46 protein-coding genes, 3 tRNA genes and 2 pseudogenes (2 of these 51 only partly in view) are annotated in these 57,671 nt (G+C 60.9%); 12 read left to right on the forward strand and 39 right to left on the reverse strand.

What is annotated here, in order from left to right:
• Both EGM97_RS01945 and EGM97_RS01950 read left to right on the forward strand, forming a co-directional pair.
• A protein-coding gene (locus EGM97_RS01945; RefSeq protein WP_053152177.1) for a type III PLP-dependent enzyme crosses the window boundary here: on the forward strand, nucleotides 1–758 show its 3' portion. 406 nt of this gene lie to the left of the window's left edge; the window shows 758 of its 1,164 coding nt (coding positions 407–1,164); its start codon lies off the left edge, out of view; it ends in the stop codon at nucleotides 756–758.
• 136 nt (nucleotides 759–894) lie between these two features.
• Nucleotides 895–3,420, forward strand: coding sequence for a PepSY domain-containing protein (locus EGM97_RS01950; protein ID WP_238961609.1), 2,526 nt, complete (start codon nucleotides 895–897; stop codon nucleotides 3,418–3,420).
• Between the two features lie 134 nt (nucleotides 3,421–3,554).
• Here the strand turns inward: EGM97_RS01950 and EGM97_RS01955 are convergent, their stop codons facing one another.
• From EGM97_RS01955 to ptsP, 4 genes are all read right to left on the reverse strand, one after another.
• Nucleotides 3,555–5,096, reverse strand: coding sequence for an alkaline phosphatase D family protein (locus tag EGM97_RS01955; protein ID WP_238961610.1), 1,542 nt, complete (start codon nucleotides 5,094–5,096; stop codon nucleotides 3,555–3,557).
• 199 nt (nucleotides 5,097–5,295) lie between these two features.
• Nucleotides 5,296–7,038: a PTS fructose-like transporter subunit IIB gene (locus tag EGM97_RS01960; protein ID WP_238961611.1), complete on the reverse strand. Its 1,743-nt coding sequence runs from the start codon at nucleotides 7,036–7,038 to the stop codon at nucleotides 5,296–5,298.
• A gap of 14 nt (nucleotides 7,039–7,052) precedes the next feature.
• Nucleotides 7,053–7,994 (reverse strand): 1-phosphofructokinase, encoded by a 942-nt coding sequence (pfkB, locus tag EGM97_RS01965; RefSeq protein WP_238961612.1) that lies wholly within the window; start codon nucleotides 7,992–7,994, stop codon nucleotides 7,053–7,055.
• Entirely contained in the window at nucleotides 7,994–10,858 is a 2,865-nt protein-coding gene (ptsP, locus tag EGM97_RS01970) for a phosphoenolpyruvate--protein phosphotransferase (protein WP_238961613.1), read from the reverse strand. Before ptsP ends, pfkB begins: the two co-directional genes overlap by 1 nt.
• A 276-nt stretch (nucleotides 10,859–11,134) precedes the next feature.
• On the opposite strand from ptsP, the gene cra reads away from it, so the two are divergent.
• Both cra and EGM97_RS01980 read left to right on the forward strand, forming a co-directional pair.
• Entirely contained in the window at nucleotides 11,135–12,130 is a 996-nt protein-coding gene (cra, locus tag EGM97_RS01975; RefSeq protein WP_238961614.1) for a catabolite repressor/activator, read from the forward strand.
• A 2-nt stretch (nucleotides 12,131–12,132) separates the two neighbouring features.
• Nucleotides 12,133–12,909, forward strand: coding sequence for a TatD family hydrolase (locus tag EGM97_RS01980; protein ID WP_238961615.1), 777 nt, complete (start codon nucleotides 12,133–12,135; stop codon nucleotides 12,907–12,909).
• Between the two features lie 488 nt (nucleotides 12,910–13,397).
• On the opposite strand, the pseudogene EGM97_RS01985 reads toward EGM97_RS01980, so the two are convergent.
• The 5 genes and pseudogenes from EGM97_RS01985 to EGM97_RS02005 all read right to left on the reverse strand — a co-directional run.
• Nucleotides 13,398–13,970: pseudogene (locus tag EGM97_RS01985) on the reverse strand (methyl-accepting chemotaxis protein); the annotation flags it as partial.
• A 285-nt stretch (nucleotides 13,971–14,255) separates the two neighbouring features.
• Nucleotides 14,256–15,395: pseudogene (locus tag EGM97_RS01990) on the reverse strand (HAMP domain-containing protein); the annotation flags it as partial.
• 229 nt (nucleotides 15,396–15,624) lie between these two features.
• A complete protein-coding gene (gene ampE, locus EGM97_RS01995) occupies nucleotides 15,625–16,461 on the reverse strand; it encodes a regulatory signaling modulator protein AmpE (RefSeq protein ID WP_238961617.1) in 837 nt (278 codons plus the stop codon).
• Nucleotides 16,458–17,030 (reverse strand): 1,6-anhydro-N-acetylmuramyl-L-alanine amidase AmpD, encoded by a 573-nt coding sequence (gene ampD / locus EGM97_RS02000; protein ID WP_238961618.1) that lies wholly within the window; start codon nucleotides 17,028–17,030, stop codon nucleotides 16,458–16,460. The genes ampE and ampD overlap by 4 nt, the downstream gene beginning before the upstream one ends.
• Nucleotides 17,031–17,094: 64 nt before the next feature.
• Nucleotides 17,095–19,305, reverse strand: a complete 2,211-nt coding sequence (locus EGM97_RS02005; protein WP_238961619.1) for a DUF1631 domain-containing protein — start codon at nucleotides 19,303–19,305, stop codon at nucleotides 17,095–17,097.
• Between the two features lie 291 nt (nucleotides 19,306–19,596).
• On the opposite strand from EGM97_RS02005, the gene nadC reads away from it, so the two are divergent.
• The gene (nadC, locus tag EGM97_RS02010; protein ID WP_238961620.1) at nucleotides 19,597–20,445 is read left to right on the forward strand and encodes a carboxylating nicotinate-nucleotide diphosphorylase; all 849 of its coding nucleotides are present in this window, start codon (nucleotides 19,597–19,599) and stop codon (nucleotides 20,443–20,445) included.
• A 102-nt stretch (nucleotides 20,446–20,547) separates the two neighbouring features.
• On the opposite strand, the gene EGM97_RS02015 is transcribed toward nadC, so the two are convergent.
• The 17 genes from EGM97_RS02015 to rlmE all read right to left on the reverse strand — a co-directional run bounded on the left by EGM97_RS02015 (nucleotide 20,548) and on the right by rlmE (nucleotide 36,640).
• Nucleotides 20,548–20,853, reverse strand: coding sequence for a DUF6388 family protein (locus EGM97_RS02015; RefSeq protein WP_238961621.1), 306 nt, complete (start codon nucleotides 20,851–20,853; stop codon nucleotides 20,548–20,550).
• A gap of 265 nt (nucleotides 20,854–21,118) precedes the next feature.
• Nucleotides 21,119–21,194 (reverse strand) — tRNA-Thr (locus EGM97_RS02020).
• 125 nt (nucleotides 21,195–21,319) lie between these two features.
• Entirely contained in the window at nucleotides 21,320–23,425 is a 2,106-nt protein-coding gene (gene pnp / locus EGM97_RS02025) for a polyribonucleotide nucleotidyltransferase (RefSeq protein WP_238961622.1), read from the reverse strand.
• A gap of 175 nt (nucleotides 23,426–23,600) precedes the next feature.
• Nucleotides 23,601–23,870, reverse strand: a complete 270-nt coding sequence (gene rpsO, locus EGM97_RS02030; protein WP_039592311.1) for a 30S ribosomal protein S15 — start codon at nucleotides 23,868–23,870, stop codon at nucleotides 23,601–23,603.
• 143 nt (nucleotides 23,871–24,013) lie between these two features.
• Nucleotides 24,014–24,931, reverse strand: a complete 918-nt coding sequence (truB, locus tag EGM97_RS02035; protein WP_238961623.1) for a tRNA pseudouridine(55) synthase TruB — start codon at nucleotides 24,929–24,931, stop codon at nucleotides 24,014–24,016.
• A 3-nt stretch (nucleotides 24,932–24,934) separates the two neighbouring features.
• The gene (gene rbfA, locus EGM97_RS02040) at nucleotides 24,935–25,330 is read right to left on the reverse strand and encodes a 30S ribosome-binding factor RbfA (RefSeq protein WP_238961624.1); all 396 of its coding nucleotides are present in this window, start codon (nucleotides 25,328–25,330) and stop codon (nucleotides 24,935–24,937) included.
• A 160-nt stretch (nucleotides 25,331–25,490) separates the two neighbouring features.
• Nucleotides 25,491–28,016, reverse strand: coding sequence for a translation initiation factor IF-2 (gene infB, locus EGM97_RS02045; protein WP_053152140.1), 2,526 nt, complete (start codon nucleotides 28,014–28,016; stop codon nucleotides 25,491–25,493).
• 27 nt (nucleotides 28,017–28,043) lie between these two features.
• On the reverse strand, nucleotides 28,044–29,525 hold the full coding sequence (gene nusA, locus EGM97_RS02050) for a transcription termination factor NusA (RefSeq protein WP_053152138.1): 1,482 nt from the start codon (nucleotides 29,523–29,525) through the stop codon (nucleotides 28,044–28,046).
• A 59-nt stretch (nucleotides 29,526–29,584) separates the two neighbouring features.
• Nucleotides 29,585–30,043, reverse strand: a complete 459-nt coding sequence (gene rimP / locus EGM97_RS02055) for a ribosome maturation factor RimP (RefSeq protein WP_053153211.1) — start codon at nucleotides 30,041–30,043, stop codon at nucleotides 29,585–29,587.
• Between the two features lie 137 nt (nucleotides 30,044–30,180).
• Nucleotides 30,181–30,257, reverse strand: a tRNA-Met gene (locus EGM97_RS02060).
• A 97-nt stretch (nucleotides 30,258–30,354) separates the two neighbouring features.
• Nucleotides 30,355–30,440 (reverse strand) — tRNA-Leu (locus EGM97_RS02065).
• A 22-nt stretch (nucleotides 30,441–30,462) separates the two neighbouring features.
• Complete coding sequence (secG, locus tag EGM97_RS02070) at nucleotides 30,463–30,846, reverse strand: preprotein translocase subunit SecG (RefSeq protein WP_238964811.1); 384 nt, start codon at nucleotides 30,844–30,846, stop codon at nucleotides 30,463–30,465.
• A 4-nt stretch (nucleotides 30,847–30,850) separates the two neighbouring features.
• Nucleotides 30,851–31,606, reverse strand: coding sequence for a triose-phosphate isomerase (gene tpiA / locus EGM97_RS02075; protein ID WP_238964810.1), 756 nt, complete (start codon nucleotides 31,604–31,606; stop codon nucleotides 30,851–30,853).
• Between the two features lie 66 nt (nucleotides 31,607–31,672).
• Nucleotides 31,673–33,010, reverse strand: a complete 1,338-nt coding sequence (glmM, locus tag EGM97_RS02080) for a phosphoglucosamine mutase (RefSeq protein ID WP_238964809.1) — start codon at nucleotides 33,008–33,010, stop codon at nucleotides 31,673–31,675.
• A gap of 16 nt (nucleotides 33,011–33,026) precedes the next feature.
• Entirely contained in the window at nucleotides 33,027–33,878 is an 852-nt protein-coding gene (gene folP / locus EGM97_RS02085) for a dihydropteroate synthase (RefSeq protein WP_238964808.1), read from the reverse strand.
• Between the two features lie 8 nt (nucleotides 33,879–33,886).
• Complete coding sequence (gene ftsH / locus EGM97_RS02090; protein ID WP_053152129.1) at nucleotides 33,887–35,797, reverse strand: ATP-dependent zinc metalloprotease FtsH; 1,911 nt, start codon at nucleotides 35,795–35,797, stop codon at nucleotides 33,887–33,889.
• 192 nt (nucleotides 35,798–35,989) lie between these two features.
• Complete coding sequence (gene rlmE, locus EGM97_RS02095) at nucleotides 35,990–36,640, reverse strand: 23S rRNA (uridine(2552)-2'-O)-methyltransferase RlmE (RefSeq protein ID WP_238964807.1); 651 nt, start codon at nucleotides 36,638–36,640, stop codon at nucleotides 35,990–35,992.
• Between the two features lie 106 nt (nucleotides 36,641–36,746).
• Here rlmE and EGM97_RS02100 point away from each other — a divergent pair, with 106 nt between their 5' ends.
• Nucleotides 36,747–37,055 (forward strand): YhbY family RNA-binding protein, encoded by a 309-nt coding sequence (locus EGM97_RS02100; RefSeq protein ID WP_053152124.1) that lies wholly within the window; start codon nucleotides 36,747–36,749, stop codon nucleotides 37,053–37,055.
• 10 nt (nucleotides 37,056–37,065) lie between these two features.
• On the opposite strand, the gene EGM97_RS02105 is transcribed toward EGM97_RS02100, so the two are convergent.
• The 8 genes from EGM97_RS02105 to grpE form a co-directional block, all read right to left on the reverse strand.
• On the reverse strand, nucleotides 37,066–37,470 hold the full coding sequence (locus EGM97_RS02105) for an MFS transporter (protein ID WP_238964806.1): 405 nt from the start codon (nucleotides 37,468–37,470) through the stop codon (nucleotides 37,066–37,068).
• A gap of 28 nt (nucleotides 37,471–37,498) precedes the next feature.
• Nucleotides 37,499–37,975 (reverse strand): transcription elongation factor GreA, encoded by a 477-nt coding sequence (gene greA / locus EGM97_RS02110; RefSeq protein ID WP_053153208.1) that lies wholly within the window; start codon nucleotides 37,973–37,975, stop codon nucleotides 37,499–37,501.
• Nucleotides 37,976–37,977: 2 nt separating this feature from the next.
• The gene (gene carB / locus EGM97_RS02115) at nucleotides 37,978–41,199 is read right to left on the reverse strand and encodes a carbamoyl-phosphate synthase large subunit (RefSeq protein ID WP_238964805.1); all 3,222 of its coding nucleotides are present in this window, start codon (nucleotides 41,197–41,199) and stop codon (nucleotides 37,978–37,980) included.
• A gap of 102 nt (nucleotides 41,200–41,301) precedes the next feature.
• Nucleotides 41,302–42,438: a glutamine-hydrolyzing carbamoyl-phosphate synthase small subunit gene (gene carA / locus EGM97_RS02120; protein WP_053152119.1), complete on the reverse strand. Its 1,137-nt coding sequence runs from the start codon at nucleotides 42,436–42,438 to the stop codon at nucleotides 41,302–41,304.
• A gap of 252 nt (nucleotides 42,439–42,690) precedes the next feature.
• Nucleotides 42,691–43,497 carry a 4-hydroxy-tetrahydrodipicolinate reductase gene (dapB, locus tag EGM97_RS02125; RefSeq protein WP_238964804.1) on the reverse strand — a complete coding sequence of 269 codons (807 nt, stop codon included), beginning with the start codon at nucleotides 43,495–43,497 and terminating at the stop codon, nucleotides 42,691–42,693.
• A gap of 9 nt (nucleotides 43,498–43,506) precedes the next feature.
• Nucleotides 43,507–44,631: a molecular chaperone DnaJ gene (gene dnaJ / locus EGM97_RS02130; protein WP_053152115.1), complete on the reverse strand. Its 1,125-nt coding sequence runs from the start codon at nucleotides 44,629–44,631 to the stop codon at nucleotides 43,507–43,509.
• Nucleotides 44,632–44,951: 320 nt separating this feature from the next.
• Nucleotides 44,952–46,868 carry a molecular chaperone DnaK gene (dnaK, locus tag EGM97_RS02135; protein WP_053152113.1) on the reverse strand — a complete coding sequence of 639 codons (1,917 nt, stop codon included), beginning with the start codon at nucleotides 46,866–46,868 and terminating at the stop codon, nucleotides 44,952–44,954.
• 101 nt (nucleotides 46,869–46,969) lie between these two features.
• Nucleotides 46,970–47,536, reverse strand: coding sequence for a nucleotide exchange factor GrpE (gene grpE / locus EGM97_RS02140; RefSeq protein WP_238964803.1), 567 nt, complete (start codon nucleotides 47,534–47,536; stop codon nucleotides 46,970–46,972).
• A gap of 241 nt (nucleotides 47,537–47,777) precedes the next feature.
• Between grpE and recN the strand changes: the two genes are divergently transcribed.
• Nucleotides 47,778–49,451, forward strand: a complete 1,674-nt coding sequence (gene recN / locus EGM97_RS02145) for a DNA repair protein RecN (protein ID WP_238964802.1) — start codon at nucleotides 47,778–47,780, stop codon at nucleotides 49,449–49,451.
• A gap of 59 nt (nucleotides 49,452–49,510) precedes the next feature.
• Here recN and fur read toward each other — a convergent pair whose 3' ends face one another.
• Nucleotides 49,511–49,915: a ferric iron uptake transcriptional regulator gene (gene fur, locus EGM97_RS02150; protein WP_042730876.1), complete on the reverse strand. Its 405-nt coding sequence runs from the start codon at nucleotides 49,913–49,915 to the stop codon at nucleotides 49,511–49,513.
• A 97-nt stretch (nucleotides 49,916–50,012) separates the two neighbouring features.
• On the opposite strand from fur, the gene EGM97_RS02155 reads away from it, so the two are divergent.
• Nucleotides 50,013–50,540: an outer membrane protein assembly factor BamE gene (locus EGM97_RS02155; protein ID WP_238964801.1), complete on the forward strand. Its 528-nt coding sequence runs from the start codon at nucleotides 50,013–50,015 to the stop codon at nucleotides 50,538–50,540.
• 63 nt (nucleotides 50,541–50,603) lie between these two features.
• On the opposite strand, the gene EGM97_RS02160 is transcribed toward EGM97_RS02155, so the two are convergent.
• Genes EGM97_RS02160 through EGM97_RS02170 form a run of 3 tightly spaced genes read right to left on the reverse strand, consistent with a single transcriptional unit; the run spans nucleotide 50,604 to nucleotide 52,754 of the window.
• Nucleotides 50,604–50,903: an RnfH family protein gene (locus EGM97_RS02160; RefSeq protein ID WP_238964800.1), complete on the reverse strand. Its 300-nt coding sequence runs from the start codon at nucleotides 50,901–50,903 to the stop codon at nucleotides 50,604–50,606.
• Complete coding sequence (locus EGM97_RS02165; RefSeq protein WP_041025009.1) at nucleotides 50,900–51,343, reverse strand: type II toxin-antitoxin system RatA family toxin; 444 nt, start codon at nucleotides 51,341–51,343, stop codon at nucleotides 50,900–50,902. Before EGM97_RS02165 ends, EGM97_RS02160 begins: the two co-directional genes overlap by 4 nt.
• A 7-nt stretch (nucleotides 51,344–51,350) precedes the next feature.
• The gene (locus tag EGM97_RS02170) at nucleotides 51,351–52,754 is read right to left on the reverse strand and encodes a sodium-dependent transporter (RefSeq protein ID WP_238964799.1); all 1,404 of its coding nucleotides are present in this window, start codon (nucleotides 52,752–52,754) and stop codon (nucleotides 51,351–51,353) included.
• A gap of 118 nt (nucleotides 52,755–52,872) precedes the next feature.
• Between EGM97_RS02170 and smpB the strand changes: the two genes are divergently transcribed.
• Nucleotides 52,873–53,355 (forward strand): SsrA-binding protein SmpB, encoded by a 483-nt coding sequence (smpB, locus tag EGM97_RS02175; RefSeq protein ID WP_053152101.1) that lies wholly within the window; start codon nucleotides 52,873–52,875, stop codon nucleotides 53,353–53,355.
• A gap of 65 nt (nucleotides 53,356–53,420) precedes the next feature.
• Here the strand turns inward: smpB and EGM97_RS02180 are convergent, their stop codons facing one another.
• Nucleotides 53,421–54,188 carry an FCD domain-containing protein gene (locus EGM97_RS02180; protein WP_238964798.1) on the reverse strand — a complete coding sequence of 256 codons (768 nt, stop codon included), beginning with the start codon at nucleotides 54,186–54,188 and terminating at the stop codon, nucleotides 53,421–53,423.
• A gap of 263 nt (nucleotides 54,189–54,451) precedes the next feature.
• On the opposite strand from EGM97_RS02180, the gene EGM97_RS02185 reads away from it, so the two are divergent.
• The 3 genes from EGM97_RS02185 to EGM97_RS02195 all read left to right on the forward strand — a co-directional run.
• Nucleotides 54,452–56,146, forward strand: a complete 1,695-nt coding sequence (locus EGM97_RS02185) for a lactate permease LctP family transporter (protein ID WP_238964797.1) — start codon at nucleotides 54,452–54,454, stop codon at nucleotides 56,144–56,146.
• 150 nt (nucleotides 56,147–56,296) lie between these two features.
• Complete coding sequence (locus tag EGM97_RS02190) at nucleotides 56,297–57,121, forward strand: (Fe-S)-binding protein (RefSeq protein WP_238964796.1); 825 nt, start codon at nucleotides 56,297–56,299, stop codon at nucleotides 57,119–57,121.
• Nucleotides 57,118–57,671: the 5' portion of a LutB/LldF family L-lactate oxidation iron-sulfur protein gene (locus EGM97_RS02195; protein ID WP_238964795.1), read on the forward strand. The gene runs 904 nt beyond the window's last position; the window shows 554 of its 1,458 coding nt (coding positions 1–554); its start codon is at nucleotides 57,118–57,120; its stop codon lies off the right edge, out of view. The genes EGM97_RS02190 and EGM97_RS02195 overlap by 4 nt, the downstream gene beginning before the upstream one ends.

Genomic DNA, 57,671 nt, shown 5'->3' on the forward strand with positions numbered 1-57,671 from the left:
GTTCGAAAGTCTACGTGCGCATCCTCACCGAAGGCTCGACCACCGCTGACTGGCCGCTGTCGCGCAAATTCGGCTGCCAGACCGACATGGCCATGGACCTGCTGATCCTGGCCCGCGACCTGGGCCTGGTGCCCTACGGCATCTCATTCCACGTCGGCTCGCAACAACGCGATATCAGCGTCTGGGACGCGGCGATTGCCAAGGTCAAGGTGATCTTCGAGCGCCTGAAAGAAGAAGACGGCATCGAACTGAAGCTGATCAACATGGGCGGTGGCTTCCCGGCCAACTACATCACTCGCACCAATAGCCTGGAAACCTACGCCGAGGAAATCATCCGCTTCCTCAAGGAAGACTTCGGCGACGACCTGCCGGAAATCATCCTCGAGCCGGGCCGTTCGCTGATCGCCAACGCCGGTATTCTGGTGAGCGAAGTGGTGCTGGTGGCGCGTAAATCCCGTACCGCCGTCGAGCGTTGGGTGTACACCGACGTGGGCAAGTTCTCCGGCCTGATCGAAACCATGGACGAAGCCATCAAGTTCCCGATCTGGACCGAGAAGAAAGGCGAGATGGAAGAAGTGGTCATCGCCGGCCCGACCTGCGACAGCGCCGACATCATGTACGAAAACTACAAGTACGGCCTGCCGCTGAACCTGGCGATCGGTGACCGTTTGTACTGGCTGTCGACCGGTGCCTACACCACCAGCTACAGCGCCGTGGAGTTCAATGGCTTCCCGCCGCTGAAGTCGTTCTACGTTTAACCCGTCGCTCGCCTGGCCCCGAAAGCCCCGCCCATCAAATGAGCGGGGCTTTTTTACGTGTTTATGAATGCTTCTCGATAACACACGGCATAATGCGCGCCGTGATGAACAGTATTGATTGAACAAGGCGGGCGACGTGTTGAAGAAAACCCTGTTCCAGTTGCACTGGTTTTTCGGCATCAGTGCCGGGCTGGTGCTGGCGTTCATGGGCATTACCGGTGCGGCGGTATCGTTCCAGGACGAGATCCTGCGGGCGTTGAACCCACACGTGCTGACGGTCGAAAAACAACCGGCCGGCGTCCTGCCGCCCGCCGAATTGGTGGAGCAGATCGAAGCCGCCTCGGGCAAAACCGTTGCCATGCTCTGGGTCGAGATCGACAGCGGCAACGCCGCACGGGCGATCTTCACCGCCCCGCCCGGTGAAAAACGCGGGGCGATACGTTACTTCGATCCGTACAACGGCCAGTTCGTGGGCGATGTGGTGGGCCAGGATTTCTTCGTCCTGTTGCTCAAGCTGCACCGCATCCTGGCCCTGGAAGACGTGGGTCGGCAGATCACCGGCGCATGCACGCTGATCCTGGTGTTCTTTTGCCTGTCCGGTCTTTACCTGCGCTGGCCGCGCCAATGGAAAAACTGGCGCGCCTGGCTCACCCTCGATTGGGCGAAGAAAGGCCGCGGTTTCAACTGGGACCTGCATTCGGTGGCCGGCACCTGGTGCCTGCTGTTTTACCTGCTGGCGGCGTTGACCGGCCTGACCTGGTCCTACGAGTGGTACAACAAAGGCGTGACCCGCCTGCTGTCCGACTCGCCCAAGGACGAGCGGGTGCGCAACCGAGGCCCGGCGCCGGAAGGAACGCCGCCGGTGGCCGATTACCGGGCCATGTGGAGCAGCATCTACAGCGCCGCCGGTCCGGACCTGTCTTCCTACAACGTGCGCATGCCACCGGTAGCCGGGCAACCGGCGACGGTGTTCTACTTGCTGAAGAACTCGCCGCATGACCGGGCGCTGAACCAGCTCATGCTTGACCCGGCCACCGGCGCTATCAGCCGCCACAGCCGCTATAGCGACAAGAGCCTCAAGGCCCAGCTGTTGACCAGCGTCTATGCCCTGCACGTAGGCAGCTATTTCGGTCTGGTCGGGCGGATCCTCGTGACGGTTGCCGCACTGACCATGCCGTTGTTCTTCATCACCGGTTGGTTGCTGTACCTGGATCGACGCCGCAAGAAACGCCAGGCCAGGCAGGCTCGCCAGGCGCTGGTCACCCGCCCCGGCGACGCGCCGGCCTGGTTGATCGGCTTCGCCAGCCAGAGCGGTTTCGCCGAGCAACTGGCCTGGCAGACCGCCGGCCAACTCCAGGCCGCCGGGCTGCCGGTGAAGGTCCAGCCCTTGGCGGCTGTCAGCGAACAGGACTTGAGCCATTGCACCCACGCCTTGTTCGTGGTCAGCACCTTTGGCGACGGCGAAGGACCAGACAGCGCACGGGGGTTCGAACGCAAGGTGCTGGGTCGCGCCCTGAGCCTGGAGCGTTTGCAATATGCAGTGCTGGGCCTCGGGGATCGGCAATACGAAAACTTCTGCGGCTTCGCCCGGCGCTTGCATGCGTGGCTGGCCGAGCATGGCGGCAAGACCCTGTTCGCCCCGGTCGAAGTCGACAGCGGCGATCCTTATGCCTTGCGCCATTGGCAACAACAACTGGCCGAACTCACCGGCCAGGCCCCACTGGAAACCTGGAAAGCGCCGGACTTCGAGAACTGGACACTGAGCCAGCGCACCTTGCTCAACCCCGACAGCTGCGGGTCGGGCGTGTACCTGCTGGGCCTCACCGCCCCTGGGCCCGGCAGTTGGCTGGCCGGTGACCTGGTGCAAGTCATGCCACGCAATGATCTGTGGGCCATCGAGCATTTCCTCGACGGCCTGGGCATCGCCGGCAACGCTCGCGTGCAGGTCGATGGTCTGCCTCAAAGTCTGGAACAAGCGTTGGCCGGCCGCCAGTTGCCGGAGAATCGTGCCCACCTGGTGGGTTTGCATGCCCAGGCGCTGCTGGATGCGCTGGCCCCCTTGGCGATTCGGGAGTATTCCATCGCCTCGATCCCGGCCGATGGCGTACTCGAACTGATCGTACGCCAGGAACGTCACGCCGACGGCAGCCTGGGCATTGGCTCCGGTTGGCTCACCGAGTACGCTCCGCTGGGCGGCACCATCACCCTGCGGATACGCCGCAACAGCGGTTTCCACCTGCCGCCCCAGGGCGTGCCGATGATCCTGCTGGGCAACGGCACGGGCCTGGCGGGCCTGCGCAGCCTGCTCAAGGCCCGTATCGCCCAAGGCATGCAGCGCAACTGGCTGCTGTATGGCGAGCGTCAGCGTGAACACGACTTCCATTGCCGCGATGAGCTGCAAGAATGGGTGACTTCGGGCGACCTGGAACGCCTGGACCTGGCGTTCTCCCGGGACCAGGAACAGAAAGTCTACGTCCAGCACCGCCTGCTGGAATCCGCTGCGCTGCTCAAGCAATGGTTGGCCGACGGCGCGGTGATCTACGTCTGTGGCAGCCTGCAGGGCATGGCCTCAGGGGTGGATCAGGTGCTCCACGACGTGTTGGGGGCCGAGGAGGTGGAGCGGTTGATCGAGCAGGGACGGTACCGGCGGGACGTTTACTGATGGCCCAGGCAACACGATCCTTTGTGGGAGCGGGCTTGCTCGCGAAAGCGAAGTTTCAGGCAACGAACCGCTGACTGACCCAACGCCTTCGCGAGCAAGCCCGCTCCCACAGGGGCTCGATTTGCGGCGGACATTCAGACCGGCTGCAACTTCTTCTCAAACACCGCCACGCCTGCAAGGTCCCGCAACACCACGCTCATCTCCCCACTCTGCCCGTCGATGTTCACCTCGCCAAAAAACTGGTACCCGGCAAACGGTGAGGTGTTCTGGGCCGGTGGGGCTTTCTGGAATACCACTTCGGGGCCGAAGGTCTTGTCCAGGGCATTGGGGCCGAAGCTGCCAGCGTTCAACGGCCCGGCGACGAACTCCCAGAACGGTTCGAAATCCTGGAACGCTGCCTGTTCCGGGTGATAGTGATGGGCGGCGCAGTAATGCACATCCGCGGTCAGCCAGACGTAGTTGCGCACCTGATGCTTGCGCAAATACCCCAACAGCTCGGCGATCTCAACTTCACGGCCCTGGGCCTCGCCGGGGTCGCCGTTGGCCACGGCCTCCCAGCGCGGCACGCCAGGGCTGACTTCGCCATCCGGCACACCCAGGCCAACGGGCATGTCGGCGGCGATGACTTTCCATTGGGCACGGGACTGCTTGAGCTCACGCTTGAGCCAATTCAACTGTTCGCGGCCCAGGAAAGGCTTCGCCGCCCCCAGGTTGGCGTCATTGGCGCCGCGGTAGCTGCGCATGTCCAGCACGAACACGTCCAGCATCGGCCCATAGCCGAGCTTGCGGTAGATCCGCCCGCCGCCGTCGGCCTTTTGCAGGCGCATCGGCGCGTATTCCAGCCAGGCTTGTCGCGCCCGGCCTACCAGGCTCTGGATATCCTTGGTCTGGTAGCGCTCGTCCAGTTGCTTGCCCGGCGACCAGTTGTTGACTACTTCGTGGTCGTCCCATTGCCAGATCTGCGGCACCTCGGCGTTGAAGCGCCGCACGTTTTCGTCCATCAGGTTGTAGCGATAGTTACCGCGATACTCATCCAGGGTCTCGGCGACCTTGCTCTTGGCTTCGGTGGTCAGATTGCGCCAGACACGGCCACCTTCGACGGTGATCTGTGCGGGCACCGGGCCGTCGGCATAGATGGTGTCACCGCTGTGGATGAAGAAGTCCGGCAGACGCAAGCGCATGGCTTCGTAGATGCGCATGCCGCCGATGTCCGGGTTGATCCCGAACCCCTGGCCGACGGTGTCGCCGCTCCAGACAAAACGGATGTTGCGCTTGAATTGCGGCACGCTGCGCAGGTGACCGAACCAGGGCTCGCTGGCAATCCCGGTCTGGGCATCCTCGAATCGTACGCGGTAGAAAATCGCCTGGTCGCGCGGCAACCCGGTCAGCTCGACCCGGGCGGTGAAATCGCTGCGGCTGTCGGCCAAGGGCGAGACAAACCGTCGGGGGTTGTGGAAGCGGCTGCGGGTGTCCCACTCCACCACCATCCGCGCCGGCCGGTCGCAGCGACTCCAGATCATCGCCCGGTCGCCCCTCAAGTCGCCTGACTGCACGCCATCGGTGAGCACCGGACGATCTTTCACCGAGGCAATCACCGCCGGTGCCAACCCCGGCAACAACAACCCCGCCCCCACGGCTTGCATGACACGACGACGGCTCGGATCGAATTCGCTCATGGTGCTCTCCCTGAAATGGGGAAACTAAACCATGGCTGTGTTAATCGGGTGTGACAGGTCTTTTGAATACCCCCTAAAACCATTGTGGGAGCGAGCCTGCTCGCGATAGCGGAGTGTCAGATAACAGAGCTGTCGACTGATACACCGCCATCGCGAGCAGGCTCGCTCCCACAGGGGCATTCATTGCCTGGGAAACTGATCAGGCTTTGGCCGGCTCCAACGCCATCTCCACCGTTTCCGGCCGCTTGAGCAGCGCATATGCCACGCCGGTCAGCAGGCTCCCCGCCACGATGGCCAGCAAGTACAGCAGCGCATGGTTGATGGCATTGGGGATCAGCATCACGAACAGGCCGCCATGGGGCGCCATGAGTTTGCAGCCAAAGTACATCGACATTGCACCGGTCAACGCGCCACCGGCGATGCTGGCGGGGATCACTCGCAGCGGGTCCTTGGCGGCAAAGGGAATGGCGCCTTCGGAGATGAAGCACAGCCCCAGCACCAGGGCCGCCTTGCCGGCCTCGCGCTCGGTCTGGGCGAACTTGCGGCGGGCGATGAACGTCGCGATGCCCAGGCCAATCGGCGGCACCATGCCGGCGGCCATGGTCGCAGCCATCGGTGCATAACTCTGCGAAGCCAACAGGCCCACCGAAAACGCATAGGCTGCCTTGTTGATCGGCCCGCCAAGGTCGACGCACATCATCGCCCCCAGCAACACACCCAGCAGAATCGCATTGGTGGTCCCCATGCTGTCGAGGAAATGGGTCAGGCCTTCCAGCATGCCCGCCACCGGTTTGCCCACCACATAAATCATCACCAGGCCCGTGAACAGGCTCGCCAGCAGCGGAATGATCAGGATCGGCTTGAGGGCTTCCAGGCTCTGGGGCAGGCGGGCATAACGGTTGATCGCCTTGGCCGCATAGCCGGCCAGGAAGCCGGCGATGATGCCACCGATGAAGCCGGCGCCCAGGGTGCTCGCCAGCATCCCGCCAATCATTCCCGGTGCCAGGCCCGGCCGGTCAGCGATGGAATAGGCGATGTAACCGGCCAACAGTGGCACCATCAATTTGAAGGCGGTGTCGCCGCCGATCTGCATCAACGCTGCCGCCAGCGTGCCGGGTTCCTTGAACGCAGTAATGCCGAACACAAACGACAACGCGATCAACAAACCACCTGCCACCACCATGGGCAGCATGAACGACACGCCGGTCAACAAGTGTTTGTAAACGCCAGTCTTTTCCGACTTCACCGGTTCCGCACCGGCGCCCGATGCGCTTTCCTGCCGACCTTCAGCCAGGGCTTTTTTCAGCGTGGCTTCAGCCTGTTTCAAGGCGATCCCGGTGCCGCAACGGTAAATTTTCTTGCCGGCGAAACGCTCCGTGGCGACCTCGATGTCGGTGGCCAGCAGCACCACGTCCGCATCCGCGATAGCCTGGGGGCTCAACGGATTGCGCGCCCCCACCGAACCCTGGGTTTCGATTTGAAGGTCGTACCCCAACCTCGCCGCCGCCTGCTGCAAGGCTTCGGCCGCCATGAAGGTGTGGGCGACGCCGGTCGGGCACGCGGTGATCGCGACGACGCGTGGGGCACGCTCGCTCGATACCGCCGGGGGTTCTTCCAGGACATCCGTCTCGCGCAGCACCTGGGCCTCTTCGGCACCGCGGCGCAACAGTGAGTCGACATCCTGCAGCGCCTGGGACGGGGTGCTGCGGAACAGGCGTTTGCCGACGAACCGCGACAAATCCACCGGGCCGCTGGCAACCAGCAGGACCCATTCGGCCGCTTCAAGGGTAGCCGCCGACAATTGGCGTTCCGGATGGGCCGCATCGTGGACTTCGACGCTGGTGCTCCATCCCTGGCGCTGGGCCGCCGCGTCCAGCAGGCGGGCGCACAACACACTGGTGACCATGCCGTTCGGGCAGGCCGTCACAATGGCTAATTTCATTCTTGCGAACCCTCTTATTGTTCTGTCAGGGAGCGCACGCGCACGCCCTGTTCAAGCGACGCCAGCAACGCGGTGTCGTGGATGCCAAAACCGATCTGTGTAACAGCCATGGCGGCGATGGCCGTTGCGGTACGCAGGGTCTGCTCCGGAGTGTGGACTCCGAGCAGGCCATGCAGCATGCCCGCCAGCAGTGAGTCCCCGGCGCCCACGGTGCTGGCAACGGTGACCTTGGGCGGCGAAGCGTGCAGCGCCGAACCGCCACTGAACCAGTTCACACCCTCGGCACCGTGGGAAATCACCACATGTTCGACGCCCTCGGTGTGCAGCCGTTGGGCCGCGTGTGCCTGGGCCCGCTCCGTCACCACCTCGCAGCCCAGCGCATCGGCCAGCTCCTCGGTGTTCGGCTTGATCAGCCAGGGGCCGGCCGCCAGCGCGACGCGCAACGCTTCGCCGCTGGTGTCGAGGGCCACTTTCAGGCCGAGGCTTTTCAAGCGCATGACCAGTCCCTGCAACCATTGTGGACTGACACCTCGGGGCAAACTGCCCGCCACCACCACGACATCGTGCTCCGGGGCGATCTGGTCCAGTCGCGCCAGCAAGGCTTGTTGCGCGGCCTCGTCGACCATCGGGCCGGGACCATTGAGATCGGTGATGCGCCCGTCCTGCTCGGCCAACTTGATGTTGCTACGGGTTTCACCGGGCACCCGGATAAAGGCATCGACGAAGCCGCGCTGGGCGAACAGCGTCTCGAACGCCTGGGCGTTGTCTTCGCCGAGAAAACCGCTGACGGTCAGCGTATGCCCCAGGTCGGCCAGGACCTGGGCCACGTTCACGCCTTTACCGGCGGCGTGGCTGTGCATGGCATCGCTGCGGTTGACCTGGCCGGGTTCCAGGCGCACGAGTTCCACCGTGAGGTCGAGCGCCGGGTTGAGGGTCAGGGTAAGAATCTTCGCCATTACAGCGCCTCCACTAATGCGCGCACGTCATTGGCGCTGCCCACGGCCAAGGCCTCGCGGGCAAGGTTTTGTGCCTGTTCGAGGCTCAGCTCGCGCACCCGTGCCTTGACCTCGGCGATGCTGCGGGCCGACACGCTCAGCTCATCCACACCCAGGCCTACCAGCACCGGCACCGCCAGCGGGTCGGCCGCCAGCTCACCGCACACACCGACCCACTTGCCATGGGCATGGGCGGCGCGCACGGTGATGTCGATCAGTTGCAACACCGCCGGATGCAGGCCATCGGCCTGGGCCGAAAGGCTTGGGTGACCACGATCGATGGCCAGGGTGTATTGGGTCAGGTCGTTGGTGCCTACGCTGAAGAAATCGACTTCCTTGGCCAACACCGGCGCCAGCAACGCGGCGGACGGTACTTCGATCATGATCCCCAGTTGCAGGTCCGCCACCGGGATTTCCAGGCGCAGGCGCTCGGTCATGTCCCGGGCCTGGCGCCACTCCTCGACGCTGCCAACCATCGGGAACATGATCCGCAACGGACGGTTGTCCGCCGAACGCAGCAAGGCACGCAGTTGCGCTTCCATGATCTGCGGGCGTTGCAGGGTCAGACGAATGCCGCGTACGCCGAGGAAAGGGTTTTCTTCCTTGGCGATCGGCCAATAGGGCAGCGGCTTGTCGCCCCCCACATCGAGGGTGCGCACCACCAGCGGCCGACCGGCCAGACCATCGAGCACCTTGCGGTATTCGGCTTCCTGGATGGCTTCGTCCGGTGCCTGGGTATGGGCCATGAAAATCAGTTCGGTGCGCAGCAGGCCGATGCCTTCGGCGCCCTGCTCCACCGCGCTGGCGACGCCGGCGCTTTCGCCGATGTTGGCGAACACTTCCACCGGGTGCCCGTCGCGGGTCAGCGCGGGTTGGTGACGCTGTTCGGCAGCGACCTTGAGGCGCTGCTCGCGGGTATCCCGTTCTTCGGCGGCCCGTTGCAGGGTGGCTGCGTCCGGGTCCACGTGCAGGCGACCGCGCTGGCCGTCGAGCAGCAGCGACGTGCCCGGTGCCAGCAGCAACACCGCTTCACCGGCGCCCACCAGAGCCGGGATACCCAGGGCTCGGGCGACAATCGCGCTGTGGGCGGTGGCGCCGCCGCGCGCCGTCAGAATCCCCGCCACTCGGGTCGGGTCCAGACGCGCCACATCGGACGGACCGACCTCGTCCATCACCAGAATATAGGGTTGATCGGGTTCGTTCGGCGTTTCGACGCCACACAATTGCGCCAGCACCCGGCGGCCCACGTCCCGCAGGTCGGCGGCCCGTTCGGCGAGCAGTGCGTCCTGCAAGGCTTCCTGTTCTTTCGCGGCGGCTTCGATCACGCCCATCCACGCCGCTTGCGCGCTCTCACCCAGCTTCAAACGGGTGTCGACTTCATCGGTCAGCTCCGGATCGTCGAGCATTTCCTGGTGGGTCACGAAGATTTCGCGGATGGCCTTGGCCTTGGCGCGCTCGATCAGCCCTTCGATATCACGGCGCACCTGATTCAAGGCATTTTGCAGACGCTCGCGCTCGATGGCCGCCGACTCGCCGCGCAGCGGATAATCGATGGCCTGCTGGACCTGGACGTGGGCCGGCCCGATGGCGATACCGGGAGCAGCAGGCACCGCCTGGATCACGCTGCCGGATTCAGGCGCCAGGACAACGGTCGCCACTTCGGCCAGGGTGGACTCCTGCGCAGCACTGGGCGCAGGCAACGGTTCAACGTCTTCGCCAAGGCCTTCCTCGATGGCGGCCAGCAGGGCCGGCAACGCATCGGCAGCAATGGTCGGCTCAGCGATGAATTCCAGCACCTGACCACGACGGGCCCCCAGGCTCAGCAACTTGCTCAGGCTTTTGGCCGACACCGCGCTGTCCTGGCCGTCGACGATGCGTACGCGAATCTCGCCTTCGAAGCTTTTCGCCAGTTGCGCCAGAATCTTCGCCGGACGGGCATGCAAACCATGGGCGTTGGCCAGACCGATGCGGGCGCTGGGCCAGTCGGCAGGCAGTTCACCGCCCAATACTTCCAGCACCTTGCGGCTGCTCGTGGCGCGGCCCAATTCGTGGCCGCGGCCTTCGATCAACAAGGCACAGAGCCGTTCCAGCAACGCCTGGTGAGCCTCGCCAAGGCTGGCGAGACAAAACAGACCGCTCAGGGGCTGGCCGAGGTAGCGGATGGGCTTGTCCGGCGTAACGAACGCCAGGCCCGGACGCTTGACGGTCTGCTCACTGTGCAGCCACCACAAGCCGTCCCCCAGGGGCAGCGCGTCGACCTGCTGCAAGACGCCGGCAAACCCATTGCTCACGCAATCGGCCTGGCGCAGCAGGCGAGCGCCACGCCAGACCAGTTCTTCGAAATCGTCGGCCGATACGCCCAGGCCGATCATCTGCGCATCCAGGGCCAGTTCCTGTGGCGCACCTTGCAGCAATTTCAACAACGCCTCGGCGGAACTGGCACGGCGCAGGGCCTGGCCCAGATCGGTCTCACCGAGGGCGCGGGTCAACAGTTGCAAAAGACGCAGATGCTCGTCGGATTTGGCCGCGATACCGATTGCCAGGTAAACGATTTGACCATCGCCCCAATCCACGCCGTCGGGGAACTGCAACAAACGTACGCCAGTCGCATGAACCAGGTCGCGGGTTTCAGGAGTGCCGTGGGGAATGGCGATACCTTGGCCAAGAAAGGTCGAGCCCTGCGCTTCGCGGGCCTGCAAGCCGGCGAGATACCCCTCGGCCACCAGGCCATCGGCAACCAGTTTGTCAGCGAGCAATTGCAGCGCGGCGGCTTTATCCACAGCCGTCTGGGCCATGGAAATCTGCTCTGGATTGAGCTCGAGCATGCTTTCTCCTTTTTGGCGTCGGAGGGCGCCAGGTATTGTTTTGAATGACAGCTTAGCGTTACAGGATGGCTTTTGGCGGTATCGCGGCAGAACGGCCAAAAAAGCCTGCTAAGCTAGAAAATACGCTTGCTGAAACGTTTAATCTAGAAAGAATGGCACGTTACTCGATAATCTTTCATCCTTGAAGTGCAACTTGTCGAAAGCGTCTGTCACGCTGAATCGGGTAGGATGGCTGCTCATTGTCGCGGCAACCTCGAAAACACAAGGAAAACCGGGTTGAAACTCAGTGATATCGCCCAGTTGGCCGGTGTGTCCGTCACCACCGCCAGCTACGTCATCAACGGCAAGGCCGAACAGCAACGCATCAGCAACGCGACTGTCGAACGGGTCCGTGCGGTGGTCGAGGAACATGGCTTCACGCCCAACCCCCAGGCCGCCGGGCTGCGCAGTCGGCACACCCGTACGCTGGGCTTCATCCTGCCGGATCTGGAGAACCCCAGTTACGCCCGCATCGCCAAGCTGCTGGAACAGGGCGCCCGGGCGCAAGGCTATCAGCTGCTGATCGCCAGCTCCGACGACGCGCCCGACAGCGAGCGGCAGCTCTTGCAACTGTTCCGCGCCCGCCGCTGCGATGCGCTGATCGTTGCCAGTTGCCTGCCGGCAGGCGATGACAGTTATCACCAGTTGCAGGCCAAGGGCATTCCGATTATCGCCATCGACCGGGTGATGGAACCCGCCCGCTTCTGCTCGGTGATCAGCGACGATCGCCAGGCCAGCCTGCAATTGACCCGCAGTCTGTTGGAAACCCAGCCCCGGCAGATCGCCCTGATCGGCGCCCGCCCCGAACTGAGCATCAGCCAGGAACGGGCCGCGGGTTTCCGTGAAGCCTTGACGGGGTTCGACGGCCAGGTGTTGATCGAACAGGGCGAATCGTTCAGCCGCGAATGCGGTCGCCAATTGATGGAAGAAATGCTCCAGCGCCTGGGTCGCCTCCCCGATGCGCTGATCACCACCTCTTACGTCCTGCTGCAAGGGGTGTTCGACGCACTGCACGACTTTCCGCTCAAATCCCGCCCGCTACGCCTGGGCACATTTGGCGACACGCAACTGTTGGACTTCCTGCCGTTGCCGGTCAATGCCATGTCCCAGCAGCACCAACTGATCGCCGACAAAGCACTGGAGCTGGCCCTGGCGGCCATCGAGAACGATCAATACCAACCCGGCGTGCAGGCCATCGCGCGGACATTCAAGCAGCGCATCCATCCAGGCTGACCATGGAACTGATCGACACCCACACCCACCTGGACTTTCCCGACTTCGACGCGGACCGCCCGGCACTGCTGGCCGAAAGCCGTGCCCTGGGGGTTCGCCAGATGGTGGTGCTGGGGGTGTATCGAGACAACTGGCAGCGTGTCTGGGACCTGGTGCAAAGCGACCCGGACCTGCACGCCGCGCTGGGCCTGCATCCGGTGTACCTCAATCAGCATGGCGCTGACGATCTCACGCAGTTGCGGGACTGGCTGAACCGCCTGGCCGGGCATCGGCAACTGTGTGCGGTGGGGGAAATCGGCCTGGATTACTACATCGAAACCCTGGACCGCGAGCGCCAGCAAACGCTGTTCGAAGCGCAACTGCACCTGGCGGCAGAGTTCGAGCTGCCGGCGCTGATCCACGTGCGCCGCAGCCATGCGGCGGTGATCGCTACCCTCAAACGCATCGACGTTAAACGCGCCGGGATCATCCATGCCTTCGCCGGCAGTTTTGAAGAGGCCCGCGAATACATCAAGCTCGGTTTCAAGCTCGGCTTGGGCGGCGCCGCGACCTGGCCCCAGGCCCTGCGCATGCACCGGGTATTGGCGAAACTGCCCCTCGACGCCGTGGTGCTGGAAACCGACTCACCGGACATGGCCCCGGCGATGTTTGCGGGCCAGCGCAACAGCCCGGCGCATCTGCCAGCCATTTGCGAGGCATTGGCGCAGATTATGTCAGTTGATCCTGAGCAGCTGGCCGAGGCCAGCACAGCCAACGCCCGCCAATTATTCGGTTGGTAAAAAACCTGTGGAAGCGAGCCTGCTCGCGATTGCGGTCTGTCATTCAACATTTGCATCGACTGACCCATCGCCTTCGCGAGCAAGCCCGCTCCCACAATGGGCCGGTGTATGCCTTCAAGAGCCGTGTCGAGCCATAGGCCGCGCCGCGGCTTTTGATCTACCCGCCCCTTCGGAAGGCTGAGCGCAGGCGTTCATCAGGGGGATGGCGCGCAGCGCCGTTCGACGCAGTCGAACCCATCGAGTGGAGGTCAAGCGCAGCGGACCGGAGCCGATGCCCCCTGATGAATGCCGGAGCGAAGGAACCCCGAGCCTTGGCGAGGGGCCGTACGCTGGGGCGGAGCGTTCTTTGCCTACTTTCTTTGGCGTTTGAAAGAAAGTAGGTCGCCGTCAGGGCGAAACCGCAAGTGGTCGTCACCGCAGTAATGGATATGCCCCCGGTCAATCATCAGTCCGCTATCGCGAGCAGGCTCGCTCCCACACTGGAACAGCTACACCCGAAACGCATTGATCAATTGCTTGAGCCGCACCACCTGGGCAGACAGTTCCCGGCTGGCGTCTTCCGTCTGGTGCGCGCCTTCGGCGGTGCGTTCGCCGGCGCGGTTGATTTCGACGATGTTCTGATCGATGTCGTGGGCCACGGCTGTCTGCTGCTCCACGGCGGCGGCGATCTGCTGGTTCTGGTCGACAATCATTCCGACGGCACCGAGAATATTTTCCAGGGCCTGTTGGACCTTTTCCGACTGCCCCACCGTGCCGCTGGCCATTTCATGACTGGTGCCCATCGCCCTGACGGCTGCGCCCACGCCGCTGTGTAGCCGACTGATCATCGCTTCGATTTCTTCGGTCGATTGCTGGGTCCGCTTGGCCAGTGTCCGCACCTCGTCCGCCACCACGGCAAAGCCACGGCCTTGCTCGCCCGCCCGAGCCGCTTCGATGGCGGCGTTGAGGGCCAGCAAGTTGGTCTGTTCGGCGATGCTTTTTATCACGTCCAGCACGCGGCTGATGGACTGGCTGTCAGTCGCCAATTGATTGATCACCTGAACCGACTGGTCGATCTCACTGGCCAGCCGGGCGATGCTGCCTTGCTGGGACTCCACCAGCCCACGGCCACTGAGGGTTTCGTCGTTCACACTGTGGGCGCTGCTGACCGCGGCGGCCGCGCTGCGAGCCACTTCCTGGGCGGTAGCGGACATCTGGTTCATCGCCGTGGCTACCAGCTCGATCTGGCTGCGTTGGCCGGCAACCGCCTGGTTGCTCTGCGCCGATACCGTTTCCACTTGTCCGGCCTGATGTTCGACCTCAGCGACGGTGCGACCGACCTGCTCGATCAGGTCATGAATCTTCGCGACCGTACCATTGAACACCTCGCCCAACTCACCCAATTCATCCTTGCTGCGGGCCACGAAATTGACCGTCATGTCCCCCGCCGCCACTTTGTCCATCATTTGCCCCAAGTGTTGCAACGTGGTGCGGGTCGAGGCATAGAACCCGGCATACAAATAAAAAATCAGCAAAAACACCGCCGCCAGCGCCACGGCTTGCAGCACCATGTGGCTGCGGTTCTGTTCCAGCCGGTGTTGCAACTGGACGCCAAGGAACGCCTGAGTCGCCTCGTTCAGCCGGTAAGTCTGCTCCATCAATGCACTGATCTGATCGTAGAAGGCCGGCCAGGGTGCATCTAGGGTATCGGCCATCACCACCTGCTCTTCGATCAGCTCCGCCGCCTTCTTGAGGGAGTTCTTGCTGGCCCCTGCCGGCTCAGCCAATGCTTGTCCCGCCGCCCGACTGGAACCCAGGGCGTCCTGCAGCTTCAAGTCGTATTCGCCCTGGAGCTTTTCGATCTGCACCAGCAATTCGTCGAACCGGGTGCTGGACGCCGAATTAAGGAACCCAAGCCCCAACGACGAAGCACCCAGCGCACGACCTTCGCCCAATACCTGGGTCACGTTGGGGGTCACGGCGGTGATCAACTCGCTGAGCTGGCGGATATCGCCCTGGCCGTCACGACTGAGGCCTGCCTGGCTGGCGATGATCTGGCTGAACATCTGCGCGCTGTTGAGCAGCTTGCCGATCAGGGCACTTTTACTCTGCAAGGAGCTTTCGGCCTGCTGGGCCTTGAACGCGGCGGTCATTTCGTCGCGCTTGGCATCGAAGGCCGCTACGTGCTCGGGCTCCACGGCCATGGCAGTCATGCCCTGCAGGCGGGTGAGGACTTGTTGCTCGAGCGTACCGATCTTTGCCTCCACATCACCGGCCTTGCCGGATTGGCCCAGGCTGGCATTGATCTGCACCAGGTTATTCAGGGTTTCCAGATCGCGGCGCAGGGCCAGGCTGCCGCCCAGCAGGTCGAGGCTCTGCAATTCCACTTGGGTGCCCTGGAATTCACGGTAGGAGTCGCGCACCAGAAAGAAGTTGGTCACCAGCATCGGCAGCAGGAACAGCACACTGATCAGGCTGAACTTCATGCCGAAGCTCAGGCGATTCATCAGGGCGACGGCGGGCCAGAGCAAACTCTTCACAAGGAAGCCTCCCGGTTAGTGTTTTTATTGTTATGGGCGCACGCACAGAGACAGCAGAAAGCCACTATTTGTGGCGCTGTCCCTGTATAGCCTAAATCGAAGGGAAGATTTGTAACTTAAGGTTAACGAGCCAGCTCAACCCGTTTCTGTGGCGAGGGGATAAATCCCTTCGCCACACAGGAATGCACTCGTTTGTTCAGGCCAGCACGGTCCACAACGCAAACCCGGCGTACCAAAGCACCGCCGCACGCAACAGCAACTCCCAGAGCCGATCCAGGCTGTTGATGCCATCCGGCCCGGCCACGGGTAGGGAAATCTCTCCGGCGGCGAGCCCCACCTTATCGATCAGCTGAGCGGCACTGATGTTCCAGTTCAGCAGTTCATGCAACATGATCCGGCTGACCGCCACGAAGTTGCCCACCAGGGCGAAACTGGCCGCCAACAGCCGCACCGGCACCCAGTCGAAGGCATGACGCAGTTGCGCCGCCCGCTCGGCTACGCCGGGGTTCTGGCTGTGTCCGGCGGCCAGCGCCAGCAGGCGATAGCTCAGAGCCGCCACCGGGCCCAGCAGGAAGTACCAGAAAATCACCGCGAAGAAGCTCTGGTAGGCCTGCCACAACAGATGTGCCTGGACCCGATCCAGCAGTTGCTCGCCCGTGTCCGCCTCGATAGCCAGATCACGCTTGGCCACATGGGTCGCTGCTTGCAGGTCTTCCCGCCGCCAGGCATCGCGAAACGGCCCCAGGTCGGCCAGCAGATCCCCACGCCCCAGACTGTAAATCACCACCAGCAAGTGTACCGGCAGCGCCAGCAGACCATAGGCCACCGGTTCCAGCACCCACAACAATAACGCCAGCACTGCCACCGGGAACACGACCATCACGATCAACACCAGCCAAGGCCGATTGCCCCAACGCGGGCTCGTCTCGAGCCTGTTCAACTCCCGCAGCCACCCGCCGTCGCGCTGGATACGCTGGCGCAAGGCCGAGAACTTCTCGATCCAGATGGCCAGCAGCAATACCAGAAAACTCATTGTCCTTTTCCTTCTGTCAGCGCCCCTGTTAGAGCCCCGCGATAGCGCGCCCAGTCGAATGCCGGACCCGGATCGGTCTTGCGCCCCGGAGCGATGTCGCTGTGCCCGCAGATACGCTCCACGGTGATCGAGCTGAACGCCGCCTGCAACTGCCGAGTCAGGTCTACCAGGGCGGCATATTGCGCGTCGGTGTAAGGCAGATCGTCGGTACCTTCCAGCTCGATGCCAATGGAAAAATCGTTACAGGTCTCCCGGCCTTCGAAGCACGAAACCCCGGCATGCCATGCCCGCTCCAGGCAGGAAACAAATTGGGTGACGACGCCGTCCCGCTCGATCAGGAAATGCGCGGACACGCGCAGGTCGGCGATACCTTCAAAGTAGGGGTGTTCCGTGACATCCAGACGATTCTGAAAGAATTCCTGGACCTTGCCCGTGGCGAACTGGGCCGGTGGAAGGCTGATGTTATGGATCACCAGCAGGGAGATCTCGCCCTCGGGGCGCGCATTGAAGTTGGGCGAGGGGCAATGACGCGCGCCTTCGCACCACCCGCTCACGGGGTCCAGCTGCATACAGGTTCCTTCGATGACGACGATGAATACCGTCAGTATGCCGTGATCGGTCCGGACTGTGCGATCACTTGCCGCGATTGAGTTGCCGCAGATTACCCAACACCGACTCCAGAGCCCGGTCGAACAACAAGGTGTCGTCCAATACCCGCGCCGCGCCACGGCGGAACTCCAGCGCCAGACTGGTACGGCTGTGCTCCTGCACCTTGAGGCCGGTGCGGTTGACGAACACGTATTTGCCGGTGCTTTCGATGATTGCCGCCAACTTGCAGCGCAAGCTGTTTTCCTCATCTTCCTGGAACTCGACCCAGCTTCCCAGGCGCAACTGGTCGACCTGAAGCAGGCCCACGTCATCGGCCGGCAAGCGCACCGCCATGTTATCGGCAGGTGCCTTGTGCGTGGGGCGCAGGACAATTTTCTCCGAGACCTCGACCATGGCTGGCGAGTCGGACGACTGGGCTTGTTCCGTCGCCTGGCCCATACGCTGCAGGGCCTGCACATGCAGGACTTCCAGCTCACTGAAAAATTCGCTGGTCGCGAACGGGTCGAAAGCCGAACGGCTCAACCCTTCGCGCAACGCCTTGAGCAACTCCGGCACCATGGCCAACAGCCGAAGGCCAGCGTCGGGCTCATCGTGAGCCTGGACGCTCCAGATCAACTGCTCCAGGGTCAACACGTCGGCCCGCCACTCCTGCGAATCCTCACCGTGCTTGAAACCTGTCAGCAACAGCACCTGGCTCCAGGCCTGTTGCACAAACTCCACCACCGCCTGAGGCAGCGTCTTGCCGAGCATCACCTGGTTCAACGCGCCCTCGACCCGTTGACGCGCCAGTTCGGCCTTGGCCCGCCCCTCTTCCGCGTCCCGGATGCGCTGTTCAAGCAGCTCGCAGCGGCGTCGCTCATCGCTGGTGAAGGCCAGGAAATCCGCCAATACTTCGGAGAAAATTGCCGGGTCATCGACGAAATCATTCAACAGACGCTGCACCACCTGTTCGATGCGCAGGTAAAGGCTGTCACGCTGGTGATCGTCGCAGGCACCCCAGCCCATGGCCGCGGCGGCGATTTCATTGAGCAGACGACGGGCCGGATGGTTGCCACGGCTGAAGAAACTCTTGTCCTGCACCGCCACCTTGAGCATCGGAATTTGCAGGCGACCGATCAGCGCCTTGAGGGAGTCCGGCAGGTTATGGTCATCGAGGATGAACTCGAACATCATCGCGATCAGGTTGATCACATCTTCATCGGCACCTTCGACCACCCGCGATTTGCCGCTCTTGACACTGACGCGGGTGAGCAGTTGTTCAAGCTGGCTGCGCAGATCGAACTCGTCCTGCTGGGTGGGCGCCGGCACGTACTGCTGCAAATGAGAGAGCAGCCGCAGCAGGTCACGGGTCGAAATCGGCTGCGCGGGCGCGCTGGGCTCCAGGGTCGGCGCGACGCTGCCGCGCACCTGCATCAGCAGCTTCTGCAACGCAGCGAATACTTCCTGCACGCTGTCATCAACGTCGGCGGCGGTTGGCCTGGCCGTTCTCTCTGGCGCGGTTTGTGGAGTATCGTCGTTGCGATCCGAGGCACGCCGGGAAGGCGAAATCTTGAGGTCCGGCAAGATGCCTGTGGCGGCCAACAATTGATTGGCCTCGGCATAGAACCGGTCGCACTCGCTGAGCACATAGCGCTCGAACAGCTTGAGCAGGATCAGCTTGACCTTGATCTCCACCCCCAGGTTGCGGCCGGCCTGCAGGAAGTTTTCGCACAGCAGTGCCGGGCTCAGGGGATTCTGGGCGTTGGTCATCGGCCGAGCCAGCAACGCGCTGAGCCGGGCCGTCAGCTGATCAAGCGACGTCCCATCGCGGCCAAGTACGCGGGTGACCATGGCCTCCACCGCCAGATGGCGCTCCAGGTCGTCGTGGCTCGACTGGATCTGAGGGCCGGCCACAGCGGGAGCCAGTGTCGCCTGGGTCACGTCGTACTGGGCGAGCCTGACGAACGCTTCGAAAAACTGATCAATGAACTCGCGCTCGATACTCTTGCGCTTGAGCCGCACGTCCCGCATGGCTTCGAAGAACAGGTTCTGCTCGACATCGTTACGCGCCCGGTCGGCCATTTCGAACAGGGTGTCGTCGGCGTTATCGAACAGTTCCTGCAGACCAAGGCGCAACTGCTGGGCAGCCTTGTCGCGAACCTGAAGCAGAATGACAGGCAAACGGGCGAGCGGCGAACGGTTCGCCTGATCGGTAGAAACCTTGTGCAAGGGCACTACATTCCCGTCATTGTGCATCCTGGCCTCCTGAAACGGTGTTCTTCGGTTGGCAACGTCAAAGCCATGACGTCAATCGAAAGGCGGATTATCTGGTAAAAGAACCCCGTCGCACCAGAGGACTCTGTGACCCAGCTCGAAATACATCGCAATAAGTGACCGGGAAATCGGGAAAATGTTGCGTGGAGCCGACCAAATGCAGGCCAACCGGCTCAGACGGCATGACGGACACATCCGCCGTCGGGAAGGAACAATGCTTGTGGGACAGGGCGCTGGCCCTATAATCGGGCCACTTTGTTTGTGGAGCCCGCTATGCCGAACCTACGTCTCGCCGACCTGACCGCCGAAATCGAAGCCAATGTGCGCCGTGCGTTGCTCGAAGACATCGGCGGCGGCGACATCACCGCGCAATTGATCCCCGCCGAACGCCTGGCCAAGGCCACCATCATTACCCGCGAGTCGGCGATCGTCAGCGGCACCGCCTGGGTCGATGCCGTCTTCCGGCAACTGGACCCACGCGTCGCGGTTCATTGGCAAGTGCGCGATGGCGACCGGGTCAGCCCCGATCAAGCGCTATTCCATCTCGAAGGCCCGGCCCGCTCATTGCTGACCGGCGAACGCAGTGCGCTGAACTTCCTGCAAATGCTCTCGGGCGTCGCTACCCGAGCTCGCTACCTGGCCGACTTCGTCGCCGATACCCAAGTCAAGCTTCTGGATACCCGCAAGACCCTGCCCGGGTTGCGCCTGGCCCAGAAGTACGCCGTGACCTGCGGTGGCTGCCATAACCACCGCATCGGCCTCTACGACGCTTTCCTGATCAAGGAAAACCACATCGCAGCCTGTGGCGGCATCGCCCAGGCCATTGCCGCCGCCCACAGGATCGCGCCGGGCAAACCGGTGGAAGTCGAAGTGGAAAGCCTGGAAGAGCTGAAAGAAGCGCTGGCGGCCGATGCCGACATCATCATGCTCGACGAACTGAGCCTGGACGACATGCGCGAAGCCGTACGCCTGAACGGCGGCAAGGCAAAATTGGAAGCCAGCGGCGGGATCAACGAAAGCACATTGCGCCCGATTGCCGAGACTGGCGTGGATTACATTTCGATCGGGGCAATGACCAAGGATGTGAAGGCGGTGGATCTGTCGATGCGGCTTAGTCTTTGAGCAGCTGCAAGCTGCAAGCTGCAAGCTGCAAGACAAAGCCTCGAAGCTTGTAGCTTGTAGCTTGTAGCTTGTAGCTTGTAGCTTGTAGCTTGTAGCTTGTAGCTAAACGACTAAGTTATTCATCTCGCAGTATTCATCCCACTCCACACCCAGCACCTCGGCCGCCTCCCTGTGCAGGGCCAGGCGCTGCGCCTCGAACTCTTCAGGCGTGCTGGTGTACTTGAGCGTCAGTTCCCAAGGCTGCAACCCCTGGGCCTCGGCCTCGTCCTCGAACGCCCACTGGATCTGGTCTTTCTGATCCTCGGCGCTCAGGTCTTTGATTTCCTCCAGCAACTGAGGCGTGTCCAGGGCATACCTGCGCAGGGCTTCTTCGTGTCTGGCTTCTTGCGTCAGTTCTTTAGCCGTCATGTCGTTCTCGCTGATCGGAGGAATGGGGATGGATCTGGATCATTCAAGGATCTCTCTGACACAGGAAACCGTAACTAGCCCGGTTTACCTGGCCTTCAGAACCATTCGGAGGATCATCTGAAAACAGAGCAATTGTTCGTTGAGGCAAGGAATCCTAGCAGAGACGCAAGCCAGTGCAACAACTGGGGTCAAAGAGAAAGATGAGGGACTTGGCTCGCCAGGCGCTGAACAAATATCTACAGCACCACATAGACAAAGGAAGCGTTGGTGCCCGAGACAGGAATCGAACCTGCGACCTTCGCGTTACGAGTGCGCTGCTCTACCGACTGAGCTACACGGGCGGTGGCTAAACCTAGCATCGTCACCTGTGGGCAGGCAACCGGCGACGCAAGGATTTTCGCCACACAGCAAAACGCCCCGAACCAGTCGGGGCGTTTTGCTGTTCAGCGGTCAGGCAAAGGGCTGATTAAACGCCCGATGCCTTGGCGGCTGCTACGTCCTTGATGGACAGCTTGATACGGCCGCGGTTGTCCACGTCCAGTACCAGCACTTCCACTTCCTGGCCTTCTTTCAGGATGTCGGTCACTTTCTCGACGCGAGCATCGCTCAGCATGGAGATGTGAACCAGACCGTCCTTGCCTGGCAGGATGTTGACGAAGGCGCCGAAGTCGACGATGCGCTCGACCTTGCCGACGTAGATCTTGCCGATCTCGGCCTCGGCGGTGATACCCAGGACGCGCTGGCGTGCTGCTTCTGCTGCTTCCTTGGTTTCGCCGAAGATCTTGATCGAGCCGTCGTCTTCGATGTCGATCGAAGCCTTGGTTTCTTCACAGATCGCACGGATGGTCGCGCCGCCTTTACCGATGACATCACGGATCTTGTCGGTGTCGATCTTCATCGAGATCATGGTCGGAGCGTTTTCCGACAGTTCGGTACGGGACTGACCGATCACCTGGTTCATCTGGCCGAGGATGTTCAGGCGCGCTTCCAGGGCCTGGCCCAGGGCGATTTCCATGATCTCTTCGGTGATGCCCTTGATCTTGATGTCCATCTGCAGTGCGGTAACGCCCTTGGCGGTACCGGCCACTTTGAAGTCCATGTCGCCCAGGTGGTCTTCGTCACCCAGGATGTCGGTCAGGACGGCGAATTTCTCGCCTTCCTTCACCAGGCCCATGGCGATACCGGCTACCGGCGCCTTCATCGGCACGCCGGCATCCATCAGGGCCAGGGACGCGCCGCAGACCGAAGCCATGGAGCTCGAACCGTTGGACTCGGTGATTTCCGAAACCACGCGAATGGTGTACGGGAACGCGTCGGCGTCCGGAAGCATGGCCTGAACCGAACGACGGGCCAGACGGCCGTGACCGATTTCGCGGCGACCGGCCCCCCCCATGCGGCCACACTCGCCCACCGAGAACGGAGGGAAGTTGTAGTGCAGCATGAACGGGTCTTTCTTCTCGCCTTCCAGGGTGTCCAGCAGTTGCGCGTCACGGGCGGTACCCAGCGTTGCAACGACCAGCGCCTGGGTTTCGCCACGGGTGAACAGCGCCGAACCGTGGGTCTTGGGCAGCACGCCGACTTCGATGTTCAGCGGACGTACGGTGCGGGTGTCGCGGCCATCGATACGTGGCTTGCCGTTGACGATGTTTTCGCGAACGGTGCGGTATTCGATCTCGCCGAAAGCGGCTTTGACGTCGCTGGCCGAAGGCTGGCCTTCTTCGCCGGAGAACTTGGCAACCACCTGGTCACGCAGCTCGCCCAGACGCGCGTAACGGTCGGCCTTGATGGTGATGGTGTACGCCTGGGAGATCGCTTCGCCGAACTCGGCACGGATCGCGCCCAGCAGCTCGGTGGCTTCTGGCTGGGGAGCCCAGGTCCAGGTTGGCTTGGCGGCTTCGGCGGCCAGCTCCTTGACGGCGTTGATAACGACCTGGAACTCGTCGTGGGCGAACAGTACAGCGCCCAGCATCTGGTCTTCGGTCAGCTCCTTGGCTTCGGACTCAACCATCAGCACGGCTTCGGAAGTACCGGCCACGACCATGTCCAGGCTCGACGCCTTCAGTTGCTCGTAGGTCGGGTTCAGCAGGTAGCCGGTGCTTTCGTGGAACGCAACGCGGGCAGCGCCGATAGGACCGTCGAAAGGAATGCCGGAGATGGCCAGCGCAGCCGAGGTACCGATCATCGCAGCGATGTCCGGATCGGTCTTCTTGCTGGTGGACACGACGGTGCAGACAACCTGCACTTCGTTCATGAAGCCTTCAGGAAACAGCGGACGGATCGGACGGTCGATCAGGCGGGAAGTCAGGGTTTCCTTCTCGGAAGGACGACCTTCGCGCTTGAAGAAACCGCCAGGGATCTTACCGGCAGCGTAAGTCTTTTCCTGGTAGTGGACAGACAGAGGGAAGAAGCCCTTGCCTGGATCAGCCTGCTTGGCACCGACGACGGTCACCAACACGCTGACGTCATCGTCAACGGTGACCAGCACTGCGCCGGAGGCCTGACGGGCGATACGGCCAGTCTCGAGGGTGACGGTCGACTGACCGAACTGGAATTTCTTGATTACCGGGTTCACGGTGTCCTACCTTCTTTGTGGCTCTTGGGGAAACTTGTCTTCTTGCGAAATTCTTGGGCAGTGCGGGGAATCGGCCCAACGACTGTCCAGATAAAACTTGAGGCTGGGAGCCTGCCGGCCACCGACGCGAACGCAGGCAACTGGCAGACCACCAACCTCATAGCGCAATCGCTGATTAGCGACGCAGGCCCAGGCGGCCGATCAAGGTGCTGTAACGATTAACGTCCTTGCCCTTGAGGTAGTCCAGCAGCTTACGACGCTGGTTTACCATGCGGATCAGACCACGACGGGAGTGGTGGTCTTTACCGTTGGCCTTGAAGTGACCTTGCAGTTTGTTGATGTTGGCGGTCAGCAGTGCAACTTGCACTTCTGGCGAACCAGTATCACCAACAGCTTGCTGGTAGTCGGTCACGATCTGAGCTTTTTCTTCAACGCTGAGTGCCATGTGGCTTTCCTCTTCTCAAGGTACCGTTTCCGAGGAAACCGTACCAACAGGCCAGGGACAGATCCCTGTATCTATAAATGAGTGATGACCGTGCCTGTTGACAGCCACACTCGCCCGCCTGCTGTTACACAGGCGGGTTCCGGTCATTCCGACCGAATCAGTCGACGCGGCGCAATACGCCCGTCTTCGCTCACTTCGCCGATACCGATGAAGCGACCGGTGTGATCCTGTACCCGGACCATGCCGAACTTCGGCGCGTCCGGGGCACGTACCGGCTGGCCGTTGAGCCAGTAGAACGCGCTGTGTTCCGAGAACTGCAGCAGCGGCCAGTCCAGCAGCCCGCTGTCCGACGGCATCAGGAAACGGTCCACCGCTTCGTTGCCGCCTTCGGCATGTGCCGCTTCCAGCTCCTCCAGCGTGACCGTCTGGGCCAACGTGAAAGGTCCCGCCTGGGTCCGTCGCAATTCCGCCACGTACGCACCACAGCCGAGCTGTTCACCAATATCCTCCACCAGGGTCCGGATATAGGTGCCTTTGCTGCAATCCACGGCAAGCCGGACAGTATTACCGTCAAAGGCCAGCAATTCCAAGCGCGCAATAGTAACAGAACGCGGTTCACGCTCCACTACTTCGCCTGCACGGGCCAGCTTGTACAGCGGTTGCCCGTCACGCTTGAGCGCGGAGTACATCGGCGGTATCTGGCTGATTTGCCCGCGAAATCCCGGCAACACCGCTTCGATATCAGCCTGACCAACGGTCACCGGACGTTCGCGCAAAACCTCACCTTCGGCATCCGCCGTGGTGGTGGTCTTGCCCAGTTGTGCCAGGGTCTCGTAACCCTTGTCGGAATCGAGCAGGTACTGGGAAAACTTTGTCGCCTCGCCAAAGCACAACGGCAGCACGCCGGTGGCCAGCGGATCGAGGCTGCCGGTATGCCCGGCCTTCTCGGCGTTGAGCAGCCAGCGAACCTTTTGCAAGGCCGCGTTGGAGGTGAACCCCAACGGCTTGTCGAGCAGGATGATACCGCTCACGTTACGACGAATACGCTTGACCTGAGCCACCGGTTACTCCTTGGAGTCTTCGGGTTCGGCGGCGTGCTGGCTGTCTTCAGCCACGGCGCGCTCGATCAGCGCCGACAGATGGGCACCCCGCGCGACGCTTTCGTCGTAGTGGAAATGCAGCTGTGGAACACTGCGCAGCTTCATTTCCCGGGCCAACTGCATGCGCAGGAAGCCGGCGGCCGAATTGAGCACCTTGATGCTCTGGCCGATGTCATCGGCGCTGTCCTGGCCCATCACGGTGATGAAAATCTTTGCATGACCGACGTCACGACTGACTTCCACTGCAGTGATGGTGACCAGCCCTACACGTGGATCCTTGACTTCGCGACGGATCAGCTGGGCCAGCTCGCGCTGCATCTGATCGCCGATACGTTGGGTACGGCTATATTCTTTTGCCATGTCTTGTTACCTGTTACTGCCCCGCGGTGAAACCCGCAAGGTCTGAAAGCGGCAAACGCCCGGCCTGGCGAAAAGCCGGACCGGGCGTTGCGTTTAGAGTCCGCCGGCGAGACCGCGCATGTTCATGCGACGACCCACCGAGGCTCTTGAAGTACGCGAGTCAGAGGCTGCGAGCAACCTGGACCTTCTCGAAGACTTCGATCTTGTCGCCGACCTTGACGTCGTTGTAGCTCTTGACGCCAATACCGCATTCCATGCCGGCACGTACTTCGGAAGCGTCATCCTTGAAGCGACGCAGGGACTCCAGCTCGCCTTCGAAGATCACGATGTCTTCACGCAGTACACGGATCGGACGGTTACGGTGAACGACACCCTCGACCACCATGCAACCGGCGATGGCGCCGAACTTCGGCGAACGGAACACGTCGCGTACTTCGGCCACGCCCAGGATGTTCTCCCGGACGTCGCTGCCCAACATACCGGTCAGGGCTTTCTTGACGTCTTCGATGATGTCGTAGATCACGTTGTAGTAACGCATATCCAGACCTTCCTGCTCGACGATCTTGCGAGCACCGGCATCGGCACGCACGTTGAAGCCGAACAGTACAGCGTTGGAAGCCAGCGCCAGGTTGGCGTCGCTTTCGGTGATACCACCGACACCACCGCCGACTACGCGCACTTGCACTTCGTCGTTGCCCAGGCCGTTCAGAGCGCCCTGCAAGGCTTCCAGCGAACCACGGACGTCGGATTTGAGGACGATGTTAAGCGTCTTCTTCTCTTCCTGGCCCATGCTTTCGAAGATGTTTTCCAGCTTGCCGGCGTGAGCGCGAGCCAGTTTGACTTCGCGGAACTTGCCTTGACGGAACAGAGCCACTTCACGGGCTTTCTTCTCGTCAGCCACAACGCTCATCTCGTCGCCAGCGTCCGGTGTGCCGTCCAGGCCGAGGATCTCGACCGGAATGGCCGGACCGGCTTCCTTGATAGGCTTGCCGTTCTCGTCGAGCATGGCGCGAACGCGGCCATAGTTCGAACCGACCAGCACCATGTCGCCCTGACGCAGCGTACCGTCCTGAACCAGAACAGTGGCCACCGGACCACGCCCCTTGTCCAGGCGCGACTCAACCACGACACCACGACCTGGGGCCGATGGGGTGGCGGTGAGTTCGAGTACTTCAGCCTGCAGCAATACCGCTTCGAGCAACTCGTCGACACCGGTACCCATCTTCGCGGACACCGGAACGAACGGAGTATCGCCACCCCAATCTTCGGAAGTCACGCCGTGAACCGACAGCTCGCTGCGGATGCGATCGAGGTCGGCACCCGGCTTGTCGATCTTGTTCACTGCAACCACCAGCGGCACGCCAGCGGCCTGAGCATGCTGGACAGCTTCGACGGTCTGAGGCATCACGCCGTCGTCCGCCGCAACCACCAGGATCACGATGTCGGTCGCCTTGGCACCACGGGCACGCATGGCGGTAAACGCGGCGTGACCCGGGGTATCGAGGAAGGTGACCATGCCGCGTTCGGTTTCAACGTGGTACGCACCGATGTGCTGGGTGATACCGCCGGCTTCGCCAGCAGCGACCTTGGCACGACGAATGTAGTCGAGCAGCGAGGTCTTACCGTGGTCGACGTGGCCCATGACGGTCACGACCGGCGCACGAGGCACCGCTTCACCTTCGAACTTCAGAGACTCGGCCAGGGAATCTTCCAGGGCGGTGTCGCTGATCAGGGTCACTTTGTGGCCCAGCTCTTCGGCAACCAGCTGGGCAGTTTCCTGGTCCAGCACCTGGTTGATGGTGGCCGGTGTACCCAGCTTGAACATGAACTTGATGATTTCGGCAGCCTTGACCGACATCTGCTGGGCCAGGTCGCCCACAGTGATGGTCTCGCCGATCTTCACTTCGCGCACGACAGGGCCGGTAGGGCTCTGGAAACCGTGGGCGTTGCGCTTCTTCAGCTTGGCCTTGCCGCGACCACCACGACGGAAGCCGTCGCTTTCTTCGTCGGTCGTGCGCGGAGCAACACGCGGCGCCGGAGCCTTTTCCTTGACGGAGGCGCGATGCGGAGCGTTCTTGCGCTCGCCATCGCCACCGCCACGACGGTTTTCGTCGGAACGCGACTTGTCAGGACGACGCTGCTGGTCGTCACGCTTGCGGGTATCAGCCGCAGGCGCGGGAGCAGGCTCCAGGACCGGCACGCTTTCGCGCACAGGTTCAGCGACCGGCGCAGGTGCCGCAACAGCTTCCACCGGAGCGGATTGCACAACGGGAGGCTGGCGACGCGCTTCTTCTTCGGCGCGACGCTTGGCTTCTTCTTCGGCCTTCTGACGCGCAGCATTTTCCGCCGCACGACGTTCTTCCAGCTCACGTTTGCGCTCGGCTTCGATTTCTTCCGGGCTGCGCTGCACAAAAACTTTCTTCTTGCGCACTTCTACGCTGATGCTCTTGCTACCGGCAACACGCAGGGTGCTGGTGGTTTTACGCTGCAGCGTAATCTTGCGCGGTTCTTCCGCTTTTGCCTTGTGACTGCTCTTCAAGTGGGTCAGCAGGGATTGCTTCTCACTGTCGGTCACATGTTCCTCGGCGGCGGTGTGCGGCAGACCTGCCTCACGCATCTGCTGCAACAGGCGCTCTACCGGTGTTTTGACCTCATCGGCCAGTTGTTTCACCGTGACTTGCGTCATGCACTTCTCTCCTCAGGCCGCGCCTAATTACTCGAACCAGTGGGCTCGGGCGGCCATGATCAACTTGCCGGCACGATCATCGTCAATGCCGTCGATGTCGAGCAGGTCGTCAATAGACTGCTCGGCCAGGTCTTCGCGGGTAATTACGCCGCGCACCGCCAGTTCCATCGCCAAATCCTTGTCCATGCCCTCAAGCGAGAGCAGGTCTTCGGCCGGATGGGCGTCTGCCAGCTTTTCCTCAGTAGCGATGGCTTTGGTCAACAAACGATCCTTGGCCCGAGCGCGAAGCTCGTTGACGATATCTTCGTCAAAGCCGTCGATGTTGAGCATCTCCTCCACCGGCACGTAGGCAATCTCTTCCAGGCTGGTAAAGCCTTCATCCACCAGCACCTGGGCCAACTCTTCATCGACTTCGAGTTCTTCGATGAAGTTGCGCAGGATGTCGCCGGTTTCAGCTTGCTGTTTGGCCTGGATGTCCGATTCGGTCATCACGTTCAAGGTCCAGCCAGTCAGTTGGCTGGCCAGACGTACGTTCTGACCACCGCGACCGATGGCCTGGGCCAGATTGTCTGCGCCAACGGCGATGTCCATGGCATGGGCATCTTCGTCGACGATAATGGCCGCCACTTCGGCTGGCGACATGGCGTTAATGACGAACTGAGCCGGGTTATCGTCCCACAGGACGATGTCCACGCGCTCGCCGCCCAATTCGCCGGACACGGCCTGGACACGCGAACCCCGCATGCCGATACAGGCACCTTGCGGGTCGATGCGCTTGTCCTTGGAACGGACGGCAATCTTGGCACGCGAGCCTGGGTCACGGGAGGCGCCCATGACTTCAATCAGGCCTTCGGCGATTTCCGGCACTTCGATGCGGAACAGCTCGATCAGCATTTCAGGCGCGGTACGCGACAGGATCAGCTGCGGGCCGCGGTTTTCGGTGCGGATTTCCTTGAGCAATGCACGCAGCCGCACACCCACCCGGAAAGTTTCGCGGGAAATGATGTCTTCACGAGCCAACAGCGCTTCGGCGTTGTTGCCCAGGTCGACGATCACGTTATCGCGGGTCACTTTCTTCACGGTACCGGAAATGATCTCTCCGAGTTTCTCGCGATAGGCGTCAACGACTTGTGCACGTTCGGCTTCGCGAACTTTCTGCACGATGACCTGCTTGGCAGTCTGTGCAGCAATGCGACCGAACTCGATGGACTCGATCTTTTCTTCGACCACGTCACCGACCTTGGCGCCAGGATGCGTTTGCGCAACCTTGCTCGGCCAGGTTTCGATCGCCGGATCATCCAGGTCGGCTTCTTCGACTACCGTCCAGCGACGGAAAGTCTCATAGGAACCGGTGTGGCGGTTGATCTCCACACGCAAATCAACTTCATCTTCAAACCGCTTTTTGGTCGCAGTGGCCAGAGCCAACTCCAGCGCTTCAAAAATAACGCCAGCCGGTACGCCCTTTTCATTGGACACCGATTCAACAACCAGCAGTACTTCTTTGCTCATCGTACGCCTCGCCTTTCGCAAGCCATTGGATCCGCGGGATCCGCAGTATCTGGCACGTATCAGTCAAAACTGGGAATAATGTTGGCCTTGTCGATCATATCGATCGGCAACAGGAACTCATGGTCATCTACCTGCACCACAACATCCTGCTCTTCTACACCGCGCAGAAGGCCTTGAAAGTTGCGTCGGCCTTCAAAAGGCGAGCGCAGCTTGATCTTTACTTGTTCTCCGGCAAACGAAGCAAACTGTTCAAGCGTGAACAGCGGGCGTTCCATGCCGGGCGAGGAAACTTCAAGGGTGTACTCGGTGCTGATTGGATCTTCAACATCCAGGACACCGCTGATCTGACGGCTGACGATGGCACAGTCGTCCACCAGCACGCCGCCTTCCTTATCGATATAAACGCGCAACAGTGAGTGGCGGCCTTGAGCCGAAAACTCAATACCCCAGCATTCATAGCCAAGGGCCACGACCACCGGGGCCAACAAGGCCTGCAACTGTTCTAGCTTGCTCGACACCTGAACCCCCTCGTGCATGTTTGTGCATGCTGCAAATAAAAAAAAATGGGCGAATCGCCCATCCCTGAAACGCCGTTGAACAGCGACGTTGTAAAGTGTCCAGCTAACAAAAAGCCCCTTGGAAGGGGCCCTGAAACTGGTTGCGGGAGCCGGATTTGAACCGACGACCTTCGGGTTATGAGCCCGACGAGCTACCAGGCTGCTCCATCCCGCGACAAAGCTGGGGCGCAAGTATACGGCTGATCCCCTATAGGGTCAATGTAACCTTCCACCTACAAGAAAGCCCGCGATTGCGGGCTCCCCTGTTCAATTGGTACCGAGAAGGGGACTCGAACCCCTACACCCTATGGGCACAACCACCTCAAGGTTGCGTGTCTACCAATTCCACCACCTCGGCAAATACAGCGTTTGGAACCTTCTTACTTCTGCTCTTGAGCTGGAGGCACGTCAGTCGCCGGGTTGGCCGACTTTTGCTCTTGAAGCACCGGGACATCATCAGAAGCCGGTTGTTGCTTTGGCACTTCCAATACCGCCGGGTTTGGCAAACCTACCTGAGTCAGCTCATGAGCTTTCTCTTTAGCAAAGTAACCTAACCCCAAGCTGGTCAAGAAGAAACCGGCGGCGAGTATAGCAGTAAACTTACTAAGAAAGGTAGAGGAACCTTGGCTTCCGAATACAGTATTTGAAGCACCTGCACCGAAAGACGCACCAGCATCCGCACCTTTACCCTGCTGCAGCAATACGAGAGCGACTACACCCAGCGCGCCCAGCAGATGAAAAACGACTACGACTGTTTCCAGCATTTTTTCAGTTTCCCGCGGCGCGACAGATCGCACCGAACTCATCTGCATTCAGGGAAGCTCCACCAATGAGCCCCCCATCGATATCCGGCATGCCGAACAGTTCGGCCGCATTGGCCGCCTTCACGCTGCCGCCGTATAGAAGCCGCACACCTCGTGCCACTTCAGCATTCTCTGCCGCCAACTGCGCACGGATGGCGGCGTGCACATCCTGAGCTTGTTGCGGCGAAGCCGTCAGCCCGGTACCAATGGCCCAGACCGGCTCGTAAGCAATGACCGCCTTGGCAAAAGCACCAACGCCCAGGTCTTCGATGATGCTGCCCAGCTGACGCCCGACAACCTCAAGAGTCTTCCCGGCTTCGCGCTGCTCCAGGGTCTCCCCCACACACAGCACCGGAACCAGACCGCATGCCTGAGCCGCAGCAAACTTGCGAATCAGCATCTTGTCCTGCTCGCCCATGATCTGGCGTCGCTCGGAATGTCCGACAAGCACCAGGGAGCAACCTGCATCCACCAACTGACTCGGTGCAATCTCACCGGTCAATGCGCCTTGCATGGACTCCACCGCAGAATTCTGCGCGCCGACCGAAATCGACTTGCCTTTCAAGCCATCAATCACTTGATTGATATACAAGCAAGGCGGGAATACCGCGACATCAACACCGCTTGGCAAGGCCAGATGACGAAGGCCGTTGATCAGCTCAGCGACGCTGGCGCGGGTACCGTGCATCTTCCAGTTACCAGCTACCATAGGGCGACGCATGCTGTACCTCGTCGGTCAAAGTGGGCGCAGATGTTACCCAACCGATTCATGGCTGGCAAGCCGAATTCAGGCAGAAACTTCAGTAACGAGTTTTGCCAGCTCTTCGGCATAACCACGGACCTGCGCTTCATCCTCGCCTTCGACCATGACACGCACCAGGGGCTCGGTACCGGACTTGCGCAGCAACACCCGCCCACGCCCGGCCATTGCCTGGGTCACGCGCTCGCTGGCCTGCTTGACCGTAGCATGTTCGAGAGGGTTCGCACCGCCACCAAAACGCACATTGATCAACACCTGAGGGCATTTGCGTAATGCCTGACGCGACTGAGCCAGGCTCTTGTTGCGCGCCTTGAGTGCCATCAGCACCTGAAGCGCGGCAATGATCGCATCGCCGGTGGTGGTGTGGTCGAAACATACGATGTGGCCGGAGTTCTCTCCCCCGATCACCCAGCCACGCTCCAGCAGCTCCGAGATGACATAACGGTCGCCGACGTTAGCGCGCACGAACGGAATGTCCATGTCCGCCAGGGCCAGCTCGAGCCCGAGGTTGCTCATCAACGTGCCGACCACACCGCCCTGCAACTTGCCACGCTCATGCAGATCGCGGGCAATGATGAACAGTAACTCATCCCCATCGACGACAGTGCCAGTGTGATCCACCATCAGGACCCGATCACCGTCGCCATCGAAAGCGATCCCGAGATCGGCATGCTCGGCCAGGACAGCGGCCTGCAACGAATCGGTATGGGTGGAACCGCAGTTATGGTTGATGTTCAACCCGTTAGGCTGGGCGGAAAGCACCACTACCTCGGCACCCAACTCACGGAACACGCTAGGTGCGACTTTGTAGGTCGCGCCATGAGCACAATCGACGACGATTTTCAGCCCTTCGAAGCTGGTGCCGGTCGGCACGCTGCCCTTGCAGAACTCGATGTAACGACCCGAGGCGTCGTTGATCCGCGACACTTTGCCGATCTTGCTCGACTCGACCACAGTCATCGGCGTATCCAGCAGCTCTTCGATCATCAGCTCGACTTCATCCGGCAACTTGGTACCCTTGCCGGAGAAGAACTTGATGCCGTTATCATCATGGGGGTTATGCGAGGCACTGATCACGATGCCGGCCTGCGCATGGAAGGTCCGCGTCAGGTAGGCAATGGCCGGCGTCGGCATTGGCCCCAGCAACATCACATCGGCGCCCGCCGAAGTCAGACCGGCCTCGAGCGCAGATTCGAACATGTAGCCGGAAATTCGGGTGTCCTTGCCAACCAGCACCTTGCAGGCGCCCATCTTGCGGAATGCCATGCCAGCGGCCCAGCCGAGCTTGAGCATGAAATCAGGGGTAATAGGGTATACACCGACCCGACCACGAATACCGTCGGTGCCAAAATATTTCTTGCTCATAAGTGCTCCGTCATTCTTATTCGGCTGATTGCACCGCTGCGATCATCCGCACGATATCCATCGTTTCGGCTACGTCATGCACCCGCAGCAGGCGCGCGCCTTTTGTGATCGCCAGAGCCGCAAGTGCAAGACCGCCGTACAGACGCTCCCCCACCGGGCGACCCAAGGCATTGCCTATCATGCTCTTGCGCGAGACGCCGACCAATAACGGCCGCCCCAGAGCATGCAAGGCTTCCATATGCTTGAACAGGCTCAGGTTATGAGCCAGTGTCTTGGCGAAGCCGAATCCGGGATCAAGCACTACCTTCTCGGCCGGGATACCCGCCGCGACGCACACGCTCAAACGCTCCGCCAGAAATTCGCCAACCTCCCGGGTCACGTCACCATAGCGAGGATCGTCCTGCATGGTTCCCGGCTCACCGAGCATATGCATCAGACAAACCGGCAACCCGGTGGCCGCCGCGGCATCCAGAGCGCCATCGCGCCGCAAGGCGCGAACGTCGTTGATCAGCCCCGCCCCGAGGCGCGCACTTTCGCGCATGACCGCAGGCGTGGACGTATCGACCGAAATTATGACATCAAGTTCGCGATGTATGCGCTCGACAATCGGCGCCACTCGCTCCAGCTCCTCGAGAGGCGAAACCGGTCTCGCGCCTGGCCGGGTCGATTCGCCGCCGACATCGATCAGCGTCGCCCCAGCCGCCACCATGGCTTCGGCATGCCGCAGCGCGGCGTCGAGCTGACTGAATCGGCCGCCGTCGGAAAAGGAATCGGGAGTGACATTGAGGATACCCATGACATGTACATGGGCCAAATCAAGAACCCGGTTGCCGCAAGGCAACCGGGTCGAGGATTGAGCAGAAGTCATTTCAAACCTTAGACGTCAGCAGCCGGACCACCGATCGGTGTTTCCGGGCGTTCGCCCTGCACCGCTGGAGGGGTGCCCGAAGTACCCGTACCACCCGACCAGTCACGAGGTTCGCGAGGTGGACGTCCCGCCATGATGTCGTCGATCTGCTCGGCATCGATGGTTTCATACTTCATCAGGGCATCGGCCATGGCGTCGAGCTTGTCACGGTTATCCGTGAGGATCTGCTTGGCGGTGCCGTAGCACTGGTCAATGATGCTGCGTACTTCGGAGTCGATCAGCTTGGCGGTCTCACCGGAGAAGCTGGCATGCTGGCCGGTGCCACCACGCCCCAGGAACACCTCGCCTTCTTCCTCTGCATACATGAGAGGGCCCAGTTTTTCTGACAGCCCCCACTTGGTGACCATGTTCCGGGCAATCTGACTGGCACGCATGATGTCGTTGGATGCGCCAGTGGTCACGCCATCGAAGCCCAGGGTCATTTCTTCAGCAATACGACCGCCGTACAGAGAACAGATCTGACTGATCAAGGCGCGCTTGGACAAGCTGTAACGATCCTCTTCCGGCAGGAACATCGTCACGCCCAGCGCACGACCACGCGGAATGATCGAAACCTTATAGACCGGATCGTGCTCAGGCACCATGCGACCGACAATGGCGTGCCCCGCTTCGTGGTAGGCCGTGTTCTGCTTTTCCTTTTCCGACATGACCATGGTCTTGCGCTCGGCACCCATCATGATCTTGTCTTTGGCCAGCTCGAACTCTTTCATCTCCACGATGCGCTTGCCGGAACGGGCAGCGAACAGCGACGCTTCATTCACCAGGTTAGCCAGGTCCGCACCGGAGAAGCCCGGCGTACCACGGGCAATGACCGCGGGAGCAACGTCGTCGCCCATCGGCACCTTGCGCATGTGGACCTTGAGGATCTGCTCCCGGCCACGGATGTCCGGCAGCCCCACCACCACCTGGCGGTCGAAACGGCCTGGACGCAGCAACGCAGGGTCGAGCACATCCGGACGGTTGGTCGCGGCAATCACGATGATGCCGTCATTCATTTCGAAGCCGTCCATCTCGACCAGCAACTGGTTGAGGGTCTGCTCGCGCTCATCGTGACCACCGCCCATGCCGGCGCCACGGTGGCGACCGACAGCGTCGATTTCGTCGATGAAGATGATGCATGGCGCGTGTTTCTTGGCCTGCTCGAACATGTCGCGCACACGACTGGCGCCGACACCCACGAACATTTCGACGAAATCGGAACCGGAAATCGTGAAGAAAGGCACCTTGGCTTCGCCGGCAATCGCCTTGGCCAGCAGGGTTTTACCGGTACCGGGCGGGCCGACCATCAGCACGCCGCGAGGGATGCGGCCACCCAGGCGCTGGAATTTGCCCGGATCACGGAGAAACTCCACCAGCTCGCCGACCTCTTCCTTGGCTTCGTCACAACCGGCGACGTCCGCCAGCGTGGTCTTCACCTGGTCTTCGGAGAGCAGCCGGGCCTTGCTCTTGCCAAAGCTCATCGGCCCGCCCTTGCCACCGGCGCCCCCCTGCATCTGGCGCATGAAGAACATGAACACCGCGATGATCACAAGGATCGGGAAGCTGGCTACCAGGAGCTGGGTCCAGATGCTTTGCTGCTCAGGCTGTTTGCCTTCGATCACGACATGGTTGTCGACCAGGTCGCCGATAAGGCCGTTGTCCTGGATGGCCGGACGGATGGTCTTGAAGCTGTCGCCATCGGTACGCTTGCCGGTAATCACATAGCCATCGACGGCAACGCGTTCGACCTTGCCATCCTTGACCTGCTGAATGAAGTCGGAATAGTTGAGGGTCTGCGGCTCGTTAGGGCTGGAGAAGTTGTTCATCACCGTCACAAGGACAGCGGCGATGATCAACCACAGGATCAGATTCTTTGCCATGTCGTTCAATTAACTACCCTCTGAAGCTGGCTCCGCTGACGGCGCGCGCCTCGCATGATATTCACCGGCCTAACTTACTACATTACTTACGACCCTGGCAGGCGCCGTCTGTAACCCTTTGTGAAACTTTCGACCGCTCAATTTTCGTTACGCGGCTTTTGCAATGCGAAATAAAAAAATCTATCGGCCCTGTCAAAGGCGCTCATCGCTGGCCGAACCCTCGATCCCACGGAAGCCTCGCGCCAACAGATACTGCTCACGGGACCGGTCACGGGACGACAATGGCTTGCGCATCTGCACCTTGTCGAACAATTTGCGGATGCGCTTGTGGTATTCGTCGAAGCCCTCCCCCTGGAAGACCTTGATCAGAAAATCACCGCCCGGACGCAGAACCCGCCCTGCAAGATCCAGGGCCAGCTCGCTGAGAAACATTGCACGGGGCATGTCGACAGCCGCCAATCCACTCATATTGGGGGCCATATCAGAAATCACAAGGTCTACCTGCGTATTTCCGACGGCCTCCAGGATTTTCGCCAGCACGGCATCTTCCGTGAAATCGCCCTGGATGAAGGTCACATCGGGGATGCTATCCATCTCCAGGATGTCGGAGGCGATCAAACGTCCTTGACCACCAATCAGACGACTGGTCACCTGGGACCATCCACCCGGCGCAGCACCGAGGTCGATCACGGTCATGCCTGGACGGATGAGCCGATCCTTTTCCTGGATCTCCAGCAGTTTGTAGCTGGCGCGCGAGCGATAGCCGTCCTTCTGCGCCATCTTGACGTACGGATCGTTGAAATGTTCTTTGAGCCAGTTCTGGCTAGTCTTGGAACGGGCCACAGGCCACCTCTGAATAAAACGGGTCGTGATTAAGTGGGCGGTCCCGGACTCGCTCGGGTAAACTGGCCGCCGCTTTTTTTACAAGATCAGACGCAGGGGTCAGATTATGCCGCTCACTCAAGAGCAGAAGAAACAATACAAATCCATTGGCCACCATCTGAAACCGGTTTTGACTGTGGCTGACAACGGTTTGACTGAAGGTGTACTGGCCGAGCTGGAACGCGCCCTGAGCGATCATGAGCTGATCAAGATCAAGCTCAACATCCTCGACCGCGAAGCCCGCCTGGCCACCATTGCTGAACTGTGCAAGACCGGCAAGGCCGACCTGGTGCAAGTCATCGGCAAGATGGCGTTGATTTATCGCAAGAATTTCAGCGTCAACAAGCAACTGTCGAACGTTCACCGCTTCAAGTGATGCCAAAAGCTCAAGGGTGTGCTTCGCGCACCCTGCCGCTCCATCCAGGCACCGGCTGCAACACCAGCACCAATCCGGAAAAACCCAGCACCAGATAACTGAACACCTGCCACTGGCTCGCATCCGGCCAGCCGAGACGCACCGCAAAGTACATCCCGCACGCGTACAACGACATGAGCAGCAATTGCCCACGCATGTCGCGCCACAGGCTGCCCAGGCCTTCGACCTGAACCAGCACCAACGCCTGGAATACCACACACACTGCCGAAAAAATGACCAGCAGAACCGTCAGCATGCCGGCGACTTCATCGATCAGCAGCGGTGCCAGGCCGATTCGCCCCAGCACCGGCAACATACCGATGTGCAGCAGCCAGAGGCCACCCACCCACAACATCTGGGTGAGTTGCCAGAGCATGGCGCCAGCCCGCAGGAGGCGCCTTCGGTCAGATGTGACGGACTTCGACAATCTCATACTCGATGACGCCACCCGGCGTCTTCACCGACACCACATCCCCCTCTTCCTTGGCGATCAAGGCGCGAGCGATAGGCGAGCCGACGGATATCTTGCCAAGCTTGATGTCCGCTTCGTCTTCGCCAACGATCTGGTAAGTCACGCTTTCATCCGTCTCGACGTTGGCGATTTCCACTGTAGTGCCGAAAATCACCTTGCCGGTATGAGGAATCGTCGTGACATCGATGATCACGGCATTCTGCATGCGGCCTTCGATATCCCGGATGCGCGCCTCGACCATGCCTTGCTCTTCACGGGCGGCATGGTACTCGGCGTTTTCCTTGAGGTCGCCCAATTCGCGGGCTTCACCGATCGCCTGGCTCAAGCGCGGACGCTCGACCTTGGTCAGGTGCGCCAGCTCTTCTTCCAGGGCGCGAGCGCCCTGAACAGTCATGGGGTACTTGGTTATGCTCATGCCTTCAATCCTGCGTGTAAATCCTGCAAGCGACGCACGGTCTTCTCGGGACCGAACTTGAGCGCTTCGCAGATCGCTTCGCCGGCAGCAATGGTCGTGGTGCAGTAGATCTTGTGCTGCAGCGCGTTGCGACGAATGGAGTAGGAATCGGCGATCGACTGGCGACCCTCGGTGGTATTGATGATCAGCGTGACTTCGTCATTCTTGATCATGTCGACCACATGTGGACGCCCCTCGGTCACTTTGTTCACGCGGCGCACTTTCAGGCCTGCCGCTTCGATCAGCCTGGCGGTCCCGGCGGTAGCAACCACTTCGAAGCCCAAGTTGATCAGATCACGGGCCACGCCTGCAACCAGAGGTTTGTCGTCATCACGCACGCTGATGAAGGCCGTGCCGCCGGTCGGCAGGACTTCGCTGGCGCCCATCTGGGCTTTGGCGAAGGCTTCGCCGAAGGTGTCGCCCACCCCCATCACCTCGCCGGTGGACTTCATTTCCGGGCCGAGGATCGGGTCGACACCCGGGAACTTGGCAAACGGGAACACCGCTTCTTTCACACTATAGAAATTCGGAATGATTTCCTTGGTGAAGCCCAGCTCTTTAAGGGTCTTGCCCGCCATGACCCGCGCAGCGATCATCGCCAGGGAGACACCGATGCACTTGGACACGAACGGTACGGTCCGGGAAGCGCGCGGGTTGACCTCGATGACGTAGATGTCCTCGCCCTGCAGGGCCAGCTGTACGTTCATCAGGCCGACCACGCCCAGTTCCAGGGCCATTTTCTTGACCTGCTCACGCATTTCGTCCTGCAGGTGGGCCGGCAACGAGTACGGCGGCAGCGAACAGGCCGAGTCACCGGAGTGAACGCCCGCCTGCTCGATGTGCTGCATGATCGCGCCGATCACCACGTCGGTGCCATCGCTGACCGCATCCACGTCCATTTCAATGGCACAGTTGAGGAAGTGATCCAGCAGCACAGGGCTGTCATTGGACACCTGGACCGCTTCGCGCAGGTAGCGCTTGAGTTCTTCTTCCTTGTAGACGATTTCCATCGCCCGGCCGCCCAGCACGTAGGAGGGGCGTACCACCAGCGGATAACCGATCCTGGCCGCTGCTTTGACCGCTTCGTCTTCGCTGCGCACGGTGGCGTTAGGCGGCTGACGCAGGTTCAGGCGCTCGACCATTTGCTGGAAGCGCTCACGGTCTTCGGCGCGGTCGATTGCATCCGGGCTGGTACCGATGATCGGTACGCCAGCGGCTTCCAGGGCGCGAGCCAGTTTCAGCGGTGTCTGGCCGCCGTACTGGACGATCACGCCCTTGGGCTTCTCGACACGGACGATTTCCAGCACGTCTTCCAGGGTGACCGGTTCGAAGTACAGACGGTCGGACGTGTCATAGTCGGTGGACACGGTTTCCGGGTTGCAGTTGACCATGATGGTCTCGTACCCGTCGTCACGCAGGGCCAGCGCGGCGTGTACGCAGCAGTAGTCGAACTCGATGCCCTGGCCGATCCGATTAGGACCGCCGCCCAGGATCATGATCTTGTCACGGGTCGACGGTGCCGCCTCGCACTCTTCCTCATAGGTGGAGTACAGATAGGCGGTGTCGGTGGCGAATTCGGCGGCGCAGGTGTCGACGCGCTTGTAGACCGGGAACACTTCCAGCTTGTGGCGATGGGCCCGCAGGCTCTTCTCGGTCACACCCAGCAGCTTGGCCAGGCGCTGGTCGGAGAAGCCCTTGCGCTTGAGGCGGAACATGGTGTCGCGGTCGATGCTGGACATGCCCAGGGTCTTGACCTTCTCTTCTTCCTTGACCAGATCTTCGATCTGCACCAGGAACCAAGGGTCGATCATGTTCATGCCGAAGATCTGCTCGACGGTCATGCCGGCACGGAAAGCATCCGCCACGTACCAGATACGCTCGGCACCCGGCACGGTCAGCTCGCGCTTGAGCTCGCTCATGCTTTCCGGGCTGCTCAGGTCCAGTTTCGGATCGAGGCCGCAAACGCCCACTTCCAGGCCGCGAAGGGCCTTCTGCAGGGATTCCTGGAAGGTCCGGCCGATGGCCATGACTTCACCGACCGACTTCATCTGAGTGGTCAGGCGAGCGTCGGCCTTGGCGAATTTTTCGAAGGCAAAACGCGGCAGCTTGGTGACGACGTAGTCGATAGACGGTTCGAAGGACGCCGGGGTCTTGCCGCCGGTGATGTCGTTCGACAGCTCGTCCAGGGTGTAGCCCACGGCCAGCTTGGCGGCGACCTTGGCAATCGGGAAGCCGGTGGCCTTCGAGGCCAGGGCCGAGGAACGGGACACCCGTGGGTTCATCTCGATGACCACCATGCGACCGGTGTTCGGGCAAATGCCGAACTGGACGTTGGAGCCGCCGGTTTCAACACCGATCTCACGCAGCACCGCCAGGGAAGCGTTGCGCAGGATCTGGTATTCCTTGTCAGTCAGCGTCTGGGCCGGCGCGACGGTGATCGAGTCGCCGGTGTGCACGCCCATCGGGTCGAAGTTTTCGATGGAGCAGACGATGATGCAGTTGTCCTTTTTGTCGCGGACAACCTCCATTTCGTACTCTTTCCAGCCGATCAGGGATTCGTCGATCAGCAGTTCCTTGGTCGGCGACAGGTCCAGGCCACGGGAGCAGATTTCTTCGAACTCTTCACGGTTGTAGGCGATGCCGCCACCGGTGCCGCCCATGGTGAAGGACGGACGGATGATGCACGGGAAGCCCAGCTTCTCGAGGACCGCGTTGGCCTCTTCCATGCTATGAGCGATACCGGAACGCGGGCATTCCAGGCCGATGGCCTTCATGGCCTTGTCGAAACGGGAACGGTCTTCAGCCTTGTCGATGGTGTCGGCGTTGGCACCGATCATCTCTACACCGAACTTCTCCAGAACGCCTTCGCGCTCCAGGTCCAGTGCGCAGTTCAGCGCAGTCTGGCCACCCATGGTTGGCAGCAGCGCGTCCGGACGTTCCTTTTCGATGATCTTGGCAACGGTCTGCCACTTGATCGGCTCGATGTAGGTGGCGTCGGCCATGGCCGGGTCGGTCATGATCGTGGCCGGGTTGGAGTTCACCAGGATGACGCGGTAACCCTCTTCGCGCAGGGCCTTACAGGCCTGGGCGCCGGAGTAGTCGAACTCGCAGGCCTGGCCGATCACGATCGGGCCAGCGCCGAGAATCAGGATGCTTTTTATGTCTGTACGTTTTGGCATGGGTTTGTCACTCAAATCCGCAGGTCAGTCGGCTAGGCCGTCGAACAATCTTGCAGCGCCTGAGGGGGCCGCCGTACTGGGGCCGCCCTCGGGCTTACGCGGTCAGCGTCGCTTGGCCATCTCATTGATGAAGCGATCGAACAGCGGAGCCACGTCGTTCGGGCCCGGGCTCGCTTCAGGGTGGCCCTGGAAGCTGAACGCGCTCTTGTCGGTGCGCTCGATGCCTTGCAGCGTGCCGTCGAACAGCGATTTGTGAATCGCCCGCACGTTGGCCGGCAGGGTCGCTTCATCCACTGCGAAACCGTGGTTCTGGCTGGTGATCATCACGACGCCGGTGTCCAGATCCTGGACCGGGTGGTTGGCGCCATGGTGGCCGTGGCCCATCTTCAGCGTCTTGGCGCCCGAGGCCAGGGCCAGCAACTGGTGCCCGAGGCAGATGCCGAATACCGGGATCTCGGTTTCCAGCACGTCCTTGATCGCCTGGATCGCGTAGTCGCAAGGCTCCGGGTCACCCGGGCCGTTGGACAGGAACACGCCATCCGGGTTGAGAGCCAGCACATCGGCGGCCGGAGTTTGCGCCGGCACCACGGTCACGCGGCAGCCACGCTCCACCAGCATGCGCAGGATGTTCAGCTTGACGCCGTAGTCGTACGCAACCACGTGGTACGGCAGCTCGGACGCTTCGATCGTCGGATGGCTGTCGGTCTTCAGGTTCCAGACCGAGGAACGCCACTCGTACTGTTTCTTGGTGCTGACGACTTTCGCCAGGTCCATGCCTTTCAGGCCAGGGAAACCCTGGGCAGCAGCGATCGCAGCTTCTTCGGAAATGTTGTCGCCGGCCATGATGCAGCCGTTCTGCGCGCCTTTTTCCCGCAGGATACGGGTCAGGCGACGCGTGTCGATGCCAGCGATCGCCACGACATTGTTGGCTTTCAGGTAATCGGACAGGGACATCGTGTTACGCCAGTTGCTCGCTACCAGCGGCAGGTCACGGATGACCAGGCCAGCGGACCAGACGCGATCGGATTCGGCATCTTCCGGCGTGGTACCGGTGTTGCCGATGTGCGGGTAGGTCAGGGTAACGATTTGCTGGGCGTAGGAAGGATCGGTAAGAATTTCCTGATAGCCGGTCATTGCGGTGTTAAACACCACCTCACCAACGGTCTGACCGTCGGCTCCAATGGCTTCGCCGCGAAAAATGCTGCCATCAGCAAGGGCGAGTATGGCTGGCTTAGTCAAGAAGACCTCCCGTAAATAAAGCCTGAAAGGGCGATCGCAGGTTGTAAAAAAGCGGAGTGACGTATGGACACGTCACCCCGCTTGTTCACTGAATTATTCTGCGCGCTTTTAGTGGACACACTAAAGCTGTAGCTTACAGAAAAAGGCTTTTTTGGTCCACCGCTAATGAGCCTTAAAGGCAGAGGAATGCGACAGGCCGTCGCGAAGCGGTGTAAAACGGGGCGCAGTATAACCTGAACCCCGTCTTCCGGATCAGCGCAGGTCGAGAACGTCCTGCATGTCGTACAGGCCTGCTTCGCGACCATCCAGCCATAGCGCGGCCCGCACTGCGCCCTTGGCGAAGGTCATGCGGCTGGACGCTTTGTGGGTGATTTCCAGTCGCTCGCCTTCGGTGGCGAACAGCACCGTATGATCCCCCACCACATCACCGCCCCGCACGGTAGCGAAACCGATGGTATCCCGCTCACGGGCGCCAGTGTGCCCCTGGCGACCATACACCGCCACTTCCTGCAGATCGCGCCCCAGCGCATCAGCGATCACTTCGCCCATGCGCAAGGCGGTGCCCGAAGGTGCGTCGATCTTGTGACGGTGATGCGCCTCGATGATTTCGATGTCCGCATCATCACCCAGGACCCGGGCTGTCAGATCCAGCAGTTTCAGTGACAGGTTCACACCCACGCTGAAGTTCGCCGCAAACACGATCGGAATGTCCTTTCCGGCGTCGGCCAGCAATTGCTTCTGCGCAGCATCCAGGCCTGTCGTGCCGATGACCATGGCTTTGCCGTTCTTGCGGCAGATGGCGAGGTTTTTCAGCATCACCTCCGGCAGGGTGAAGTCGATCAGGACATCGAATTCATCCAACACCTTTTCCAGCCCACCGGACATCGGAACACCGATACGACCCAGCGAAGCCAGCTCACCGGCATCGGCGCCGACCAGGGTGCTGTCGGGCCGAACGATGGCCGCGGTCAGCCCCGAGAGCGGCGAGCGCTGCTGCACCGCCTCGACCAGCGCTTTGCCCATGCGCCCTGCAGCGCCCATCACAGCTATACGTCGCATGCGACCTCCTTACAGATCGCCGAAGAAGCGCTTCACGCCTTCGAACCAACCGGTGGTTTTCGGGGAGTGGCTGTTGTCACCCTCCAGCGAACTGCGGAACTCTTCCAGCAACTCACGCTGGCGCCGACTCAGGTTGACCGGCGTCTCTACCGCAACGCGGCACATCAGGTCACCGGCACCGCCGCCACGAACTGGCGCAACGCCTTTGCCGCGAATGCGGAACTGCTTGCCGGTCTGCGTACCCTCAGGGATCTTCAGTTTGACGCGACCATCGAGGGTCGGGATCTCAAGCTCGCCACCCAGGGCCGCATCGACAAAGCTGATCGGCACTTCGCAGAACAGATGCTTGCCGTCGCGCTGGAAGATCGCGTGCTCGCGCACGTTGATCACCACATAAAGATCGCCGGTCGGTCCGCCCTGCGCACCCGCCTCGCCCTCGCCGGACAGACGAATGCGGTCGCCGGTATCGACACCGGCAGGCACCTTGACCGACAGCGTCTTGTACTCTTCGACGCGCCCTTCACCGTGGCAGGAATCGCACGGGTCGGAAATGATTTTGCCCTGGCCATGGCAACGCGGGCAGGTCTGCTGCACCGAGAAGAAGCCTTGCTGCATGCGAACCTGGCCAATACCACCGCAAGTCGGGCAGGTGACCGGGGAAGACCCCTTCTTGGCACCCGAACCGTCGCAGGGTTTGCAGTTGACCAATGTCGGAACACGGATATTGACGGTGGTACCGCGCACCGCTTCTTCCAGGTTCAGCTCCAGCGTGTAACGCAAGTCGCTGCCACGCTGCGCGCCGCCCCGGGCGCCACCGCGACCACCGCCGAAGAAATCGCTGAACACATCACCGAAGATATCGGAGAAGTTCTGGCCGCCGAAGCCCGCACCGCCACCCCCCATGCTCGGGTCGACGCCCGCATGACCGTACTGGTCGTAAGCCGCGCGCTTGCTGGAGTCCGACAGTACCTCGTAAGCCTCGTTAGCTTCCTTGAACAGCTCTTCCGACGCTTTATCGCCAGGGTTACGGTCCGGGTGGTGCTTCATCGCCAGACGGCGATAGGCCTTTTTCAGCTCTGCCTCGCTGGCCCCCCGCTCAACACCCAATACTTCGTAGAAATCACGCTTTGCCATTAGTCTTCGCACTCTTATAGGACGTCCGGCGCAACTCTCCTGAGCTTCGCCAAACTCGCTGAGCCCCCATGCAGGCCCGGACCCAGCTCACGTCGAAACGATCCTGGTCTTAAATCTTTCAGCCAGGGATCCGGCCAAAATGCGGCCTTTCGCCGACCGGAAAGCAGGAGCATTCCCGATCAGGCCGCCAGCACCCGAACGCTGTCGCATGCTGTAAAAATTCGTTGTCTCCAGACACGCCAACGCGGGAGCAAGCTCCCGCGCGGCGACATCCTACCAGCCACCGCACAAATGCAGTCAACCGGCCGACCAACAAGCGATTACTTGTTTTCTTTCACTTCTTCGAACTCAGCGTCGACGACGTCGTCAGCCTTGCCTGCCGACTCGCCTTGCTGTGCAGCGCCTTCAGCCGGCTGAGCCTGCTCGGCGTACATCTTCTGGGCCACTGGCGCGGAGACTTTGGACAGCTCTTCGATCTTCGCTTCGATGGCAGCCTTGTCGTCGCCCTTGACGGCGGCTTCCAGGGCAACCACGGCTGCTTCGATCGCAGTCTTCTCTTCGGCAGTCACTTTCTCGCCAGCATCGGCAATCATCTTGCGAGTCGAGTGCACCAGGGCATCACCCTGGTTGCGGGCGCTGGCCAGCTCTTCGAACTTGCGGTCTTCCTCGGCGTTGACTTCAGCATCGCGAACCATCTGCTGAATTTCTTCCTCGGACAGACCGGAGTTGGCCTTGATCACGATCGACTGGGTCTTGCCAGTGGCCTTGTCTTTCGCGCCGACGTGCAGGATGCCGTTGGCGTCGATGTCGAAGGTCACTTCGATTTGCGGCACGCCACGTGGAGCCGGTGGAATCTCGGCCAGGTCGAACTTGCCCAGGGACTTGTTCTGTGCGGCCTGCTTGCGCTCGCCCTGCAGCACGTGAATGGTCACGGCGCTCTGGTTGTCATCGGCAGTCGAGAACACCTGGGATTTCTTGGTAGGAATCGTGGTGTTTTTCTCGATCAGCGCGGTCATCACGCCGCCCATGGTTTCGATACCCAGGGTCAGCGGGCTGACGTCAAGCAGCAGAACGTCTTTCACGTCACCGGCCAGTACGGCGCCCTGAATGGCAGCACCCATGGCAACGGCTTCGTCCGGGTTCACGTCCTTGCGTGGCTCTTTGCCGAAGAAATCGGTCACCAGCTTCTGAACCAGCGGCATACGAGTCTGGCCACCGACCAGGATCACGTCGTTGATCGCGCCAACGTCGATACCGGCGTCCTTCATGGCGATGCGGCAAGGTTCGATGGTGCGTTGAACCAGGTCTTCCACCAGCGCTTCGAGCTTGGCGCGGGAGATCTTCACGTTCAGGTGCTTAGGACCGGTGGCATCTGCAGTGATGTACGGCAGGTTCACGTCGGTCGACTGGCTCGAAGACAACTCGATCTTGGCTTTCTCAGCGGCTTCTTTCAGGCGCTGCATCGCCAGCGGGTCGCCCTTGAGGTTCATGCCGGTTTCTTTCTTGAACTCGTCGACGAGGTAGTCGATCAGGCGGATGTCGAAGTCTTCACCACCGAGGAAGGTGTCGCCGTTGGTGGCCAACACTTCGAACTGGTGCTCGCCATCGACTTCAGCGATCTCGATCACGGAAACGTCGAAGGTACCGCCACCCAGGTCATAAACGATCACGGTGTGATCGCCCTTGGCCTTGTCCATACCGTAGGCCAGAGCCGCAGCGGTCGGTTCGTTGATAATACGTTTTACGTCCAGGCCCGCAATGCGGCCGGCGTCCTTGGTGGCCTGACGCTGGCTGTCGTTGAAGTAGGCAGGAACGGTGATGACCGCTTCGGTCACGGACTCGCCGAGGTAGTCTTCGGCGGTTTTCTTCATTTTCTTCAGGATTTCGGCCGAGATCTGAGGCGGAGCCATCTTCTGGCTGTTCACTTCAACCCAGGCGTCGCCGTTGTCAGCCTTGGCGATCTTGTAAGGCACCATCTTGATGTCTTTCTGAACGACTTCTTCGTCGAACTTGCGACCGATCAGACGCTTCACCGCATACAGGGTGTTATGCGGATTGGTCACTGCCTGACGCTTGGCCGACTGGCCGACCAGGATTTCGCCATCGTTGGCGTACGCAATGATCGACGGCGTGGTGCGCGCGCCTTCAGCGTTTTCAATAACCTTGGCCTTGCCGTTTTCCAGCACGGAGACGCACGAGTTGGTGGTCCCCAGGTCGATACCGATAATCTTGCCCATGTTAACTCTCCCGGAACTTGGATTTTGTTGCCGCAGCAGTGGTGGCTAACTGCGGTAGCACTTAAACGCTTGACTTCTAAATGGGGCCGTTGCGACCGATTTCAAGCCTGCTCGTCAATAGAAGGCGAAACCGGCGCTGGCGTCTTGCTGACCACAACCATGGCCGGGCGCAGCAGGCGGCCGTTGAGCAGGTACCCTTTCTGGAAAACCTTCAGCACACTGTTTGGCTCGACGTCGGCGCTTTCCTGCATCGCCATGGCCTGATGATGCTCGGCGTTGAAGGGTTCGCCATGGGGATCGATGGCTTCGAGCTGATAACGCTTGAGGGTGTCCTGGAACATCTTCAGGGTCAGTTCGATGCCTTCGCGCATCGGACGAATGTTCTCGTCGTCCGGGCTGGACAGCTCCAGGCCGCGCTCCAGGCTATCGATGATCGGCAGCAGGTCGCCGGCAAAACGCTCCAGGGCGAATTTGTGAGCCTTTTCCACATCCTGCTCGGCGCGGCGGCGGACGTTCTGCAGGTCGGCCGCGACACGCAACGCCTGATCCTGCGCACCCGCCAGTTGCTCCTCGAGCACTTGCACACGAGCCGCCAGGCCTTCGCTCGAATCCTGGGAAGCCTGATCGGTGTCTAGATTTTGCGTATCCGGTGTCTGTTCGTCAGCCATAGATTTCTCCTTTCAATTTCGTCCGCGAGCTCGACTCGCGCTTCTGCCCCCGTATATGGGGTCGGGTTTTTCAGCTTCAAGGGCCGCCAAACGAATTAACCCTACAAAAAACACCCGCTTATCTATTGCTCAACGCGCTAAGAATTAGTCCAAACCAATCAAATCGAGCTAAGACCAGGCATTGTCAGCTCAAAACAAAACACTGTATAAATAACCAGACCTGAAACCTGGGAGCGGCCTTATGCTGGTTCACCTGTCCGTACACAATTACGCCATCGTGGAACACCTCGACCTTGAACTCGATCGAGGCATGAGCGTGATCACCGGTGAAACCGGTGCCGGCAAGTCGATCATGCTCGACGCCCTGGGCCTGACGCTGGGCGATCGCGCCGATAGCGGCGTCGTGCGCCCCGGCGCGGACAAGGCCGACATCCTGGCGACCTTCGACCTGGGCGATATTCCCGAAGCCAGCGCCTGGCTGGCCGAGCGCGACCTGGACACCGACGGCCTGTGCATCCTGCGCCGGGTCATCACGGCAGAAGGTCGCTCCCGTGGCTACATCAACGGCACCCCTTGCCCGCTGGGCGATCTCAAGGCCCTTGGCGAATTGCTGATCGACATCCACAGCCAGCATGAACATCAGTCCCTGCTCAAGACCGACACCCACCGCCGCCTGCTCGATGAATACGCCGGCGCAACCGACCTGGCGCGCCAGGTCCAACTGGCCGCTCAGCGCTGGCGCCAGACCCGTCAGGAACTGGACCGGCTCTCCAATTCCGGTGATGAACAACGGGCTCGCCACCAATTGCTGAGCTATCAGCTCGAGGAGCTGGAAAACCTCGCGCTGGGCGAGAACGAACTGGAGGAACTGGAGCAGGAGCACAAGAACCTGACCAACGCCGAAACCCTCCTGGGTATTTGCCGGCAAGTGGTCGAGCAATGCAGCGAGAGCGATTCAGGCAACGTGTTAAGCGCGCTGACCGCAAGCCTGAACCGGCTTACCAGCGTGAACAACTCCGTCGGCTCCCTGAGCGAGGCGACCAATCTGCTGACCAGTGCGCAGATTCAGGTCGAAGAAGCCGTCGGGGAATTGAACCGGTTCATCGATCACTTCGATGCCGACCCGGCACGCCTGCAATACCTGGAAGAACGCCTGGACACTATTTATACGCTGGCCCGCAAACATCGCGTCCAGCCAACCGACGTCATCGAGCTGCAACAACGCCTGCTCGATGAACTGGAAACCCTGAACGCCAACGATGAGTCCATCGAGCGCCTGGGGGACGAACTGGCCTCCTATGCCCGCCATTACCAGGAAAAGGCCAGCGAACTCAGCGCACTACGCCGGCAAGCCGCAACAGGGCTGGCCAGTACCGTGGAGCAGGAAATCCAGCGTCTGGGCATGCCGGGCGGTCGTTTTACCATCGAACTGCGCCCGAACACCGGCGACGAACTGCAGCCCAACGGATTGGAACAGGTCGAGCTGCTGGTCAGTGCCAACCCAGGGCAACCCCTCAAGGCACTGGCAAAAGTCGCGTCCGGTGGCGAGTTGTCGCGGATCAGTCTGGCTATCCAGGTCATTACGGCGCAAACCTCACGGGTGCCGACCCTGGTATTCGACGAAGTGGATGTGGGCATTGGCGGGCCAACGGCAGAAATCGTCGGCCAACTGCTACGCCGACTCGGAGAGCGCGGGCAAGTCCTGACGGTCACGCACCTGCCCCAGGTCGCCGCACAGGGCCACCAGCACCTGTTTGTGCACAAGGTACGAGGCGAGAAAGACACCCGCACGGCAGTATCCAAGCTCGACAAGACAGAACGCGTGGAGGAGGTAGCGCGGATGTTGGGGGGGATCGACCTCACCAAGGAGTCCCTGGCCCATGCGAAGAAAATGGTGGTCGCGGCAAAATCCTGAAGAACTGCGTAAATAAAGAAGGCGACCTCAAGGTCGCCTTCTTTATTTACGCCGCAAGCTTACTTTTTCTTGCGCACATGCAGGACTAGATGGTGATCGATCAGCTCGAAACCATATTCTTCGGCAATTGCTTTTTGCAGCTTTTCGATTTCAGGACTGACGAATTCGATGACTTCACGGGTTTCCACGTTCACCATGTGATCGTGATGTTCCCCGTCCGCCAGTTCAAACACCGCATGACCGCCATCGAAATTATGGCGAGCCACCAGCCCGGCAGCTTCGAATTGAGTCAATACACGGTAAACCGTGGCCAGACCGACATCCTCACCCGCTTCCATAAGGGCCTTGTAGACGTCTTCGGCACTCATGTGCCGCTGCTCTGCGGAATCGAGCATTTGCAGAATCTTGACCCGTGGCAGTGTCACCTTGAGGCCGGCTTTGCGTAGTTCGCTATTTTCAACCATGGTCAGCTTTCTCGCGATGCTGCTTCGCAGCTTCTCTTAATGCGGGTATGATCGGGGTTTACGTTGTCCCAGCCAAGATAGTGGAAGTCGCCCACCGATGCAAAACACCAAGCTCTTGCTAACCAGTTTCACCTTCGTGGGACTGCTCGCACTCGCCGGTTGTTCATTCCCCGGGGTTTACAAAATCGACATCCAGCAGGGCAATGTCGTCACGCAGGACATGATAGACCAGTTACGCCCGGGAATGACCCGTCGGCAAGTACGGTTTATCATGGGCAACCCTTTGCTGACCGACACGTTCCACGCCGATCGCTGGGATTATCTCTACAGCTTGCAGCCAGGTGGCGGCGAGCGCCAACAGGAACGCATCAGCGTTATCTTCAACGCCAATGACCAACTTGTCAGCCTGTCGGGCGATTTCATGCCTGGCGTGAGCCGCGACGAGGCCATCATGGGCAAGGACAGCGGCACCACCGTCACCGATCCGACCAAGAACGCCGAACAGCCGAAACCGGAAAAACCGGCCAAGCCTGGATCGTTGCTGGATCAGATCCAGAAGGACGTGGACAGCGTCGAGACCGTACCTGTCCCGACACCCGAGCCTCTGGATACCTCGCCGCAATAAGCTGCATCCAATAAAAAACCCGGCGCGCCGGGTTTTTTATTGCCTGCGAAACAGGCTTGACGATTACTTGGACTGACGCGCCTGGGCAGCCTTGGCGGCTCGCAGGCGACGGATCTCTTTGGGGTCCGCCAGCAGCGGTCGATAGATTTCAAGCCTATCCCCTGCCTGCACCACTTGGCGCTCCGGATCGGCAACCACTTTGCCGAAAATCCCCACCGGACAAGTCGCCAGGTCCAACCCGGCAACCACCTGCGCAAGGCCGGATACGCCCAGCGCGGCGCGAACCGTCGTGCCTTCCTGCACGGCAACCGCCCGCAGGATGTGCCGTTCAGCGGTGGCATACACCACTTCTATCTCGATCAACGCTTGAGCTCTGCGTTCTGCTTGGCGCGCTGGCAGAACGCGTCGACCAGGGTGTTGGCCGCCTGATTGAACAACGGCCCCAGCGTGGCCCGCACCAGGGGCCCCGCATAGTCGAACGAGAGATCCAGGCTGATCTTGCAGGCCTTCTCACCCAACGGCTTGAACACCCAGATCCCATGAAGCTGATTGAAAGGCCCTTCTTCCAGGTTCATTTCAATGGACTGCCCCGGCACCAGGGTATTGCGCGTGACGAAATGCTGGCTCAGCCCGCCCTTGGCGACATTGAGGCTGGCGCGCATGTGGGTTTCAGAGCTTTCAAGCACCTCGGCCGATGAGCACCAGGGCAGGAACTGTGGGTAGCTCGCCACATCATTGACCAAGTCGTACAGCGCCTGCGCCGGGTAGGGCAACAAGGCCGAGCGTTGAATATGTGTCGTCATGTAAGCGTCACTTCCACAGCTGGGCGGCAAACACTACGAGGATGCCGATGGGGGCCACGTAGCGCATCAGGAACAGGCTCAAGGCGAACAGCATCGGGCTGCGCAGCGACAGCTCGTCGCGCACCGCATCACGCCCCATGATCCACCCTGCAAACACCACGAAACACAAACCGCCCAGTGGCAGCATGATCCGCGATGTGAAGAAATCAATCACGCCGAAGAAGTCCAGCCCTCCGGTTGCTCCCCATTGGTAGAGATGGAACAGCCCGTCTTCGTTCACGAAAAACTTCGCCTGCTTCCATATATTGAAGGAAAACACCGTGCCCAGGCCAACGAACCAACAGGTGAACGCCAGCCAGAATGTCACCCAGGCGCGGCTGATCCGGGTTCGCTCGACCAGGTAAGCCACCATGGGTTCCAGCAGGGAAATCGCCGAACTCCAGGCTGCGATCGCGACCAGGACGAAAAATATCACCCCCATCACTTGGCCGAACGCCATGCTGCCGAAGGCAAAGGGCAAGCTGACAAACATCAACCCCGGCCCCTCGCTGGGGTTCAGGCCTGCCGCGAACACAATCGGAAACAATGCCACGCCCGCCATCAACGACACGAAGGTATCCAGCAGCGCGACACCAAACACCGTCCGGGTGAGGGAGGCATTCTTCGGCATGTAGGCACCGTAGATCATGATCGAGCCAACACCGACGCTCAGGGAGAAAAACGCATGCCCCATGGCCGGCAGCAAGCCGTCCAGAACCTTTTCCGGCTTGAAATCGAACATGAAGTGCAGGCCTTCCATGAAATGCCCGGTGGTCATGCTGTAGCCAAGCAGCACCAGGATCATCACGAACAGCAGCGGCATCATGATTCGCAAGCTGCGCTCAAGCCCCGCGACCACGCCCTTGGCAATCACGACGGCGGACAGCACCATGAAAATCGTATGCCAGAGCGTCAGCCGCCAGGGATCGGAAATCACGTTGCCGAAATAGGCGCCCACCTGATCGGGCTGTACACCCTGGAAGTCACCACGCCCCATGTCGATGATGTAATCCAGCGACCAGCCGCCGACCACGCTATAGAAAGACAGGATCAACAGCGCCGTGATCATCCCGGCGAACGCCCCCCACGACCATTTGGTCGAGTGCCCCGCCTCCACCGCCAACACCTTCAGGGCGTTGGCCGGGCTTTGCCGGGCGCGGCGGCCGATCAGGGTTTCGGCCAACATCACCGGCGCACCGATGAGCGCGATACAGGCCAGAAACATCAGTACGAAGGCTCCGCCACCGTAGACGCCGACCATGTAGGGGAATTTCCAGATGCTACCCAGCCCCACGGCCGAACCGGTGGCAGCAAGTATGAAGACCCAGCGGCTAGCCCAACTGCCGTGGACAGAGACCTTGTCTGTCGACATCGTTATCACGCCCAAGCGTTCAAAAAAGAGGCCGCATTGTCCGGGATTCACTCAAGGTGCTCAAGCACGCTGCATCACCGTAGCCGACACGCACGCAACTGCCTATAATGCCGCCCCTATGGCTAAACAGAAGAAACACCCCACAGGGACCATCGCGCAAAATAAAAAGGCGCGACACGATTACTTCATCGAACAACGTTTCGAGGCCGGCATGGTCCTGGCCGGTTGGGAAGTAAAAAGCCTGCGCGCGGGCAAGGCACAACTGGTCGACAGCTACGTGCTGCTCAAGGACGGCGAGGCCTGGCTACTGGGCAGTCACATCACGCCGCTGACCACCGCCAGCACCCACGTCATTGCCGACCCGGTGCGCACCCGCAAGCTGCTGCTCAATAAGCGCGAGCTGGAAAAGCTTTTCGCCGGCGTCCAGCAGAAGGGCTACACCTGCGTCTGCACGTCACTGTACTGGAGCAAGCACTTGATCAAGTGCGAGATTGCGCTGGGCAAAGGCAAGAAGGAATACGACAAGCGCGATACCGAGCGCGAACGCGATGCCGGTCGCGAGTTGCAGCGTGCCGTGCGCAACAAGGGCAAGGAAGACTAAGCCCCGGAAGATCCATGTGGGAGCGAGCAGGCTCGCCCCCACAGGTTTTCCCACAGGTTTCATGGCTATATTCCCTTGCGCCGCTCCGCCCGCGCCACGCGCTGCACTTCCTGGCGCACTTCCTCCAATACTTCCTGCACATACAGGATGTGTCGGCTGGACACTTCTCTCGCCTGTTCGGCATGCCCATCCATGATCGCCTGGTACAACTCCCGGTGTTGGCTGATCAGCATGTCACGGGTTTCGCTGCGCTGCTTGTACATGCCGCCGATGTTGGTCACCACGTTGCGCTTGAGCAGGTCGAACAGACCACGAATGGTGTGCAACAGCACCGCGTTATGACTGGCCTCGGCGATAGCCAGGTGGAACCGCGCATCCGCCGCGCCCTCCTCCGCCCGACTCACCTCTTCGTGACGGGAATAACAATCCTGCAACGCTTCGAACGCCGCCGTCAGCCGCTCGCGATCCACATCGGTGGCGCGCAATGCCGCGTAATAGGCGCAGGACGCTTCCAGGGTATGACGAAATTCCAGCAAGTCCCGCTGAGCCTCGGGATTGCTTTCCAACAGTTGTAGCAATGGATCACTGAACGTCGAACCCAGTGACTCCACGACATAATTGCCACCACCCTGACGGCTTACGAGCAGCCCCTTGGCTGTCAGTTTCTGGATCGCCTCGCGCAACGAAGGGCGTGACACGCCGAACTGATCGGCCAGGGTGCGCTCGGCCGGCAGCCGTTCGCCGGCCTTCAGCGTGCCTTCGAGGATCATGCCTTCCAGCCGCTCGACAATATCGTCAGACAAACGGCGCTGACGAATCTGATCAAACCCCATCACTCGACTCTCCACCATCCCGACGGCTCGTCGGGCTCTCTATTCTGGCCTATCCGGCCCCTGACCACACCCCTCAAAAGCCATGGGTATGACCGGAGCAGATGCGATCTGCACCGCTTATTCGACGAAAGTTTTGCGGGCGGCAAATTGACACACCACAACCAAGGCTTTTACCCTAGCCAACAGCGCTTGTAAATTGGTCTTACCAATTACCCAAATCCGCTGACCAGTGCCTGACCAACAACAATTAGGGGCCCACCCACATGCAAACCTGGCAACAGCTTTACAGCCCGCTCGGCAGTCTCGGCTTGTCCGCTCTCGTGGCCGTTATTCCCATCGTTTTCTTCTTCCTGGCCCTGGCGGTGTTTCGCCTCAAAGGACATGTGGCCGGCAGCATCACCCTGGCCCTGGCGATCGCCGTGGCAATCTTCGGCTTCAACATGCCTGCCGACATGGCCTTTGCTGCCGCTGGCTACGGCTTCGCCTATGGCTTGTGGCCTATCGCCTGGATCATCGTCGCCGCTGTGTTCCTCTACAAACTGACGGTCAAGAGCGGCCAGTTCGAAGTGATCCGCAGCTCGGTTCTGTCCATTACCGATGACCAACGCCTGCAAGTGCTGCTGATCGGCTTCTGCTTCGGCGCATTCCTGGAAGGCGCCGCCGGCTTCGGAGCGCCGGTGGCGATCACGGCCGCCTTGCTGGTCGGCCTGGGCTTCAACCCGTTGTATGCCGCCGGCCTGTGCTTGATCGCCAACACCGCCCCGGTCGCGTTCGGCGCCCTGGGCATCCCGATCATCGTAGCCGGCCAGGTCACCGGGATCGACGCGTTCAAGATTGGCGCCATGACCGGCCGCCAACTGCCGCTGCTGTCGCTGTTCGTGCCGTTCTGGCTGGTGTTCATGATGGACGGCCTGCGCGGCGTACGGGAAACCTGGCCGGCGGCGCTGGTGGCGGGCCTGAGCTTCGCCATTACCCAGTACTTCACCTCCAACTTCATTGGCCCGGAACTGCCGGACATCACCTCGGCCCTGGCCAGCCTGATTTCCCTGACCCTGTTCCTGAAAGTCTGGCAACCCAAGCGCACCGCCGGCGCCCAGATTGCCGGCACGACTTCCAGCGCGACGGTCACCGCCAGCGCCGGCGGTTTCGGCCAGCCACGCAGCACCCTGGCTTCGCCCTACAGCCTGGGTGAAATCATCAAGGCCTGGTCGCCCTTCCTGATCCTCACCGTGCTGGTCACGATCTGGACCCTGAAACCGTTCAAGGCGATGTTCGCCGCGGGCGGTTCGATGTATGGCTGGGTCTTCAACTTCGCCATCCCGCACCTGGACCAGATGGTGATCAAGGTTGCGCCCATCGTGGTCAACCCCACTGCCATCCCGGCCGTGTACAAGCTTGACCCGATTTCCGCCACGGGCACGGCGATTTTCTTCTCTGCGCTGATTTCGATGCTGGTGCTGAAAATCAACCTCAAGACTGGTCTTACCACTTTCAAAGAGACCTTTTTCGAGCTGCGTTGGCCGATCCTGTCCATCGGCATGGTGCTGGCGTTCGCCTTCGTCACCAACTACTCGGGCATGTCCTCAACCATGGCTCTGGTGCTGGCCGGCACTGGCGCTGCGTTCCCGTTCTTCTCGCCATTCCTGGGCTGGCTGGGGGTGTTCCTGACCGGTTCCGACACCTCGTCCAACGCCCTGTTCAGCTCGCTGCAAGCCACCACCGCGCACCAGATCGGCGTCAATGACACCCTGCTCGTCGCCGCGAATACCAGCGGCGGCGTGACCGGCAAGATGATTTCGCCTCAGTCGATCGCCGTGGCCTGCGCCGCGACCGGGCTGGTGGGCAAGGAATCGGATCTGTTCCGTTTCACCCTGAAACACAGCCTATTCTTTGCAACGATCGTCGGTTTGATCACGCTGGCCCAGGCCTACTGGTTCACCGGCATGCTGGTGCACTGAGTCCTACAGGAAACACCGAAAGAACCGACGCCGATTTCCGAATCGGCGTCCGCTATCGATAACCGGGTCTGCAAGGCTACTGAAAGATTGGCTCTCTATATTCAGCAGCCTCAGCGGACGGATAACCGGGACCACCCGGAGACACGCCTGATGAGCGAGCTTTTTTACAACGCCGTGCCGAACGCGACCCGTGTCGCCCCGCCATTGCCCGAACCCCGGCAGTACCCCAGCGAGAAGCCGCAACGGGTCTACCTGTTCGGCACCTGCGTGGTGGACCTGTTCTACCCCGAAGCCGGGATGGACGCGATTCATCTGCTGGAGCGCGAAGGGATCCGGGTGGAGTATCCGCAAGGACAAACCTGTTGCGGGCAGCCGGCGTACACGTCCGGCTACACCGAGCAGGCGCGGACGGTGGCGCGGGCGCAGTTGGCCTTGTTCGCGCAAGACTACCCGGTGGTGGTGCCCTCGGGCTCCTGCGCCGGCATGATCCGCGAGCATTACGCCGACTTGTTCAAGGACGAGCCCGAGACACTCAAGCAGATCCAGGCCCTGGCGGCACGGACCTATGAGCTGGCCGAGTTCCTGCTGTTTGTCTGCAAGGTGCAGCTTGAGGACAGCGGTGAGCCGGTGAAAATCGCGCTGCATACGTCCTGTTCGGCACGACGGGAAATGAACACCCACCTGCATGGCCGCGCCCTGTTGGCGCAGCTGAGTAACGTGGAACGGGTCGAGCACAGCCACGAAAGCGAATGTTGTGGTTTCGGTGGGACATTCAGCGTGCGCATGCCGGATATTTCCGGCGCGATGGTGGCCGACAAGACCCGGGCGTTGAAGGAATCCGGCGCGCATCAGGTCGTCAGTGCCGACTGCGGTTGCCTGATGAACATCAACGGCGCGTTGGAAAAACAGCAGGAGGCGCTGCGCGGGCAACACCTGGCGAGCTTCCTCTGGCAGCGTACCGGAGGTGCCGCATGAGCACGCCGAGGCTGATTCCGGCAGTAGAGGTACAAGAGGATTTTCGCGCCCGAGCCCACAAGGCTTTGGACGACACGCAACTGCGAAACAACTTTCGCAGTGCGATGGATTCACTGATGACCAAGCGGGCGACGTCCTTCAGCGACGCCCACGAAAGAGAACACCTGCGGGTGCTGGGCAATGCCGTCCGCGCCCGTGCGTTATCCAAGCTGCCCGACCTGCTCGAGCAGCTTGAAAGCAACCTGACCCGCAACGGTGTGAAAGTACACTGGGCGGAAACGGTGGACGAAGCCAATGGCATCGTCCTTTCGATCATCCGCGCTCACGAGGCGCGGCAAGTGATCAAGGGCAAATCGATGGTCAGCGAAGAGATGGAAATGAACCATGTCCTCGCGGCTCAAGGCATTGAATGCCTGGAATCGGACATGGGCGAGTTCATCGTCCAGCTCGATCACGAGAAGCCTTCACACATCATTATGCCGGCGATCCACAAGAACGCCGGTCAGGTCGCGTCCTTGTTCCACGACAAACTCGGCGTGGAGTACACCAA

Origin of the sequence: Pseudomonas sp. AF32, from assembly GCF_022342325.2 — a bacterium.
In the GTDB taxonomy this organism is placed as follows: domain Bacteria; phylum Pseudomonadota; class Gammaproteobacteria; order Pseudomonadales; family Pseudomonadaceae; genus Aquipseudomonas; species Aquipseudomonas uvaldensis.

Coding starts and splice junctions, on each gene's coding strand:
- EGM97_RS01955 (WP_238961610.1), bottom strand. CDS start 5,096: ATGAGCGAATTCGATCCGAGCCGTCGTCGTGTCATGCAAGCCGTGGGG.
- EGM97_RS01960 (WP_238961611.1), bottom strand. CDS start 7,038: ATGAAATTAGCCATTGTGACGGCCTGCCCGAACGGCATGGTCACCAGT.
- pfkB (WP_238961612.1), bottom strand. CDS start 7,994: ATGGCGAAGATTCTTACCCTGACCCTCAACCCGGCGCTCGACCTCACG.
- ptsP (WP_238961613.1), bottom strand. CDS start 10,858: ATGCTCGAGCTCAATCCAGAGCAGATTTCCATGGCCCAGACGGCTGTG.
- EGM97_RS01980 (WP_238961615.1), top strand. CDS start 12,133: ATGGAACTGATCGACACCCACACCCACCTGGACTTTCCCGACTTCGAC.
- ampE (WP_238961617.1), bottom strand. CDS start 16,461: ATGAGTTTTCTGGTATTGCTGCTGGCCATCTGGATCGAGAAGTTCTCG.
- ampD (WP_238961618.1), bottom strand. CDS start 17,030: ATGCAGCTGGACCCCGTGAGCGGGTGGTGCGAAGGCGCGCGTCATTGC.
- EGM97_RS02005 (WP_238961619.1), bottom strand. CDS start 19,305: ATGCACAATGACGGGAATGTAGTGCCCTTGCACAAGGTTTCTACCGAT.
- nadC (WP_238961620.1), top strand. CDS start 19,597: ATGCCGAACCTACGTCTCGCCGACCTGACCGCCGAAATCGAAGCCAAT.
- EGM97_RS02015 (WP_238961621.1), bottom strand. CDS start 20,853: ATGACGGCTAAAGAACTGACGCAAGAAGCCAGACACGAAGAAGCCCTG.
- rpsO (WP_039592311.1), bottom strand. CDS start 23,870: ATGGCACTCAGCGTTGAAGAAAAAGCTCAGATCGTGACCGACTACCAG.
- rbfA (WP_238961624.1), bottom strand. CDS start 25,330: ATGGCAAAAGAATATAGCCGTACCCAACGTATCGGCGATCAGATGCAG.
- infB (WP_053152140.1), bottom strand. CDS start 28,016: ATGACGCAAGTCACGGTGAAACAACTGGCCGATGAGGTCAAAACACCG.
- nusA (WP_053152138.1), bottom strand. CDS start 29,525: ATGAGCAAAGAAGTACTGCTGGTTGTTGAATCGGTGTCCAATGAAAAG.
- secG (WP_238964811.1), bottom strand. CDS start 30,846: ATGCTGGAAACAGTCGTAGTCGTTTTTCATCTGCTGGGCGCGCTGGGT.
- tpiA (WP_238964810.1), bottom strand. CDS start 31,606: ATGCGTCGCCCTATGGTAGCTGGTAACTGGAAGATGCACGGTACCCGC.
- glmM (WP_238964809.1), bottom strand. CDS start 33,010: ATGAGCAAGAAATATTTTGGCACCGACGGTATTCGTGGTCGGGTCGGT.
- folP (WP_238964808.1), bottom strand. CDS start 33,878: ATGACTTCTGCTCAATCCTCGACCCGGTTGCCTTGCGGCAACCGGGTT.
- ftsH (WP_053152129.1), bottom strand. CDS start 35,797: ATGGCAAAGAATCTGATCCTGTGGTTGATCATCGCCGCTGTCCTTGTG.
- EGM97_RS02100 (WP_053152124.1), top strand. CDS start 36,747: ATGCCGCTCACTCAAGAGCAGAAGAAACAATACAAATCCATTGGCCAC.
- EGM97_RS02105 (WP_238964806.1), bottom strand. CDS start 37,470: ATGCTCTGGCAACTCACCCAGATGTTGTGGGTGGGTGGCCTCTGGCTG.
- carB (WP_238964805.1), bottom strand. CDS start 41,199: ATGCCAAAACGTACAGACATAAAAAGCATCCTGATTCTCGGCGCTGGC.
- dapB (WP_238964804.1), bottom strand. CDS start 43,497: ATGCGACGTATAGCTGTGATGGGCGCTGCAGGGCGCATGGGCAAAGCG.
- dnaJ (WP_053152115.1), bottom strand. CDS start 44,631: ATGGCAAAGCGTGATTTCTACGAAGTATTGGGTGTTGAGCGGGGGGCC.
- dnaK (WP_053152113.1), bottom strand. CDS start 46,868: ATGGGCAAGATTATCGGTATCGACCTGGGGACCACCAACTCGTGCGTC.
- grpE (WP_238964803.1), bottom strand. CDS start 47,536: ATGGCTGACGAACAGACACCGGATACGCAAAATCTAGACACCGATCAG.
- recN (WP_238964802.1), top strand. CDS start 47,778: ATGCTGGTTCACCTGTCCGTACACAATTACGCCATCGTGGAACACCTC.
- fur (WP_042730876.1), bottom strand. CDS start 49,915: ATGGTTGAAAATAGCGAACTACGCAAAGCCGGCCTCAAGGTGACACTG.
- EGM97_RS02155 (WP_238964801.1), top strand. CDS start 50,013: ATGCAAAACACCAAGCTCTTGCTAACCAGTTTCACCTTCGTGGGACTG.
- EGM97_RS02165 (WP_041025009.1), bottom strand. CDS start 51,343: ATGACGACACATATTCAACGCTCGGCCTTGTTGCCCTACCCGGCGCAG.
- EGM97_RS02170 (WP_238964799.1), bottom strand. CDS start 52,754: ATGTCGACAGACAAGGTCTCTGTCCACGGCAGTTGGGCTAGCCGCTGG.
- smpB (WP_053152101.1), top strand. CDS start 52,873: ATGGCTAAACAGAAGAAACACCCCACAGGGACCATCGCGCAAAATAAA.
- EGM97_RS02180 (WP_238964798.1), bottom strand. CDS start 54,188: ATGGGGTTTGATCAGATTCGTCAGCGCCGTTTGTCTGACGATATTGTC.
- EGM97_RS02185 (WP_238964797.1), top strand. CDS start 54,452: ATGCAAACCTGGCAACAGCTTTACAGCCCGCTCGGCAGTCTCGGCTTG.
- EGM97_RS02190 (WP_238964796.1), top strand. CDS start 56,297: ATGAGCGAGCTTTTTTACAACGCCGTGCCGAACGCGACCCGTGTCGCC.